Below are 56,803 nucleotides of genomic sequence, written 5' to 3'. Positions count from 1 at the left end.
GACGTGGACCTGCCCGAAACAACCTCCCGCCCCTTGCGGCAGGCGGAAACCCCGGTGATGATTACCATCGACAAGGATGGTGAAATTTATTTCGATGATATCAAGGGCACCCAGGTGCTCTTGCGTCAACAACTTGCCGCCCTGGCTCAGCGGCGCGGCACCGACCAGACCGTGTTGCTCCGGGCCGACCGGGAAGTACCTTACGGCCTGGTGGTGGCAATCATGGCCGACATCAAGGAAGCCGGTTTCGACCAGTTGGGGATGATTACCCAGCCTCCCTCGCGCTGACCAGCCAGCACGGTAAAAGCCGGGAAACCGGCATAAGTATAATCATAATCCAGGTGAAGCAGACATTGAACACAGTCGGGCCGCAACAGCCATGGAGAACCCCCCTGGCCCTGGCTATAGGAATTCATCTATTGGTCCTGTTGCCGGCCCTGCTTGCGCCCAGTCTGAGTTTTTTTCAGCGGCAGCGGCCGCCGCTGGATATCCAGACGGTCAGCCTGTTGAATGTCGCTGAATTGGCCCCGGCCACTCCGGCTCCCCAGCAACCGACGCCGGCCCCGCAGCCTGAAAGCCCGCCGCCCCCTCAATCACCCGCCCCCATCCCAGCGGCGGCAACCCCGCCGGTACCAGTTCCCGCCGCCCCGGCCCCACCGGCCGATCCGCGAACCATAGCTCCCAGCGAACCGGCCAAGGTGGCGGTAACCCGCCCGGCTCCCGCTGCCCCCTCCCCTCCTTTGTCCACCCGACCGGCTCGCACCAGTCAGGACGAACAGCGCCTCCAGCAACTGCGGGAATCTTTTCGCCTGGAGGCTCGGGCCCGGGACGCGGAGCGGGAAGCGGAACTAGCCCGGCAACAGGCTCTTGATGCCAGAATCGCCGCCATCCAGGCCCAGGCACCCGCTCCCCGGGCCAGCCAGCCGCCGGCAACAACCGCCCCGGCCCCCGCCGCCGCCGGTACCCGCGGCGGCGATGCCGCGGTGGATGCCGCCACCCGGGAATATCTGATCAGGCTAACCAGCCATATCCAGGCGCACTGGTCACTACCCAACTTGCCCACCTGGGACAAGGACCTGTTGGCAGTGATCGTTATCACCGTCCGCCGCGACGGCAGCCTCCGCGACTCGGAGTTTGAAATGCGGGCGGAAAACATGTATTTTAACCAAATTGTTCAGAAAACCATTCAGGATGCCGCTCCCATGCCGCCCTTTCCTGCGGCCCTGCGGCAAAACGAAATGGAAATCGGCCTGCGCTTCCGGCCCGGGGAGGTTTTTTAACTGGCGCCCGCGCCGCAGGCCGGTGCTCAACGAGCTGAAATTCTTCTACTGTTAGTTAAAACAGATCAAAGTAATGGGTTATCCGTGATCATGAAAACGAAATACATTCTGTTGCTGCTGCCTTTGCTCCTCTGTTTTTACCCTGCCAATGAGGCCGCCGCCAGGATTTACCTGGATATTACCTCGCCGGAATTACGCAAGATTCCCATGGCGGTGCCGCCCCTGGTGGACCAGAATCGGGCGGAGGCGCCCCCTTCGGTTGATGGCCGGAGAATGGCGGATATCCTGGGCCGGGCCCTGGAATTCCACGGCTTTGTCGAGCTTATCGATCCTAAACTTTACGGCGAGCGCCAGGACGTCAACTGGACCCGGCAGGGGGCCGAGTTTGTCATCCTGGGCCGCTACAGCGAAGAAGGGGGTAACTTCAACCTTGAACTGCGGCTGCAGGATATTGCCGCCGGCCGGATGATTCATGGTCGCCGTTACCAGGCCCCCCGGCAAATGGTCCGCCAAATGCTGCTGCGCTTTTGCGATGAAGTTGTGGAAGTGCTGACCGGGGAGAAAGGGGTCAGCCAGAGCAGGATCGCCTTTGTTTCCGACGCCAGCGGCCACCAGGAAGTATACCTGGCCGATATCCTGGGCGACAATATCCGCCAGGTTACCCACCACCAGTTTCTGACGGTGGCTCCTCGTTTTACCAGGGACGGCAATCACCTGACCTACACCTCGCACCACCGGGGCAACGCCAATCTATACCAGACCAACATTCGTGAATTAAAATCGACCCGGCCCATTTCCCGCTGGGTCGGCCTCAACATAACCCCATCGTGGCCGCCGGACGGGGAGCGGATGGTCCTGACCCTGAGCCGTGACGGCAATCCCGACCTGTACCTGGCTGAGAATGACGGCCGCATAATCCGCCGCCTTACTCATGGCGAAGGGGTCAATGTCTCCCCCAGCTTTTCCCCGGACGGCCGGCGCCTGGCCTTTGTCTCCGACCGCAGTGGGACCCCCCAGATTTATATCATGGATATGCGGACCATGGCGGTAAACCGCCTGACCTTTCAGGGCAATGATAATACCACCCCGAGCTGGTCCCCCGACGGCAAATGGATTGCTTACACCGGACGGGTGGAAGGAGCCCTGCACATTTTCCTCATCAGTCCCGATGGTGGCGCTCCGACCCAGGTAACCCGCGGCTGGGGCCACCATGAATCCCCGAGCTGGTCTCCGGATGGCCGCCAGCTGGTGTTTTCCCGCAATCGTAACAACCGTGAGGAAATCTGCGCCATCTTCCTTAACGGCACCGGCCTGCGGGTGCTGTTTGCCAATGAACCGGGCAATCATTTTATGCCCCAATGGTCGCCCCGCCAGGATTGGTAAGGCAGCAGGAGAGCAAACTCCCCGTCCGGATCTCCGGGGATGACATGATCGACCATAGTTGCAGGCCAAAGGAGCTCCGAAAACAACCTGTTCCCCAACCGACCGCCTGGCCCAGCGGTTTTTTCCGGAACTGACCATTTTGCCAAAAATCTGTGAACCGGAGGTTTATCTCGATGAAAAAAAGTATGATCAGCTATGCCCTGCTGCTTGGCCTGTCCCCTTTTCTGGTTCAATGCGTGGCTTCGGAACAGGATGTCAGGATCCTCGACCAGCGCACCCGCACCCTGGACAGCCGGACAACCGAACTCGAACGCTTGAGCGAAGCCGTCCGCGGCCAGGCCACCTCCCAGGCCAGGCTGGGCAGTGAACTGGAAACCCTCAGTAACCGGCTGCTCCAGCAGGAGGGCCGGATGGACGAGGCCGAACATCAGCGCCGCCGGATCCAGGAGCAGCAGAATAGCAGCCAGCAGGCGATGAGCATGCGGCTGGACAACATCGATATCACCCTGCAGGAAATCACCGCCAACCTCAAGGAACTGGACCGCCGGCTGGCCGCTTCCCTGGCTGACATGGAGGCCCAACAGGAGCAGAGCAAGCGGCAGTTGCAGGCCCTCCAGGAGCAGAGAGCCAGAGAGGCGGCGGAGCGGGCGGCGGCGGCCGAAGCCGCGGCCCGGGCGGCGGAACAGGCCCGACGGGAAGCGGAAGCGCGGGCTCAGCGGGAAGCGGAACGTCAGACCAGGGAAACCATGGCCCGGAGCGGGCCCAAGGAGATTCTGCCCGAGCAGTTCAAGCAGAAGGTCGAGGGCGGTCGGACCAGCACTCCGGACGCAGCTCCTGAAACGCCGGCTGTCCGGGCTGCAACCCCGGCGCCTGCTGCCCCTGCAGCGGCTCCCCGAGCCGCCGCGCCACCAGCGGAAGGGCCGGGAGCGGAACACTACCGGCAGGGCCTGGAACACCTGGAGCGGAACAATCACCAAGATGCCTACCTGGCCTTCGCCAACTATCTCGAGGAAGCACCCCGAGGCGATATGGCCGCCGATGCCCGTTATCTGCTGGGTGAAAGCCTGTATAGGCAGGAGGAATATGAGTTGGCCATTCTGGAATACCAGAAAGTAATCGCTGATTTTGTCGGCCATGCCCGGGTGCCCTCAGCCCTGCTGCGCCAGGGGATGGCCTTCGAAAAGTTACGCGAACCATCCACCGCCGCCATCGTCTATGAGCGGTTGATCGGGGAATTCCCAGCCAGCGAGCAGGCAAGGCAAGCCAAGGAACTGCTGGGCAAAATCCGCTGAAAACAACAAAAGGGCGACCGGAAGTTACCTCCCGATCGCCCTTTTGTTGGTCTGCCAATGGTGGGGAGGGATTATCTCCCCCCATTGGCTTTTTATTGTTCGCTTAGCTGGTCTCGACAACGCTGAATTGCTCAGGGGGCCCGCACGTCACAGCCCCGAATTCGGAGCCTACCGCTTAGCGGACTGTGAGTCGCCCCCGGGCTTGATCATTTGATCCCCAGCTCCTTTTCCTTTTCCGCCACCGCCAGCCGGGTTTTGATAGCGGTGTCGGAGATCAGGCTCATCGAATCGATCCCGCATTCCACCAGGAAGGTGGCAAACTCGGGGAAGTCGCTGGGAGCCTGACCACAGATGCCGATCTTGCGCCCCCGCCGCTTGGCGGTATCTATCACCATCTTGATCATCGTCTTGACCGCCTCGTCGCGTTCGTCATAGATATGGGCCACCAGGTCGGAATCCCGGTCCAGGCCGAGGGTAAGCTGGGTCAGGTCATTGGAGCCGATGGAGAAACCGTCAAAGACATCGGCGAAGGCATCGGCGGCGATGACGTTGGAGGGAATCTCGCACATCACGTAAACCTCCAGGCCGTTTTCTCCCTGGACCAGGCCGAATTCGCGCAGCACCTCGATAACCTTGCGGCCTTCTTCCGCGGTCCGGCAGAAAGGCACCATCAGCTTGATGTTGGTCAGCCCCATGTCGTTGCGGGCCTTGAGCAGGGCCTTGCATTCCAGCTCAAAAGCGGGCTTGTACTTGGGATCATAGTAACGGGAGGCCCCGCGCCAGCCGATCATCGGATTGGCTTCCACCGGCTCATAAAGCTTTCCCCCCACCAGGTTGGCGTATTCATTGCTCTTGAAGTCGGAGAGACGAACGATTACATCCCGGGGATAGAAACCGGCCCCGATCCGGCCCACCCCTTCGGCCAACTTGTCAATGAAGAATTGCTTCTTGTCATCGGGATAGGCGGTGGTCCGGTTCTCGATTTCCTTGACGATGGCCGCCACCTTTTCGTCACCGGCAGCCTTGGCCTTGAGATCATCGAAATAATAGAGGGCCAGGGGATGGATCCCGATATGGGAGTTGATAATGAATTCCTCGCGGGCCAGGCCCACCCCGTCGTTGGGGATCTGCCCTTCCGAAAAGGCTTTTTCGGGAATACCGACGTTCATCATGATCTTGGTCCGGGTCTGGGGAACCGAGTCGAGATCGAGCCGCTCCACCTCGTACTTGAGCAGGCCGTCATAGATGTTGCCGGTTTCGCCCTCGGCACAGGAAACGGTGACCTCCCCGCCGTTGGGAATCAGCTTGCTGCCGTTGCCGGTGCCGATGACACAGGGAATCCCCAACTCCCGGGAAATGATGGCGGCATGACAGGTGCGACCGCCGCGATTGGTGACGATGGCGGCGGCGATCTTCATGATCGGCTCCCAGTCGGGATCGGTCATGTCGGTGACCAGGACCTCTCCCTTCTTGAAGTCGTGAATATCGGCCACGTTGAAGATGACGTTGGCCTTGCCCTGACCGATCTTGGCCCCCACCGCCTGTCCGGAAGCCAGGACCTTGCCCTGCTCCTTCATGACGTAGGTTTCGATTTCCTTTTTGTTGGTCTGGGAATGGACGGTCTCCGGCCGAGCCTGGACGATGAAAAGCTCGCCGGTCCCCACCTCTTTGCCGTCACCGTCCTTGGCCCATTCGATATCCATGGCCTTGCCGTAATGATCCTCGATGATGCAGGACCAGCGGGCCAGGGTCAGAATTTCGTCGTCGCTGAGGACGTACCGGCCCCTCTCCGCGGGGGTGGTTTCGATATTCTTGACCGATTCCTCGGCACCGGAATCGGTATTGTAGATCATCTTTATTTCCTTGCTGCCCAGCCGCTTACCGACTATGGGCCGCTTGCCCTGCTTGAGGGTGGGCTTGAAAACGTAGAACTCGTCGGGGTTGACCGCCCCCTGGACCACGTTTTCCCCCAGACCCCAGGCTCCGGTGAGGAAAACCGCGTCCTGGAAGCCGCTTTCGGTGTCGATGGAAAAGATTACTCCGGAGGAGGCGGAATCGCTGCGCACCATTTTTTGGACCACGATGGAGAGGTAGACGTCAAACTGGCCGAAGCCTTTGTCGTGGCGATAGGAAATGGCCCGATCAGTGAAGAGGGAGGCGAAGCATTTTTTGCAGGCCGCGATCAGGGCTTCGGGGCCGCTGATATTGAGGAAGGTTTCCTGCTGGCCGGCAAAGGAGGCGTCGGGCAGATCCTCGGCGGTGGCCGATGAACGAACCGCTACCGCGCAGTTGGGGCCGTAATCCTGCTCCATCTTGCGATAGGATTCAATAATGGCGTCGTAGAGCGGTTTGGGAAATTCGGCGGTGCGGACGATGTCCCGGGCCTTCTTGCCCCGCTCCTGGAGGTTGCGCAGATCGTGGGTATCCAACCCGGCCAGGGCATCGCGGATTCCCTGTTCAATCCCCGCTTCTTCCAGCAGGTAGCGGTAGGCGTAGGCGGTGATGGCAAAACCGTTGGGAACACTCACTCCCTGGGACATCAATTTCTGGTGCATTTCCCCCAGCGAGGCGTTCTTGCCGCCGACCAGCGGCACGTCATCGATCAGGATGTCGTCGAACCACAGAATAAGGGCCTGGTCATGTTTTCCCATCGTTTACTCTCCCGTCTAAATTGGTTTTATCGTATTAAACTTCAGGCAATTACAGGGAATATAATTTACGACTGCCGCATTGATTTACGGCCATAAATCCGGAGCGATCGGGGGGCGGTGCCCAACTAATTTAGTCACCACCGGTTTATAGCTAATCTTGGCCATGGGGTCAACCGAATAGTAAGCTCCCCGCGGTGCGGATTGGCCTTGCTCAACGGCCGGCAGCGGACCTGATCGGTCACCGGCTTCAGCCCTCCTGCCAGGCGGTGGAGATTGTTGTTTTTTACCGGTCGAACAATATTTTATCCGCAGTCGGGCTGTTTACGTAAATACTGGCCCGGCAAAAAAATATATCGGCACTGGAATTTCCGGAAAATCAGGGCTAGAATCAATGATAAGCCCGATCCCAGCCAAAAGCAACCACCGTGAGCCCTCATGAAACAAACCACTGCTGCCGCCAGCCTGATCGACCAGCTTTTTCAGCAATACGTCATTCCCGGCAATCATCGCGCCAGCGACTACTTCGCCCTGTTGCGCCAACTGCTGAGCCAGCGGCGCCAGGCCGCCGGCCCTGGCCAAAAGGAGGAGTGGCAGGCGGCCATTGCCCGGACCTACGACTTGCTCCGCGAGGAAATCATAACCAACCGGAACCCCCCGGTTGCGCCGGTTAAGTTCGGCACCTCCGGCTGGCGCGGCATCTTAGGGAAGGATTTTCACCTCCTTTCCGTGCGGCAGGTAACCCAGGCGATCATCAATATCTACGAGCAGGCGGCCGCCGAACCGGATCTGGCGGCGGCCCTGGGGGTTGCCAACGCTGCCGAGGCCAGGCAAAGGGGGGTTGTCCTGGGGTATGACAATCGCTTTGGCGGCAGCCTGCTGGCCGAGGGCGTCGCCGAGCTCCTCGGCAGTCGGGGTTTTACGGTTCGTTTGGCCGGCGAAACCACCACCGGGGTCATTTCCGCCGCGGTGCTGGTTACCGGAGCAGCCTTTTCCATCAATCTCACTCCCAGCCACAACCCCTTGGAATATGGCGGATTCAAGTATAATGCCGCCGATGCGGGTCCGGCGGCGGCGATCATCACCAACCGCATCACTTCGGAGGCGGCCCGAATCATCGCCGCCGCGGAAATCCCGGCCGGGAAACCCCGGCCAGAACTGGTCGGCCCGCTGGACTCCCTGACCTGCTGGCGGCAACTGGTGCGGAACAACCGCAGCAAACACGGTCTCGATTATGACGCGATCATGGCCGAACTGGGCCGCCGCGATGACTATGTTCTGGCCCTCGACTGCGTCCACGGGGCCGCCCGGGTGCATCTCGATGACCTGCTGACCGGGGTTCCGGCCCGCCATCGCCTGCTTTTCCGGGCCGAAGCCGATCCCACCTTCGACGGGGTCGCCCCGGAACCCTCCTCGGCCAACCTGGCAGCGGTCAAGGCCGCTCTCCAGCAAAGACCGGAACCCCTGAAGCTGGGCGCTATTATCGACCCCGACGGCGATCGGATTCGTTTCACCGACGGCACCACGGAGTTCGACATGAACATGTTCGGGGCCATGTGCTATCATTACCTTCATGTTTACAAGAACAAAAGAGGGCCAGTGGCCAAAACCGTCGCCACCAGCAACTTTGCCAACAGCATCGCCCGGGCCCTGGGCGAGGAGGTTTTTGAGCCCCGGGTGGGCTTCAAGGAATTCAAGCCGGTTATCGGCAAGGCCCTGGTAATGTTCGAGGAATCGGACGGAATCTCGATTATCGGCCACACGCCGGAAAAGGACGCTTATATAGGTTTGCTGCTGGCTCTGGACATGCTCCTTACCCTGCCCGGAGGGCTGGCCGGCTACCTGGCCGAGATCCGGACCCGGTTCGGTGAATTCTACCCGGGCCGGGGCGGAGTGGAGGTCAGCAAGCAAGGGGCCGAGCTGCAAAAGGCCCTGGCCGGGCTCGATCGTTATCGGCCGGGAACGAGTTTGACGGTCGGACAACACCCCGCAACCATCAAGGAAGTGATCACCATCGATGGCCACAAGCTGATCTTTGGCGACGACAGCTGGCTGATGATCCGCCCTTCGGGTACCGAGCCCAAAGTGCGGTTCTATGTGGAGGCCCGAACCGAGGCGGGTAAAGAGGAACTGCTGGCCACCGCTGGCGAACTCCTGCGGGAACTCGGCCTGCTTTGACCGGGCCAGGAGAGAACCCAAGGTAAAATGATTAAATATGGCGAACGGTCAAGCTGTTGCCTGAACCTGGCCTTGCGCTGACCGGGCGGGAGTGATGAACATGCGAAGCAAAATCTGGTTGTTGGTTTTACTGCTGCTTTTTACCCTGGCGCCCAGCGGGCAGGCCGGTGACTCTGACCAGGGAAAACCTTGGGCGGCCCAGGCGGCGGAATTCGAGGGCCGTCAGGAATGGACCGAGTTGCTCAAGCATACCTTCCGCTGGACCAGATCTCTACCCAACGATTACCGGGCCTGGTTCAACATGGGTCTGGCCCAGGCTGAACTGGACATGGCGGAACAGGCCGCGGCCAGCTACCGCCAGGCCCTGCGCCTCAAGCCCCAATATGCCGCGGCCTGGCTCAATCTTGGGAAAGTTCTCAGCCGCCTGAGCCAACCGGAGGCGGCCATCGATGCCTTCAAGCAGGCCACCGAGTTGCAACCTCGAAGCCCTGAGGCCTGGTTCGCCCTGGGAGCTGCCTACGCCGCCAGCGGCCAACTAGACGAACTGGCCGAAATCCACCAGCGCCTTGATAACCTCGTCCCTGAACTGGCCGCCGAATTTGCCCGTAAATTCCTGTAAAGTCCTCTCTTTGCCTGACTGTCCCCCGCCAGACAACCCGACCAGATTCACCGACGGCTGTTGGAGCGGCTTTGCCAAGCAGGGCCGCTTTTTCTTTCGGTCAAGACCGGGATTGCAACAACCTCTGGGCCCGGATCAGCCTGCCCGCCTGTCCCGGTAAGCTTCTGCCCCGGCGGTTTCGGTGAAGATGGAACTGATCCAGCAGGCGAGCCGCAATGCCCTCTCAATAAAATTCGAACAGAACCAGGCTTAAAGCCATGACCAACATGCCGCCCAGCAGGCCGATAATCGGGGTGTGGGCGGTACCGTAGAGCCGGGCCGAGGGGAAGAGTTCATCAAAGGAGATATAAATCATGATCCCGGCAACCAGGGCAAAGATCAGCCCCAGGGAGCCTTCGTTCAGGAAAGGAGCCAGAATAATGAAGCCCGCCACGGCCCCCAAGGGTTCGGTCAGGCCGGAAAGGAGGGAATACCAAAAGCCCTTTTGACGGCTACCGCTGCCGTGATAGATGGGCAGAGCTACCGCTACTCCTTCGGGGATATTGTGAATGGCGATGGCAATGGCGATGGGGATGGCTAAAGCGGGATCCAGCAGAGCCACGCTGAAGGTGGCGAAGCCCTCGGGGAAATTATGAATCGCCACCGCCAGGGCGGTAAACATCCCGGTCCGCTTCAGGGAACGGGCCTTATGGGCGTGGAGTTCCGTCTGGTCGCTGAACTCCGATTCCTTTTTAAATTCGTGGAGATTGACATCCTTGGGCACCAGCAGGTCGATCAGGGCGGTGGCGGCAATCCCGATGAAAAAAGCGCCGGTGGCCAGGGCATATCCCCATTGCTCACCATAGTCCCGGGCGAAATAAGCCATGGCCTCCGGCAGCAGCTCCACGAAGGAAACATAGATCATGACCCCGGCGGAAAAACCCAGCCCCAGGGACAGGCCCACCGTGTTATGGGGCCGGATGAACATGGCCAGGGCCCCACCGATCGCGGTGGAAAGCCCGGCCAGCAGGGTCAGGGAAAAAGCGAAGAGAATGGCGGAGAACTCGAAGCCACCCATGGCATCAGTTTCCCGCTATCTAGGGATTGACCGCCAAAAGCTCGACCGAAAAAATCAGCACCGAGTTGGGACCGATTACCGGGGGTACTCCCCGTTCCCCATAGGCCAGGTCGGCGGGGAGAAAAATTTCCCATTTGTCTCCCACCTGCATTAACTGCAAGGCCTCGGTCCAGCCGGGAATAACCCCGGCCACCGGAAAAACGGCCGGCTCGCCCCGCTCCAGGGAACTGTCAAAAATGGTGCCGTCAATCAAGCGTCCCTCGTAATGCACCGAAACAACGTCGTCGGCACTCGGAGTAGCGCCATCACCACTGCTCAATACCCGATACTGGAGTCCGCTGGCCAGAGCCACGACCTCGTCCCGCTCGGCATTCTCGGCCAGAAACTGTTGCCCGGCCTGCAGGTTTTGCGTCCGTTCTGCGTCCATCATGGCCTCTTGCCTGCTCATCATTTCATCCTGAAAGGCCATGATGGCCTCGTTCATCTCCTCTTCAGTCAGCAGCGGCTCGGCCTGACTTACCGCGTGCTTGATGCCCAGAGCCAGCAGATCGGCATCGATGTCCATCTCCTGGGCCACAAAACCCGACCCGATATCCAAGCCGATACTGTAACTGATCTTGTCCTTGACGCTTTTCAGTTCGGGACGACCTTCGGCCTTTCCATTACCTTCGGCCTGACCATTGCCGCAGCCCGACAGGACAAAAGTCAATGCCAGCACCATGGCCAGGGATAATCTGCAAAATGTTTTCCTCATAACTTACTCCAGTGTTGGTGATCCTGTTGGCAGGGTCTGGATTTAAACAAAAAAAACCAGGACACAAGGCCTGGTTAACACTAGCATAACAAATTAACAACCCGGCCAGCCAAGACCGGCTTAGCCGCAGGTTGAAACTCTTTTTCAGACCGATAGATGTGATTTATTATGGTCGGGACGAGAGGATTTGAACCTCCGACCCCATGCTCCCGAAGCATGTGCTCTACCAGGCTGAGCCACGTCCCGACGCCAACATAAAATCGCATAATTACAATAATCTCCGCCCAAACGGGACAGCCGGCGACCGGCCCCTCAAGGCGCCGCCCATATTGCTCGACTTTACCGGATTGTGCAAGCAAAAAAGCTGACAGGATTGCTCGGCAAGAAAATGGGGGGAAAGGAAAGAGGGCCGGCACCGACGGATACCGTCCCTCTTACATTCTTCAGACTGGAACCGGGAAACTTACTTTACGGCATCGGCGAGCTTGCTGCCGGCTTTGAAGCGGGCAACCTTGCGGGCCTTGATGGTGATCGGCTTGCCGGTCTGGGGATTGCGGCCCTGACGGGCAGCGCGCTTGGCCACGGAAAAGGTACCGAAACCAACCAAGGTAACTTTGTCGCCTTTTTTCATGGCTTTAGTAATTGCGCCGAGCGCTCCGGCCAAGGCCTTCTCCGCAGAGGCCTTATTGATGCCGGCAGCCTTTGCCATCTGTTCCACCAACTCACTCTTGTTCATTCCTTCCTCCTTAGTGGTTTTTCGTTCTGACCGGGTCTCCCCTACCAACTCGTATACGCAGGCACATCAAGGCTTTAATCACACGATAATTGATTGTCAATAAAAAAGATCCCGCTGTCAAACAAAAAAAAAACGCTAAAACCAAGGCTGTTAAACCACCACGGAGTATCGGCGATCAAGGTTTCACCTGAAAAGGCAAAGTCGTTCCCTCACCCCACGACAGCATAACAACTTCAACAATCAAACCACTTAAGACGCGGGCCGCCAGGGAAAATTCCTAACCTTGGCGTCACCCCGAGAATCCTCAAAAGGTCAGGCCATGCCGTTCAGGGCCGCCATCCCAATTCCATCCCGGCAAATCCCAACCGGCGACAGCAGGACTGTATCCGGGCCAAGATCGCATCCCGGGCCAATAATGCCTCGTCGGCCCGGGCTACCTCGATCAGGCACCTGGCGCCGTAATGACGAAAACGGGCGCCGGTGAAGCCAAGTTCCTGGAGCAGGCTTTCGCCTTGGCCTACTAAGGCGATGTTCGCCGGGGTAATGGGCTGCTGGGCCATGATCCGGGTGGCCAGACAGGAGGCGGAGGGTTTATCCCAGTTGGCCAGGCCCTGTTCCCGGGCCAGGCGGCGAATTTCAATCTTGGTCAACCCCGCATCGGCCAAGGGGGTGCGCACTTGTAATTCCTGCAGGGCGCGCAAACCGGGACGGTCTTGTCTCAGGTCATCCCCGTTGGTTCCGTCCAGCAGCACCGAGCAATCGCTGGCGCAGGCTTTTTCCCGGAAAAGGGAATAAAGCCTTTTTTTACAGAGATAGCAACGCTCAGGGGGATTGGCGACGAAATCCGGCCAGGAATAAGGGTCGACGTCTACAACCTCGGGCCGGCAACGCAAGCCGGCGGCAACCGCCATGGCCCGTTCATACTCGCCGGCCGCCTGCAGGGGCGAACGGGCATGGAGCACCAGAACCCCAGCGCCACGCGCGGCCAGGGCGGCGGCCAGCAGCAGGGAGCTGTCAACCCCGCCGGAAAAAGCAACCGCCACCCGCTGGTCGGCGGCAAGTTCGGCCACCAGATTCCGGTATTTCCAGGCCGCCCGGTGCCGGGACATGGTCAGTCAACCACCGCCACCACTTTATGACCTCTCTCCTCCAGGGCCTCGATCACTTCATCAAAGTCACATTTTTCCAAGCGGAATCCGTAAAGCTTCTTGCGGGAAGAATGCTGCTCGGTGGAAACGCTGATGATCTCACCGCCATGCTGCTTGATGACCCGGGTAACATCCTCCACCCCGCCCTGCTTGCCGACCAGAACATCTATCCGGGTCGAAGCCTTGAGCAGCCCCATCACCGAGATCAAAGCCGAAAGAAGATCGGTGGCGGTGATTATCCCCACCAACTTCTTTTTGTCCAGCACCGGCAGGCCGCCGATCTTGTAGTCATGAATCAGCCGGGCCGCCTTCTCGATGGTGGCATTGACATTAATGGTGATGATGTTGCGGACCATCACTTCATGGACATATATCTCCCTCTCCATTGAGGGAAAGGCGTAATGGCGGATATCGCTTTCGGTGATGAAGCCGACCATCTGGTCATCCTCAACCACAGGCAGGTGCCTGATTCCATGTTGTTTCATCATGGTTCCGGCCTCTTGGAGAAGGGCGTTGCGGCCAATGGTCACCAGCTTCTTGCGAGCACCCTGCATGCAATGTTTGACTTTCATTATCTGACCGCCCAAGTGGAGAAAAATTAAACCCGCGACGATGATTGTAAAATCGCCATCTTGGTAGCATCTTGGTACTTACAGAGTTTCTAAACGGCTGTCAACATTCCTCCGGGTATTCAGTCCCGGAAATCTCTTTTCAACCCTTTAATTTTACATTAGAATAAAAAATTCAGCGGGATTCTCGCCAACGTCCATTACGGTAGCAACCCCGTAAACACTTCTTTAAACAATAGCATGCCCCATCCGGGCGGTTACCATAAACCCAGTGATATACATGTCGCAGACCAAAGATCTTCTTCCTGACAAACAGAATTTGGCAACCTTTCGGCAGCAAATCGACGCCATCGATGATCAGATGCTGGCCCTGCTCCGGCAACGAATCCGCTTGGCCAAGGAAATAGGCAAGGTAAAAGCGGGCCACAACAAGGACCGATGGGACCCCAAGCGGGAAAGGGAAATTATCCGCCGGTTGAGCCAGGACAACGCCGGTGAATTTCCCGAACCGGCCCTCCGGGCTATCCTGCACGAAATAATCGCCGCCTGCCGGCTTTCGCAAAAAGCCACCGAAGTCGCCTACCTGGGACCGGAGGCAACCTTCTCCCACCTGGCCGGAATCAAATTTTTCGGCAGTGCCGCCTCATTTCGGCCCATGGAAACCATCGAGGATGCCTTCATCGAGGTGGAAAGGGGCCGGGTTGATTACGCCGTGGTGCCGGTGGAAAATTCCATTGAAGGGGCGGTTACTTCCACCCTTGATGCCTTTACCCGTTTCCGGGTAAAAATCTGCGGCGAGTTGAATCTGGCCATCAGCCACAACCTGGTCAACCAGAGCGGCCGGCTCGAGGACGTCAAGCTGGTGGTTTCCCACCCCCAACCCCTGGCCCAGTGTCGGCAATGGCTGCACCGCAACCTGCCGGATACCCCCCGGCACAACACCACCAGCACCGGGGCCGCGGCCCGGATGGCGGTCGAAGACCCCACGGTGGCTGCCATTGCCAGCACTCTGGCGGTAAAGACCTATCAACTCCAGGTGGCGGTCAAGGGGATCGAGGATTTCCGGGGCAACACCACCAGGTTTCTTCTGATCGGCAAAGAATCTCCCAAGGCCAGCGGCGATGACAAGACTTCCCTGCTGGTGGCCCTGCTCGACCGGCCCGGGGCCCTGCATGAAGCCCTGAGCATTCTGGCCCGCAACAACATCAACCTGACCCGGATCGAGTCCCGACCGGTCAAGGACGAGCCCGGCCGCTATCTCTTCTTTATCGACCTGATCGGCCATCTCGATGATCCCCAGGTCCGGGAGAGTTGCACCAAACTTCGGGAGATCTGCTCTCTCTATGAGTGGCTGGGTTCCTATCCCCGCGCCCGGGAATAAGCGGGTTTTCCGGCCATGCTGATCCTGGGCATAGAAACCTCCTGCGACGATACGGCGGCGGCGGTCCTGGCCGTTGCCGGCCGGCACTACTCCAATCAGAGCGGACCAGAGGACCCTCCCGGCCAGGTTGGCATCCTGGCCAACCTGGTCAGAAGCCAGAACGAAGTGCACACCCCCTACGGCGGGATTGTGCCGGAACTGGCCTCCCGGCGCCACCTGGAAAATATCTTCCCGGTGGTGAAAACCGCCCTGCAGGAGGCTGGGCTCGAGCTCGCAGAGATCGATCTGATCGCCGTTACCCAGGGACCGGGCCTGGTAGGATCCCTGCTGGTGGGCCTCAATTTTGCCAAGGCGCTTTCCCTGGCCACGGCCATCCCCTATGTGGGGGTGGATCATATCGCCGGCCACCTGGCTTCACCTTTTCTGGCCGCCGAACACCCGGTTTTCCCCTATCTGGCCCTGACCGTTTCCGGCGGTCATTCAAGCATCTTTCTGGTCCAAAGTCCCACGGACTTCACCCTGCTGGGCCGCACCCGCGACGACGCGGCCGGCGAGGCCTTTGACAAGGTGGCCAAGCTTCTCGAGCTGGGCTACCCCGGCGGCCCGGCGGTCAGTCGCTTGGCGACAGCCGGAAACCCCCAGGCCTTTGCCTTCCCCCGGGCCCGGCTGGCCGCCGACAGCTTGGACTTCAGCTTCAGCGGCCTGAAAACCGCGGTGGCAGGAGAAATCCGTCGGCGCCAGGAGGCGCACCGGCCATATTCCGCCGCCGATCATGCAGCTTACCAGGCCGATATCTGCGCCTCGTTTCAGGAAGCAGTGGTGGAGGTGCTGGTGGAAAAAACCCTGGCCGCGGCCCGGCAATTCTCCTGCCGGCAGGTAGTCCTCAGCGGCGGCGTGGCAGCCAACCCCAGGCTGCGCCAACACCTGCGCGAGGCGGCGGAAGCCGACGGGTTGACCATTTTCATGCCGGAACCCGCCTTCTGCACCGATAATGCCGCCATGATCGCCATGGCCGGCTTCTTTCAGCGCCACCGGGCCACCCGGTCGATGGCGATGGATGTTTATTCCCGCTTCGGCGCCGGGCCATCAGGTCCGGAAGTTGCCGGCCGGCACAGTTACCGCCGGGCCCCAACTCAAGAGGGCCCGTTCCCGCCCGCAGCCGATTTACCCCTGACCGGTTGATCGGCATGGAACCGCAACGCACCGCCCGTTATTATTATTTGAAGATTCTCCGCCTCAAGGGAGATCCCCACAGTCTTGCCCGCGGCGTAACCGTCGGCGTAGCGGTGGGTATTATCCCCATCGTACCTCTGCAGACCCTGATCATTCTGGTGCTGGCGCCCTTGTTCCGGGGCAACAGCATCGCCGGCATCCTGGCCGGCCTGCTGGTCAGCAACCCCTTTACCCTGCTGCCCCAGTACTATGTCTCCTGGAAACTGGGTAAATTCTTCTATCCCGTCGAACTGACCTGGGCCCGGGTGCGGGAAACCATCGTATTCGTGGTCTCCGAAGCCGGTTCCTTCGGCGAACGCCTGGCCGCCATCGGCCAGCTGGGCTACGAGGCCATCGCCGTCCTGATCCTGGGCGGGGCTATCCTGGCCATCCCCCTGGCCCTGGTAACCTATCCCCTTTCCCTGCAGCTGTTTTTGGCCATCCAGCGGAAACGGCGCCAGAAGCATGTACTTTCCTGAGATATTTTTTGGCCTCGCCGCCCCGGCCTGCCCTTTTTGCCCGCTTCCTGAATTGCCCCTGATAGCCTGCCGGCTAAGGATAAATAAATCATCGTGAACCAAACCAGTATCAGACAGATTTTGACCGAACATGGCTTGGCCCCCAGCAAGCGCTTGGGCCAGAACTTCCTGGTCCAGCCCCGGCTTGCCGAACAGATTGTCGCCCTGGCCGGCATCGGCCCCACCGATACGGTGGTGGAACTGGGAGTAGGTTTGGGTTCTTTAACTATCCCCCTGGCCGCCAGGGCCGGCAAAGTGATCGGAATCGAGATTGATGCCGGGATCATCAGGTACCATCTGGAAGCCCAGGACCTGCCGGTCAACGTCGAACTGCACCACCAGGATCTGCTGCAAACCGATTTTGCCGCCCTGGCCCACGACCAGGGAAGTAGACTGAAAATCATCGCCAACCTGCCCTACGCCATCACCAACCCGCTGCTCTTCAAGCTGGTGGAACAGCACCAGGCCCTGGATCTGGCGGTACTGATGGTCCAGAAGGAGGTGGCCCTGCGCCTGATCGCCCCGCCGGGGACCAAGGAATACGGGGTGCTCTCGGTCCTGCTGGGGAGTTGCGCCCAGGTGCGGCGCTTGCTGGAAGTCGGACCGGCCAATTTTTACCCCCGGCCCAAAGTGGACTCGCTGGTGATCGCCATCAGCTTCGGCGCCGCACCCGCCGGAGTGGATTTTCCCATGCTGCGCCGGGTAGTTGACCTTGCCTTCCGCCAGCGCCGCAAAACCTTGCTCAACAGTCTGAGCGCCGGGGGGGCAATCGGCCTGGGCCGGCCAGAAGCCGCTAGAGCGCTGGCCGCGGCCGGCATCGAACCCCGCCTGCGGGCGGAAAACTTGACCACGGCGGACTTTATCCGCCTGACCAGGGCCATTGCCGCCGCCCAGGACTGAATCGGAGGCTTTCCTTGAACCACTGAATGCAGGGACCGGACGGTTCGAGCGGCCGAGATCCCGGCTAAACAGTGGTCCGCGGAGCGGTCGGGATCTCACTTCGGGGGCGGTTCAATCGCAACGACCTTATGGATAAATTTGTTTTTCACCACCCCACCAAGGTGATTTTCGGCCGGCAAGGGCTGACCCGGTTGGGCCGGGAATGCGCCCGCCTGGGCACCAGGGCCCTGCTGCTTTACGGGGGTCAACACCTGCAGGCCGGAGAGGGATATCAACAGGTCTGCCGCTCGCTGGCGGCAGCGGGCGTGGACTGGCGGGAGCTGGGGGGGATTCGCCCCAACCCGCGCCTGGCCCAGGTGCGCCGGGGGATTGGCCTGGCCCAAGAGCATAACGTCCAGGTGGTGGTAGCGGTGGGGGGCGGCAGTGTCATGGACAGCGCCAAGGCGGTGGCGGCCGGCGCCTGCGTCAACCACGATATCTGGCTCTTTTTTCGGGGCAAGAAAAGCATCCGCCGCGCCCTGCCGGTGATCTGCGTACCGACGGCGGCGGGTTCAGGCTCGGAATACAACCATGGCATGGTCCTGACCAACGAACTGACCCGGCAAAAAATCGGGATCGGCAACCGCCACCTCCTGCCGGCCGTGGCGATCATGGATCCGGAATTGTCCTGCACGGTCCCCTGGCGGCAGACTCTTAACGGAGCAGTGGACACCCTCAGCCACCTGCTGGAGTTTTTCGGTTCCGGCTCCCCCCCGGGCTCTCAGGCATACCGGCCAGCGGCCCACGCGGGGGCTATCCCGAACTCTGATTGCGGGCCGCCCGCTGGATCACCGGCGGCGGTTTCCTCAGCTCTCCAGGATCGCCTGGCCATCGGCCTGATCAAAACCATCATGGCCAGCTGTGCCCGCCTAAAGGCCGATTCCGTCGATTACCAGGGGCGGGCCGACATGCTTTGGGCCTCGGCCCTGGCCCTGGGGGGGCTCAACAATGCCGGCCGCGGCCGGGTCACCATGCCGGCCCATCTGCTCGCCCATGCCCTGGGCGGCCGTTATGATCTGGCCCACGGAGAGCTTTTGGCGGTGATCCTGCCCGCCTGGCTGCAATTTACCGCCCGTCGCGATCCTTCCCGGATCACCGCCTGGACCCGTCCCGTTTTCACCGCCGGCCCGACTCGGTCACCCGAGCCAGGCCCAGCGGAACTCAAACTGGAAGCGGAGCAGGGCCTGCAAGCCTTGCGGCAGTGGTTGCGGCGGATGGGGGCTCCCCAAAATCTGGCCGAAATCAAAATCCCCACCGGCAAAGTCGCTCTGGCGGAACTGGTCGAACACACCCTGCCCCAGGCCCGGCTCTGGCGTCTGCCTTACGGCCGGAAAGAGCTGTTGGAAATTCTCAACTATGCTCAAGGGGAAGGAAATTCGCCGGCCGGCCCCTGATAATAGGTAAGGGTCGCGGTCAAGGAGCCGATGGCGATCCGGGAACGAACCCGCAACGGCACCCGGTACTGATCGTCGGTCAGCCAGATCTGGGGATCCCCCGCTTTCTCGTAGAGACCGACAAAAGTGAGCTGCGGCCGCACCTGTAAACTCTCGCGGCGCCCGAGGATGGAATCGATGCTCTCGATCTTTTCCACCATAACCTCAACATCATGGCGCTCCCGGTCAGCAAAAGTCGGAATTACCACGCTTTTGCCCAGGGCCAACGGCATAATACGCATGGCATAAAAGGCGGAGAATTCGTTATGCACCGGCCCGGCCACGGTAAATCTTTCCACCGGATCCTGATTGCGCTGATAGACAATCAGGCGCCGTTCCTGGTTATAAATAGTGGTCCGAATATTCCGGCGCTCTCCCTGGTGCTGGTCGATGCGATAGTGGCTGGGCAAACGGGCCGGGCCGCGCACCACCACCCGAAAAGTGTCCCGCACCGGATAAATTTTCCCCAGCAACCCGGCGGTGCGGGCGGTGATTTCCAGGGCCAGCAGCTCCCCCCGGTCATCCAGTTGCTTAACGGCCATAGTCAGCCGCCCAGCGGTCATCCCCAGCCAAGTTACATCGTAATGCAAAACCTCGCCGGCGGGATAGGCGGAGGCCAGCAAATGCTCCTCCGGGGGCGTCATCTCCTTACCTGCTGCCAGCAACTGAGCCGGGCCCGGCAGCAACAACCAGAGCCCCAGAAAAAAAATGTACAGCGTCAAAGTTCTTGCTTTCACCACCGTCGACCTCGCCGTCTTAAGGAAATGGCGCCATCCGTCGCCCAATAATAACATACTCAGCCGGTCCTGACACACACCTTGCCGGAACCGCCTTTTCCGCCCGATGACCAATGACCTGCCGAGGGCTGCAATCCCGGCTGATCAGCGCTGGGAAAAGATTTTTTCTTCACGGGCCAGGCCCGGTGGGCCCAGCCTGTCCCGCCATGTCCGGCGGGTTGCGAGGGTTTGGAGAAGGGTACTACTTCGAATGAGCCAGGGGCCCCCAGCCCGAGCAAATGCTGCGGAACCAGGCGAAAAAAGCCGGGACCACCAGCCCTGCTTTGCAGAGCCGGTGGTCCCGGCCGGGGATGGAGATGCAGAAGCTTGAGATTTAAGGCAAATCAGTTAGGGGTGGTTTCCGGGGTGGAGTCCTCAGGGGTGGTGGAATCCAGCATGGGGCAGATGCCCAGCATCATCCCCATGCCAGGGCCCATCATGCCCTGACCCATCATGCCTCGGCCCATCATGCCCCGGCCCATCCGGCCTTTACCCATGCCCATCCCCGTTCCCATGCCGGGCATGGCGATCCCCAGCTCCTGGGCTTTTTGATGTTTCTCGGTGCGCAGATCAAAAAGTTCCTGGGCCAGGCGGGCGGCCTTTTTCTCGTCGGGCCGCTGATTGCTCAGCACCGCCCGCAACTCCGCCTGCTTGCCCACGATCTGGCGGCGCAGATCGGTGGTTTCCTGGTAGAATTGCTGCCGCGCCTTGATGGTCTCTTCATCAAGAGTGGCTCCCATCCGGCCGTAACCGGCCCCGGGGCCGCCCATCATGCCGATGCCCGGACCAGATCCCGGTCCGGCGCCGGTTCCCAGCTGGGCTTCCGCGGCCTGATAACCGGCCAGGGCAATAGTCGCCGCCAGGGCGATGCTTAAAATAGTTTTCTTCATGACTGTTCCTCCGACTGATATTTGGCTGACGGGCTGATTCCCGTCAGCTTGGTAAACAGTCTTTCTTCAACAATCGTGCCAACTGCTTCCGATAGATGAATAATCACCATAAAACAAAGCAGTCGCCAGTGGCTCATTGCTCCTGGGGGGCAACAGGGGCCGGCCGGCGGGAAAAATTGATTATTTTTTACCCAGGACCGGGGGCGGCCGGGTAAAATTTACCCAACCTCGCCGTTATCAAGCGGTCGGGGTAAACTGATGGTCAAAAAATTGGGATGAGCAAAACTCCTTCGGGCCCGACCGGCCCAGCCAAACCTCACCCCCACAAGAACTCCGACCGATGTTATTTTTTGTCTCGTTCGGCATGAATCGTGTAGTCATTAAGGCTGAAGCCCTGTCCTGATCAATCTCAGCCACCATATTTTTTCAGGAGATGAAAATCAGTTTATGGAAAAGCTGCCGGCCAAAAAATTAATTTTCGCCTCCCCCTGGATTTTGATTACCGCCGTGGGCCTGTTGCTGGCCATTATCCTGGTTTTCGCGGTCAACAACCTGCAACGCGAACAGCGCCTGGCCAACGAAACCCTGTTCAACCGGGGCCAGGGAATCATCCGCTTTCTGGAAGCGGGCACCCGGGCCTCCATGATGCGGATGGGGGTGGATGATGCCAGCCTTTTACAGCACCTGATCGAGCAGGCTGCCGAGGATACCGATATTCTATATATCGCGGTGATCAGCCAGGAGGGCCGGATCCTGGCCCACAGCGAACCGGACCTGGTCAGCCGGATGCTCCCCTTTCCCCTCCCCCCGCAAATGACCAACGACACCTCCCCCAGCGCCCCGGCCAGGGTCAGCTACCGCTTACGGGAAGATCCCGCTTTTCCCGCCGGAATCTTCGAGGTCAGCGCTCCATTCACGCCCTTCGCCGGGCGGGGAGGGCGGCACGGTATGATGATGGAGCCCGGCCAACGCCAGCGCATGCGCCAGGTGTGGCAACACCACGAGGACGGGGCCGGCATGGACCCCGAGGCCTTAGGTCATCAGGGCAGAGTGATCCTGGTGGGACTGGACCGGAGTGAGGCGGCCATGGTGATCAGCCAGAACCGGCGCCACATTTTGTTTATCTCCCTGGCCCTGTTGCTGGTGGGGATCGGTGGCTGGCTGGCCCTGCTCGGGGCCCAGGGTTACCGTACCGCCGAAAAAACCCTGCAGTACGTCCAGGCCTTTACCGGCCTGCTGATCTCCCGCCTGCCGCTGGGGATCATCGCCGTGGACCAGCGGGGCCTGGTCACCACCTGCAATGAAGTGGCGGCGCAAATGGGGGATCTGCGGGCGGAAAAGGTAATCGGCCGGCCCGCGGCAGTGGTTCTGCCGGCCCTGCTGGCCCCCTACCTGGCCGAGCCGACCAGCGGGGCGGAAATTATCGACCGGGAAATCAAGCTGGCCGCGCCCGAACCAACCGGGCCCCGGCCGGACGACAACAAGCCCGGCCAGCCCCAAAAAGTTCGGCTTGGGGAAGAGTCGCCGGCGCCGGAATCGCCTGCGGCAGAAGGCAAACGAACGGTGATGGTCAGCGCGGTGCCGGTCAGGAATCGCCAGCAGAAGATTATCGGCCGGGTGCTGCTGCTCCACGACGTTACCGAATTGCAGGCCATGGAAAGGGAAATCCATCGCCACGAACGGCTGGTGGCCCTGGGCAAGATGGCGGCGGGGGTGGCCCATGAGATCCGCAACCCCCTGAGTTCGATCAAGGGGCTGGCCACCCTGCTGGGTTCCCGCTTCGGGGAACAGGACCGGGAACATGACGCCGCCCGGCTGTTGATCAGTGAAGTGGAGCGGGTCAACCGCAGCATCGGCGAACTGCTCAACTACGCCCGGCCCCAGCCGCTCAACCGGCAATCGGTCAGGCTCAACGAGCTGCTGGCCAATTCCCTGCAACTGGTCGCCGCCGACGCCCGGGTTCTGGGGGTGGAGCTGGACTTCCAACCCGCCGCCGGGTCACCGGCCCTGGCCATCGATGCCGACCGGATCACCCAAGTACTCCTCAACCTTTACCTCAACAGCCTCCAGGCCATGAGCGAGGGCGGCCGGCTCCAGGTCCGCGCCCGGGAAGACCTTGCCCGGGGGGAAATCCAGATCTCAGTGAGCGACAGCGGTTGCGGGATTGCGGCGGAAAACCTGGCCCGGATCACCGACCCCTACTTCACCACCAAGCCGGAAGGCTCCGGCCTGGGCCTGGCCATGGTCCAGAAAATCATCGAAGAGCACGGCGGCCGCATGGCCATCGCCAGCCAGGAAGGCCGGGGCACCACCGTAACCATCTCCCTGCCCCGGAGTCCGCAGCCGGCAAACGGCCAAGCGCAAACCTGAGCGCCGGGATCCTTACCGGCCAGGCCGGCTTATTCAGCGGCGCGATAAATTTGGGCCCCGACCCGCCGCAACTTGCCAACCAGGTCGTCATAACCGCGATCCAGGTGATATACCCGGGAGATTTCCGTAACCCCTTCGGCGGCCAGGCCGGCAATCACCAGCGAGGCACTGGCCCGCAGATCGGTGGCCATGACCTTGGCCCCGCGCAGTTTGCCGGTGCCGCTGACAATGGCGCTGTGGCCGTCAATCCGGATATCGGCCCCCATCCGGTGCAACTCGGCCACATGCATGAAACGGTTTTCGAAAATGGTTTCCGTAATCAGGCTCAGGCCATTGCTCAAGCACATCAGGGCCATCATCTGGGCCTGGAGATCGGTGGGGAAACCGGGGAAAGGCATGGTCTTGATATCCACCGCCCGCAAAGGACCGCGGCGCGAGACATGAAGCCGGTCCGCCTCCTCGCGGACTGCGACCCCCGCGGCACCCAGCTTTGCATAGAGCGAGGGCAGCAAGGCGGGATCGCAATTGGTCAGGGTCACTTCTCCGCCGGTAGCCCCCACGGCAATCAGGAAGGTGCCGGTTTCGATCCGGTCGGGAACGATCCGGATCCGGGCCGGCCGCAGGCGGCCGACCCCTTCAATCGCCAGGGTATCGCTGCCCCGGCCCTTGATCCGGGCCCCCATGCCGTTGAGCATATCGACCAGGTTGCCGATCTCGGGTTCCCGGGCGGCATTCTTGATCACCGTCTCCCCCCGGGCCAGGACCGCGCCCATCAGGATGTTCTCGGTGGCGGTGACCGATGGGATGTCGAAACAGATGGTGGCCCCGGTCATCCGGCCATCCACCGAGGCATCAACGTATCCCTGATCCAGTTGATGGCTCACCCCCAGCTGCTGAAAGCCCTGGAGATGAAAATTGATCGGCCGAGCGCCAATGGCGCAGCCGCCGGGCAGTGAAACCCGGGCCCGCCCCATCCGGGCCAGCAGGGGCCCCAGCACCAGCACCGATGCCCGCATGGTCTTGACCAGCTCGTAGGAGGCCTCAAAGCCATGCAAATTGGCGGTATCGATGATCAGGGTCGCGCCATCCCGCTGCCAGGCGGCGCCGAGAGCTTCAAGAAGGGCCAGCATGGTCCGGGTGTCACGCAGATCGGGAACATTCTCCAGGACATGGGGGCCGGGAGCGAGCAGACAAGCGCAGATCAACGGCAAAGCGGCATTCTTGGCCCCACTGACCGCAATCTCGCCCCGCAGGGGCTCTCCTCCTTCAATGACAATTTTATCCATGGTCACCAACCGGTTGCTTAGGCATTAACCATATCCGTTCCCTGGCGGCGCCGACAACGGATAATCCTGGGATGGCCGGCCAGGTCCGGTAAAATTTCGACTTCGCTGAAGGCCGGATTGGCACGGAAAAGGCGCTGGACCGTCTCTTGCTGGTCCCAGCCGATTTCCATCAGCAACAATGCCCCCGGGCGCATAAAGGGCGGCAGGGTGCGACAGAGTTCGTCAATATCATCCAGGCCCCGTTCACCGCCGTCCAGGGCAGTCCGGGGCTCGAAATCCCTTACCTCCGGCTGCAGATTGGCCAGATCGCTCCGCACCACATAAGGCGGATTAGCCACCACCAGATCAAAAAGCGGCCGAGCCCGCAAAGCCGTCAACCAGTGGGAGCAGACCAGGGAGATCCGCCCCGCCACCCCGTGCCGCAGGGCGTTGGCCCGGGCAACCGCCAGGGCGGCGGCCGAACGATCGAGAGCCACCACCCGGGCCGCCGCCAGTTCCCGGGCCAGAACCACGGCCAGGATGCCGCTGCCGGTGCCCAGATCGAGAATCCGGAGAGGCTGTTCCGGCGCCTGCTTCCGGGCCTCGACCGGCAATTCTGGCGCCGGCCGGGCAAATTCCAGGGCCTGCTCCACCAGCAACTCCGTTTCGGGGCGGGGAATCAGGACTTCGGGCCCAACCGTAAAGGACAGGGACCAGAATTCCCATTCCCCGATGATGTAGGCCAAGGGCTCGCGCCCCAGCCGCCGGCGCAGGGCCGTCAGCAACCGCCGGCGCAAAGAGTTGTCAATTTTGCTCCCGGCGGCCAGGATCAGGCCCGCCCGATCGCAGTCCAGCAACCAGCCTAACAGGATATCGGCCTCGGCGAAAGCCTCTTCAATCCCGACCTGCCGCAGGAGGGCACCGATCCGGGCCCGGGCCTCCCCTGCCGTAATACCGGAGGGGAAATCAGCGGCCAAGGAGGAGTCAGCGGTCAGGTTCATCGCTCTTTTCCTCCCGCTGAAGGGAAAGCCGACCCGGCGAAGCTCGGCGGCAAAGTGCCGGCGGCAAGGGCGGGGCGATCATCCCCGGACCTGACCAGGCCAGGATGGCGAAAGCTTGGGTATTCAGCCCTCATTGCTGTTGCTTGAGGGTCTCGGTCTGGTAATGGAGCATTAATGGTTCGATTACCTCGTCGAGATGGCCGAGCATCACTGAATCGAGCCGGTAGATGGTCAGGTTGATCCGGTGTTCGGTGAGGCGATTCTGGGGGAAGTTATAAGTTCTGATCCGCTCACTGCGATCCCCGCTGCCGACCTGGCTTTTACGGTCACTGGAAATCCGGTCGTGCTGTTCCTGTTCCAGCTTGTCCAGGAGCCGGGCCCGCAGCACCTGGAGCGCTTTGGCTTTGTTCTTGTGCTGGGATTTTTCATCCTGGCAGCTGACCACCAGGCCGGTGGGCAGGTGGGTGACCCGCACCGCCGAATCGGTGGTGTTGACGCTTTGGCCGCCGGGACCGGAGGAACGGAAGACATCGAACTTGAGCTCGGCGGGATTGATCTGCAACTCGACTTCCTCGGCCTCGGGCAGAACCGCCACCGTCACCGCCGAAGTATGAACCCGGCCCTGGGCTTCGGTTTCCGGCACCCGTTGCACCCGGTGGGTCCCCGACTCGTACTTGAGCCGACTGTAAACGTGGTCACCGCTGATCAGGGCGATGATTTCCTTGTAACCCCCGATGCCGATGGGGTTGCTGCTCAAAACTTCCACCTTCCAGCCCTGCTGTTCGGCGTAACGGTTATACATCCTGAACAGGTCGCTGGCGAAAAGGGCGGCTTCATCCCCCCCGGTGCCGGCCCGGATTTCCAACAGGATGTTTTTTTCATCGTTGGGATCCCGGGGCAACAGGGCCAGGCGCAACTCCTTATCCAGGGCCTTGATCCGTTCTTCCAGCTCCTCGTTTTCCACCCGCGCCAGTTCCAGGATTTCGTCATCATCCTCTTCCTGAAGCAGGCGGCGGTTGGCCTCGAGATCTTTTTGGGCTTTGCGATAGCGGCCGTAAAGAACGTCCAGCTTGCTGACCTGGGCATGCTCCTTGGCCAGGGAGCGGAACCGGGCCGGGTCCTTCATCAGTCCCGGTTCGGAGAGACGATCCTCCAGCACCTTTTTGCGTTCGTTGATATCGGCAAGCTGTTCAAACATTTATGCTTTCCCGCCGGGAGGCTATTTACCCGCTCAACACCTGAGCCCCGCAACCGGGGCGGTCCGGCTCAAGGGGCCGGAGAGCAGGGATCAAAGATCAGTTCCTGGTTTAACAACAAAAAAGCCCCATGAATCCGCGGCCGGCCTGCTAGGAGGGGCGCTGTCCATGGGGCGATCCTGGTTAAACGGGAAAAAGCTACTTGTCCAGAGTGCGACCGTACTTCTTGAGAAATTTTTCGACCCGGCCGGCGGAGTCGATAAGTTTCTGCTTACCGGTGAAGAAAGGGTGACAAGCTGCACAAATTTCCACCCTGACCTCATTGAGCACCGAGCCGATCTCCACTTCATTGCCGCAGGCGCAGGACGCCTTGATTTTATGATATTCCGGATGGATCCCTTCCTTCATGACCAATAACCTCCGCTGATTTAAGCAAAACAGGCGATGCCGATAATAAAACGGGGTATTATAACCTCTTCCGTCAATCATGCAACTATAACTTCAGGAAAAAGAGAAGCGGTTCAGCCCCCGCTGCTGCTGACCATGGAGGAAAAAAACTCCTCGTTGGAACGGGTCCGCTTCATTTTGTCGAGCAGGAACTCCATGGCGTCGGCCGGATTCATGGATGAAAGCAGCTTGCGCAGAATCCAGATCTTATTCATCTCCTCCGGACCGAGCAGCAGGTCTTCCTTGCGGGTGCCGGACTTGGCGATGTCCATGGCGGGGTAAATCCGGCGGTCAGCCAGCTTGCGGTCGAGGACGATTTCCATATTGCCGGTGCCCTTGAACTCCTCAAAGATCACGTCATCCATCCGGCTGCCGGTTTCGATCAGGGCCGAGGCGATGATGGTCAGGCTGCCGCCTTCCTCGATATTGCGGGCGGCCCCGAAAAAGCGCTTGGGCCGGTGCAGGGCGTTGGAATCCACCCCGCCGGAGAGAATCTTGCCACTGGGCGGAACCACGGTGTTGTAGGCCCGGGCCAGGCGGGTGATGCTGTCCAGGAGAATGACCACGTCCTTCTTATGCTCAACCAGGCGTCGGGCTTTGTCGAGCACCATTTCGGCCACCTGGATATGGCGCTGGGGCGGTTCGTCGAAGGTGGAACTGATTACCTCGGCATCGACGCTGCGGGCCATGTCGGTGACTTCCTCGGGCCGCTCGTCGATGAGGAGCACGATCAGAATCACTTCCTTGTGATTACGGATGATGCTGTTGGCTATATCGGTTATCAGGACGGTCTTGCCGGTTCGGGGCGGAGCAACGATCAAGCCCCGCTGACCTTTGCCGATCGGTGACATCATGTCCATGATCCGCATGGAAAAATTGTCGGGTTCCCTTTCCAGGTTGATGCGTTCGTTGGGATGAAGCGGAGTCAGGTTGGAAAAGAGGGTTTTGTCGCGGGCCTTTTCCGGCGGATCGAAGTTGACCTTGTCTACCTTCAAGAGGGCCAGATAACGCTCCCCTTCCTTGGGGGAGCGAACCGGACCTTCCACGGTATCTCCGGTCCGCAGATTGAGGCGCCGAATCTGGGAGGGGGAAACGTAAATATCGTCGGGCCCGGGCAGATAGTTATAGTCAGGCGCTCGCAGAAAGCCGAAACCGTCGGGCAGGACTTCGAGTACTCCGCCCCCGTAATTATCACCGTTCTTGCCCACCCCGGCACTCTGGTGCTGGAGGATGGCGAAAATAAGTTCCTGCTTGAGCATTCCGGAGTAGCCTTCGATATTCATCGACTTGGCAATGCTGGTAAGCTCGGCGATTTTCTTTCTTTTAAGTTCCCCAAGATTCATTAACGTATTTTCTCCTTAAAACATGATGATAATCGGTCAAGCCCAAAACTGTTTGGTGTAGAAAGCAAGCCCGCAGTTGCTGCAGGTTGCAAAGAATAACTGCCGGCCGGGCCTGGTCTGCCAACTCAGAGGCCGGGAATGGCCCAAGCGCATGGCAGCTGCCGGTAGTGAAATTTATTGCTTAAGAGATCAGAGAGGCAGAAAGATCCGCACGAAAAATTAGATGTAAACCGAGAGTGGAATGGCGAACATAATTTTCGGGAATATCCCGTTACTAGGAACAGCGCAAAACTTGCTACTCAAATGTGCCCGGGGAATGAATGGAATAAATTCCGCTGATCAGCGGAATTGTGCGGATAATATTGGCTCTTGACCGGGCTGTCAAGGCTTTTCCGGCGATCAAGCGTTTTTTTTGCCGGCGGGCCGCGCTAATGGCGGCTAGCGGCTGATCTCTGACAAGTCTCCGCTTAATTCAGGGTCCCCGGCCGGTTTCACCGGCCGGTTAGCCGCTTTCTGAAGCCGAGGAATCAGTCGATCGAGTTGTTGACAGGTTGTCGGCCAGTCCGCGGAATTTTCAACCACCAGATCGGCCCGCCGCACTTTTTCCGCCTGCGGCATCTGGGCGGCCAGGGTGGCGCGGGCCTCTTCCCGGCACACCTCATCCCGCCGGCAGAGGCGTTGCAGGCAAACTTCCTCTGGGGCCCAGACCACCAGAACCAGGGAAAAATCATCCTCCCAGCCCGCTTCGTAGAGCAGCGGCACTTCAACCAGCACCGTCCCGGCTCCGGCCCGCCGGAGTTCCGCGGCCCGCACCTGCATGGCCGCTCGGATCAGGGGATGCAAAAGGCGATCAATCCGGGACCGCAGCCGGGGGTCGGTGAAAATTGCCCGCCGGAGCAGCTTCCGATCGATAGTCCGGTCGGCCCGGAAAAAACGGGAACCAAAATTACGTTCCAGAGCCAGCCAGCCCGCCTGGTCCGGTTCCAGCAACTGCCGGCTGAGGTGGTCGACATCGATGCCGCTCAGGCCGGCGTGCTCCATCAGATATTGGGCCACCCGGCTTTTGCCCGCGGCAATGCCCCCGGTGATGGCGACCAGGCCGCCAAGGGCCTCTTTATTATTCTCGCTTACCCTCATTAAGCCTTCACCCTACCCTGCCTGAAGTCAAAGGGCGTTTCGCTGTCCCCGCCCTCCCCTGGCAAACCGATTGCCGGCCGACGAGCCGGCAAAGCCGCTGATAAGCAGCGGGAGCGGCCATAACCGAGTACCGGGAGCCGTCAGTTAACTCAGCCCGTTGCGAATTGACAGCCCCCGGATTGAGCAAAACGGTCAGGGGTGGATTAAGCCCGCAACAAATCAAGGCTGGCTTGTAGATCAGGCCACAGGGGGGCCGTAAACTGCAAAGGGCGACCGTCACGGGGGTGGCGAAAGGCAAGCCGCAGGGCATGCAGCCATTGCCGTTCAATCCCCCAAAGCCGGTCGCTTTCATCCTTGCGGCCATAGAGGGCGTCGCCGGCCAGGGGGCAGCCCAGCGCCGCCATGTGAACCCTGATCTGGTGGGTCCGGCCGGTTTCCAGGCCCAGTGAGACCAGGGTGTAGCCGGCGACAAAGCGCTCCAGCACCCGCCAGTGGGTTACCGCCTCCCGGCCCCCATCCCGGCGCACGGCCATTTTTTTCCGCTGAACGGGGTGGCGTCCGACGGGCAGATCCACCTTGCCCGTCTCTTGCTTGGGCTTACCGCGGAGCAAAGCCAGATAGGTTTTTTCGACTTGCTTGCCTTTGAACTGGCGCACCAGTTCCCGGTGAGCCTGATCATGCTTGGCCACCACCAGGCAACCGGAGGTATCCTTATCGAGACGATGGACGATGCCGGGTCTTAATTCGCCGCTGATCCCGGAAAGGTTGCGGCAATGATGGAGCAGACCATGCACCAGGGTCCCCTGCCAGTGGCCCCCGGCGGGATGAACCACCAACCCCGGCGGCTTGGAGAGCACCAGAATGTCTTCATCTTCATAAAGAGGGCTAAAATAAACTTCCTCGGCAACCAGCTCGGTTGGTTCCGGCGGGGGAACGGTCAATTCCACCCGGTCACCGGCCTTTAACAGCAGCCCGGGCTTGAGGACCACCGCAGTCGAGCCGGCGGGAATGACCTTGACCATGCCTTGGCGAATCAAGCCCTGCAGGCGGGAACGGGTCAAATCCCGCAACACTCCTCGCGAAGCTAAGAAATGATCGACCCGGCGACCAGCCTCCACGGCAGCAACGGTAAAAACAAAGGATGATTCATCGGCCCGGTTCACATGAGCCCTTCAAGGTAGCCGGCAAGGCGCTTAAGCTTGAACCGGTTCTGGGGATATCTAAGGAATGCCAACTGGTTACAGCAAAACAAAGAGGAGCAGGTGAAACTCGAAGGTTTGGCGGTAAAGTCGGAAACCAAGACGGACCTCAGCGGTCAGCAGCCCAATCAGGCGAAAATCTGCTCGATGCGCTGGGCCACCTGGTCTTCCTCGATTTCCTTGGCCAAAGCGATTTCCTTGATCAGCAAGCTTTTGGCGGTATCCACCATTTTGCGTTCGCCGAAGGAAAGTTCCTTGTCTTCCCGCAAGAGCAAAAGGTCGCGGAGTACTGCGGCTATCTCGAATACCGAACCGGTTTTGATCCGGTTCATATATTCGCGATAACGCTGGTTCCAAGGCTGAGACTCGGTTTCCACGTCGCGCTGGTTGAGAATGGCGAAAACTTTGCTTACGTCCTGGGGGGAGATAATGTTGCGCAGCCCCCCAGTGCTGCAGGTGGTGGTGGGAATCATTACGGTCATGTTGGAGTCGACAATCCGGATTATGTAAAAGGACTGTTCCAGTTCCCCTACCCGCCGGGATTCAATCGACTCGATTTTTCCGACTCCGTGGGCCGGATAAACTGCCATATCACCTACGCGAAAAGTTTCCGTTGCACCTACCATAAGCTTTTCCCCCACCAACCGGTAAACCCCCTGAGATGGCCCCTTTGCGGAACCACCCCCGGTGATCAAGACAAACCCGCAGCATCCAGAATTCATCGGCGACCGGGCCGATAAAAGCCCAAACAGCGAATTTGGACGAAAAACTTCGGAAAGATACGGGCAGAACACCTGTCGGCAAAGCGCTATTAGCTAAACTGCCAGTAAAGAAATCTTAATATACCATGCCCGGGCAATATTATCAATCACTCTTGCCGGCGCCCCGCTCAGGGCCTTCCGGGTCCAGGCCAGGGTTACTCTTGCCCGGCGATCCCGACCGAAGCGTTGACCAGGTTCATGGCAATTTTAAGATCGCGGCGGAACAGGAGTTCCAAACCCTCTTCGAGAAACGCGAGGATTTTTTCCAACTCGGGGAACTCGGCGGTGGAAAACCGGGAGAGGACGAAACCAGCGGCGGCCTTGGCGCCCGGGGGGCGGCCCACCCCGATGCGAAAGCGGATAAAGTCGCGTCCCCCCAGATGGTCCATCAACGAGCGCACTCCGTTATGCCCTCCGGCCCCGCGGTTTTGGGCCAGGCGGCAGGCCCCGAAGGGCAAATCGAGTTCATCGTGAAAAACCACCACATCGGGGGTAGCGATCTGGAAAAAACGGGCGATTTTCCCCACCGCCAAGCCGCTGCGGTTCATGAAAGTAAGAGGTTTGACCAGGGTAACCGGCTGGCCCCAAAGCAGACCGCGGCCGACTTCGGCGTCCCATTTGGTTTCCTTCTTCAATGCTATGCCATGGCGGTCGGCCAGATAGTCGACAAAAATAAAACCGATGTTGTGGCGAGTAAGTTCATACTCGACCCCGGGATTGCCCAGGCCCACCAGAAGACGCATCGTTTCACCATTGGCCGTCGTGGGGGCAGCCAGAGAAAAAATTGCCGCCCCCCGCAGAAGCAAAAAAAAGCCGAAAAAGAGCGCCCTCTTCCCGGCCCGCCCCCGTCAGCATCCGAAAAAGGGAACCGTCGGCCTAAAACTGCAAAGGGTAACCTTGCCTCAGAAAAACAGGTTTATCGTCTGGAGAAACTTGCCTTGCCGCCGGACCGCAGGGGGAGCAAGCGAATCCGGCGATGATAGCAGGGGCTATATCGCCGGACTTGATCGCGCCAGGATGTGGTGCTGCCGCCAGCTTATTTACTCGGTGCCACCAACGACGGCGACGCACACCTTATCCGCGCCGGCCACCAGTTCAACCCCGGCGGGCAGGGGCAACTCACCGCAGGTGCGCTGGGAGTTGGGACCCAGGGGCGAGACATCAATGACAATTTCATCGGGAATGTCCAGGGCTTTACCTTTGAGGGCGACCTTTTCCAGCGAAATCACCAATTCCCCGCCCATGTCAACTCCCTTGGCCTTGCCCCGATAACGTAAGGGCACCTGAAAGACCAGGGGTTCGTCCAGCGAAATCACGTAGAAATCAGCGTGGAGAACATTATCCGCGATGGGATCGGTCTGGATTTCCCGGGTGATCACGTGATGGACGACTTTACCCTGCTCATCGGCCACCTCCAGGTTGATTACCGAGTTGCGGCGGTGAATGGAAAATAGGGCCTTGGTAAAGCTGTGGGTATCCAGGCTCAGGGCCTGGGGATTAATTTTCGGGCCATAAAGCACCGCCGGGGTCCGACCGGCGCGGCGCAGGCTGCGGGCCGCACCCTTGCCGCAGTCATCACGTTTATTGGCCGCGATATCTACCTGTAACATGGTATTCCTCCTGGATTAGCACTCAAACGAAAACCGCCGCCGGGCCGGACATTCCGCTCCGGACGGACAGCGAACTTGCATAAAAGTCAGACAAAAAGCGAACTCACCGAATCATCGGCATGGATGCGCCGAACAGCCTCGGCCAGCAGCTTGCTGACCGAGAGGACCTTGATCTTGCCACACTCCTTGGCCGCGCCCCGCAGGGGGACGCTGTCGGTAACAACCAGCCGGCTGATCCTGGAATTCTCCAGGCGCTCGATGGCCGGTCCGGAAAGCACCCCGTGGGAGCAGCAGGCAAAAACTTCAAGGGCGCCCGCCTCCACCAGCACGTTGGCCGCCGAACAGAGGGTGCCGGCGGTGTCGACCATGTCATCAAGGAGAACGGCGATCTTGCCTTTGACGTCGCCGATTACATTCATCGCTTCGCACTCGTTGGCCCGTTCCCGCCTCTTGTCGACAATGGCCAGGGTGGTGTTGAGCCGCTTGGCAAAGGCCCGGCAGCGCTCCACCCCGCCGGCATCCGGCGACACCATGACCACCTTGGACGTATCAACGTGGCTGGTCAGGTATTCCAACAGCACCGGGGCGGCAAAAAGGTTGTCCACCGGAATATTGAAGAAACCCTGGATCTGCCCGGCATGCAGGTCCATGGTCAGCACCCGGCGGACTCCCACCACCATCAGCATTTCCGCCACCACCTTGGCGGTGATCGGCACCCGGGGAGCCACCTTGCGATCCTGACGGGCATAGCCGTAGTAAGGCAACACGGCGGTAATCCGCCGCGAGGAAGCCCGGCGCAGGGCATCAACGATAATCATCAACTCCATCAGGTTATCGTTGACCGGAGGACAGGTGGGCTGAATCACAAAGACATCCCGACCCCGGACGTTCTCCCCGATTTCGACGAATATTTCGCCGTCACTGAAGCGCCGAACCTCCGCCTTGGACAGCGGGGTTTGCAAATATGCGCAAATACTTTCGGCCAAAGCCGGATTGGCGTTGCCGGCAAAGATTTTCATTTCGTTGACGGACAAGGGAAAGTACTCCTTTTTGCTGACTGCCTGTTATGTGCGACGAACAAAAAAGTGGCTGGGGCGGCAGGATTCGAACCTGCGAATGCAAGAGTCAAAGTCTTGTGTCTTACCGCTTGACGACGCCCCAATCGCTATAAGGTCCGGCAGCACCGCCTTCCTTGCCCAAGCACCCAACCCGACAAGGCCAAGGCCAACTGATCCGTCCGGGCCGAATGTTGATCCGGGCAGGCACTGGCCGGCCTGACAAAATCGCTATCACCATTCCGGCGGGCGGGGCCGGCATTACTCGGCCAGGGGTTTGGTCAGAAAAACCTGCTTATATTTTTTACCCATGCGGGCGGCGCAAACTTGCGCCGCCTCCCGGTCCTTGAACAGGGCGAACATGGTGGGGCCGCTGCCGGCCATCAGCGCCGTGGCGGCGCCCGCCGCCAGCAGCTCGTCCCTGATGGCAATCAGTTCAGGGTGGCGGGCCATGGTGACCCGTTCCAGATCATTGCCGAAGACCAGCTTGTCCCCCGGTAAAGAGCCGCTAAAAATATAGGGATCGCTCTGTTTTGTCAATCGAAAATTGCCATAAACCCAGGCCGTGGAGACAGCAAAGCCGGGATTGACCAGCACAATCGAGCCCAGCCCGGGGGGCAGCGGCACCGGGGTCAACAATTCACCGATCCCTTGGGCCCGGGCTGCGACGGCATCCTGGACAAAAAAAGGGACATCCGCTCCCAGGGGCCGGGCCAGCTTGGTCAGCGCTTCTTCGTCCAGGCCGGTGTTATAGAGCCGGTCCAGGCCGCGCAGCACCGCGGCGGCATCGCTGCTGCCGCCGCCCAGCCCTGCCGCCACCGGAATGTTCTTCACCAAGGAGATCGTCAGGGCCGGTTCGATCCCGCAATGATCACAAAAAGCGGTCGCCGCCCGGTAAACCAGGTTGTCACGGTCAGCCGGCAAATCGGCCCCGCGACAGAGCAGCTCGATCCCGGGCGCCCGGCGCCGGGCCAAGACCAGGCGGTCGCCAAACTCCAGCTTGAGCATCAGGGAGTCGAGCTCGTGATAGCCATCGGCCCGTTTGGCAATAATCCGCAGATAAAGGTTGATCTTGGCCGGGGCATGGAGCTCGATGGGGCCGGCGCCATCACCGGGTGAGCTGGACATAGCGCATTCGCAAATCGTAGAGCATGTTGGCCAGCAGCTCGCTTTCCTTGGCGGTAAGATTGCCGGCCGTTTTCTCTTTGAGTAGCTGGAGGGTGTCGATGGCGTGTTTGGCCAGCAAGAAATCCTGGCTTTTCTCGCCGGTTTCCGGATTGGCCAGTTCCCCCAGGTGCAGCAAGGCTGAGTTGTTCAGGGAAATGACCAGAGTGGTAAAGGTTACTTCCGGCAGGACGCATTTGCCGTCCCGGCGCACCTGCCCGGGCGGGCAGCATTTTTCTTCATTGACGTTGGCCATGGAAACCCCCTCTACAGAATCAACGGACCGGGGAACTGCCGAATAGCAAGGCAGAGCAGTCTCTCCGCAACGGCCTCGGCAGAGTGCAGTCAAGCCGCGGAATTATCCCAGCAGGTCCCCCCCGGCCATACTACCCCGGGCCACCGCTCCGGATCAGGCAACGATCCGGGGCGGCCCGGCGCTGCCGGGACTGCTCAAGGCAGATCAAGGACCATGGCATCGTTGATATTATCCAGGGCTCGCACCTTTTTCAGCAAGTCGCGGGAGACCAGGGTGTCGGTGTTAAGCAGAATGACGTTGCGGCCCGAGTCCTGTTCACGGCCCACGGTCATCCGGGAGATATTCACCCCGGCGTCACCGATGGCGGTGGCCAACCGGCCGATCACCCCGGGCACGTCGTTGTTGTAGACAAAAAGCATCGGACCCTGGGGCAGGGCTTCCATCCGGAATGTGTTGAAGCGCACCAGGCGGGGCTCCTTCTTGCCGAACACCGTCCCGGCCAGAACGTTTTCTCCTTCGCTGGTCTTGACCCGGACCGACATCAGATTGAGGAAGTCCTCCGACTTGTCGGTCTTGGATTCAACCACCCTGATTCCACGCTCCTTGGCAATCAGCGGGGCATTGACGTAGTTGACCGCCTCCCGCAGAATCGGGGTGAACAGCCCTTTCAGGAAGGCCACGGTGATCGGAGTGGTGGTCTGATCGGCGAGATCGCCGCAGTATTCGATATTGACCTCCTCCACTCCCCCTTTGGCAATCTGCATATGCAAGGCGCCGATCATCTCGGCCAGGGTCACATAGGGGCCGACATGGGCCATAACCTCAGCGCTTACCGAAGGCACGTTGACCGCGTTGACCACCGTGCCGTTGAGCAGGTAGTCGGCAACCTGCTCGGCAATGGCCACGGCCACGTTCTCCTGGGCCTCGGCGGTGGAGGCGCCCAGGTGGGGGGTGCAGATAAAGTTGTCCAGGGCCAGCAGGGGGCAATTCTCGTTGGTGGTGGGCTCGACCTCGAAAACGTCCAGGGCCGCGCCGCGGATGGTCCCGTTCCGCAGGGCTTCGTAAAGGGCCTTTTCTTCGACGACCCCGCCCCGGGCACAATCAATTACCATGGTGTCGGGCTTCATCAACTTGAACTGTTCCGCCCCCAGCAGGTGCTTGGTATCCGGGGTCAGGGGCACATGAATGGAAATATAATCGGCCCGCCGGCAGAGTTCATCCAGGGAAACCAGTTCGGCCCCCAGTTTTTCCACCATCTCCTTGGGCATATGGGGGTCGAAGGCGATAATCTTCATCTTCAGACCCTGGGCCCGCTCGGCAAAAATCCGGCCGATCCGGCCGATGCCCACCACTCCCACGGTTTTACCGGTGACCTCGCGCCCCTGGAATTTTTTCTTCTCCCACTTGCCGGCCTTCATCGAGGCAGTGGCCTGGGGCACATTGCGGGTAAGAGCCATCATCATGGCGATGGCATGCTCGGCGGCGGTGGTGGCATTGCCGTCCGGGGCGTTCATCACCACAACACCCTTCTGGCTGGCGGCGCCAATATCGACATTGTCAAGACCGATCCCGGCCCGGCCGACGACCTTGAGATTTTCGGCAGCTGCGATGATCTCGGCGGTAACCTTGGTGGCGCTGCGGATCACCAGCCCGTCATAGGCAGGGATAACAGCCCGCAGCTCTTCCGGGCTCAGGCCGGTGCGCACGTCCACGTCAAGGCCGGCGCTGCGCAGAATATTCTCTCCCACCGGAGCCAGGTTGTCACTAATCAGTACTTTCATCGAGTTCACCCCAGATTATTAACTGTTGGCGCCCAATCCCGGCGCCATCAGGCAGGCATTCCGGCCAGGGCCGGATATCGGCTGATTTGGCTATGAAAAAAAGCCGAGTATTATGCTATCCCTATATTTTGTCAAGGGCTAATGAAGGCAAGTCCGGCAAATGGCCAGAGAGCCCTCGGCCCCTCTAAAACCGCTTAGCGGTGAGGACAGCCGGGGCCATGGTTGGTGACGGTTTCTGCCGCTGCCGGCCATCAGGCCCGGTCCGACTTGAAGAGGGCGGAGAAGTCGCTGGGCCCCTCATCCTCCGCCGGGGTCGCGGCGTCGGCCCGTTGCCGGCTGATTTCACAGCGGCATTCATCCCGCAGCTTGCCGCAGGTATCGGCAAACAACCGGGCCGGAAAACCGGGCTTGGCAAAATAAGCCAGCATATGTTTCTTAACCCCGGCCAGCAGCTCGGCCAGGAGCTCCTCCTTCAGCTGTTCATCGACAAAGTGGCGCGTCCGCTTAACCGTGAAGTTGAGGGTTGAACCCAGCCGGGCCAGGACGGCGACCCGCAGTTCGGGGTCGGGTTCGGAAAACCGGGCCAGCATTTCCTCCTCCAGGGGATAAACCACCTCGCATTGCAACTCAACCAGCCAGCGATCGCCGGCCAACGGCCGGGAGGTGTCGTAAAAGGCCAGCTCCAGTCCGTTGGCCAGGGTCAGGCGCTCCTGTAAGTTATGCTCTTGGTCTTCGGGCATCGTCTTTCCTCTTGGTTCCCGGGAAATTGATTGATCAGGTATTCAGGCTCGAGGCTTGAAGCCCGGGAGATAGAGCCGGCCGCAGCAGCGTAATCCGCCTAAGGCAGCGCGGCTCTGTTGCCCTGCTCCGGTAAAGGGGTTATATATAGCATAAATTTTGCGATCATAAAGGCTAAACATCCACCATCCCCATCATCGCAGGCCCTTAAGCCGGACTCGTCAACTTCAATGGACCTATTTTTTATGCCCCTGCTTGTTCATAATACCAAGACCAATCGCAAGGAAAAACTTACTCCCCTGGAAGAGGGGCACGTCAAAATGTACGTCTGCGGGATCACCGCCTACGATTACTGTCATATCGGCCATGCCCGCTCGGTGCTGGTTTTCGACATGATCGTGCGCTATCTGCGCTACTGCGGCTACAAGGTGACATTCATCCGCAACTTTACCGATATCGACGATAAGATCATCAAGCGGGCCCAGGAACAGTGCACCACTTGCAGCGAACTTTCCCAGCGCTTTATCCGCAAGTTCCACGAGGACATGGCCGCCCTGGGCACCGAAAAACCCACCCTGGAACCCCTGGCCACCGAGCATCTGCCGGAGATGATCGCTCTGATCGAAGAACTGATCGCCAAGGGCCTGGCCTATGCCGCCGAGGGCGACGTTTATTACCGGGTGCAGCGCTTTGCGGGCTACGGAGTCCTATCCGGTCGGGGCCTGGAGGACATGCAGGCCGGGGCCCGGGTGGCGGTCAACGACAACAAGGAACACCCGATGGATTTCGCCCTCTGGAAGGCAAGCAAACCCGGCGAACCGGCCTGGGAAAGCCCTTGGGGGCCGGGCCGGCCGGGCTGGCACATCGAATGTTCGGCCATGGGCAAAAAATACCTGGGCGACACCTTCGATATCCACGGCGGCGGTAAGGATCTGGTCTTCCCCCACCATGAAAACGAAATCGCCCAAAGCGAGGGCGCCAGCGGCAAGCCGTTCGCCAATCTCTGGATCCACCACGGCTTCGTGACCATCAAGGATGAAAAAATGTCCAAGTCGCTGGGCAATTTTCTCACCATTCGCGAGGTTCTCGAGCGCTACCCGGCCGAGGTTCTCCGGCTTTTTGTCTTTTCCACCCACTACCGCAATCCCCTTGATTATTCCGAGGCGGCCATGACCGACGCCGAGGCCGGCCTGACCCGGCTCTACAGCGCCTTGGCCGGGGTGGCGGAACTGCCGGAAGACGGCGCCGCCCAGTCCCCGACGATGATCAGTGCCAAGGACCGGGAAAAACTGGCCCAACTGGCGGAAAACTTCCGCCAGGCCATGGATATCGACTTCAACAGCGCCCTGGCCCTGGGAAGGATTTTCGACGCCATCAAGATCATCAACAAGGTCCGCCAGGCCCTGCCTCCCGCCCCGGCCCCGTCAGACCTGGATCTGCTGCGGGCAAGCGCTGCCAAGATCCGGGAGCTGGCCGGCATCTTCGGTCTGCTCAAGGAGGATCCGGCTCTTTATCTGCGTCAACGCCAGGAGAAGCTGCTGGCCAGCCTGGCAATCGAGCCTGCGGAGATCGAGGAATTAATCGCCAGGCGGGAAGCCGCCCGGCGGAGCAAGGATTGGGCGGAGGCCGACCGCCTTCGCGACCAACTTCTGGCTCGGCACATCTTGATCAAGGATGGCCCCGCGGGCACCACCTGGGAGGTGCTGCAGGATCAGGCCAAGTGAAGCAAAACCGGGCAGCAAGCTGGGCCGGTTTTGTCTGGAGCCCCGCCCCGTCGCGCGGTTGCGCGGATTTGCTCTGCCCTTAACCGCATTATCCGGCTGGGGAAGCCATCACATCCCCAGGGCGAACATCGCCTCAAGATCATGGCGGGAATAAGCCTGAAAAGCGAGCATGGTTTCCGTTTGCTGAATGGCGTCGATGGAGAGCAGGCGGTTGGTCACCAAGTCGGCCAGATCTTCATTGGCGGGAACCCTGGCAATGGCAACAATGTCATATTTCCCGCTTACGGAATAGGCTTCGGAAATTCCATCCATGGCCGCCAGTTGCTCCGCCACTTTATTGATTGCTGTTCTTTCCGTCTTGATCAAGATTATTGAAGTAATCATCTTTGCTCCTTTTTTGATTTTTGCTTTATGGTGCCGGTTTTTCCTCCTGACTTTATTACCTGATGGCAGGTTGATCAGGCTTTAGCGCAGCTGTTAATGGCCAACTGCAGCAACCTGGTTGCCGCTGGAGCAGCTCATCAAAGGGCCAGTCGCTCCCCGGGGAAGAGTAAGCCGGCTTTTTATGCTGCTGTAAAACCCCCTCCCCTAACGCTTTAGCCCGGCAGACTCGGCCGCGCCCGGTGAGTGAACGGCCACTGCCATGACCCCGCTCGCGGCCAGATTTTTTGATTATATGGCTTTCCGGTTCGCCCCGCAGCTTAAATAAAGATCAGGCCCATCGCCGAGCCCGAGATTCAGCCTTGAACTGTTGCGCCGGGATTTGCTAAGCTTTGGTAGCGGTTACCTGATTGACGCTGCCCGACAACAGGAGGGGAATCATGATCAGAACACCGGCCGTGGCCCATCAGTTTTATCCCGGCGATGCCCGTTCGCTCCAGCGGCTGCTGGCCCAACTGGTGCCGGCCGGGGTTGCGGCCCGGCCGGCCCGGGCGGTAATCATGCCCCATGCCGGTTATGTCTATTCGGGGAGGGTTGCCGGGGAAACCGTGGCCCGGGTGGAGGTGCCGGAAGACCTGATCGTCCTGGGTCCCAACCACCACGGCCTGGGGGCGCCGGCCGCCCTGATGGCCGCTGGAACCTGGCGCATGCCCGGGGGAGATGTGGAAATCAACGCCGAGCTGGCTGCAGAAATTCTGCGCCACTGCCCGGAGGTTCAAGACGACAGCCGGGCCCATCTGGCCGAACATTCCCTGGAAGTTCTGGTCCCCTTCCTCCAGTACCGTCAGCCCCGCTTGACCATTGTTCCGCTCTGCCTGGCCCGGCTGGATTACCCGGTCTGCCGCCTGATCGGCCTCGGCCTGGCCGCCGCCGGCAGGAACTTTCCCCGCCCGGTAATGCTGGCGGCCAGCACCGATATGAGTCATTACGAAAGCCGGGCCAGGGCCAGCGCCAAGGACCAACTGGCCATCGAGAGGGTGCTGGCCCTGGACCCGGAAGGTCTCTACCAAACCGTGGCCGCCAACCGCATCAGCATGTGCGGGGTCATCCCCACCGTGATCACCCTGGTCGCCGCCCTGGAGGCGGGAGCCACCCGGGCCGAACTGGTCCGCTACACCGATTCCGGCGAAACCAGCGGCGACCTCGACCAGGTGGTGGGCTACGCCGGCTTTATCATTTCCTGAGGCGCGGCAAGTTCTCGAGCCTCCGCTGCCCGAAAGCTTCGTCTTCTTCCCCCTTGCGACCAGCTTGTCTCTGGGACCTGATTACTGCCGGGATCGCCGCAAGGCGGCCAAAGGGCCGTACCTTGCCGTAACCCTTTAACTGCCGATGGCCAGGGCCAGCCAGGTGGCAGCAAACATCACCAGGCTGATCAAGCCGTTCAAGGTGAAAAAGGAGAGCCTGATCCGGGTAAGATCACCGGGACTGACCGCCAGGTGCTGGTAGAACAGGGCCCCGGCGGCAATCAGCAGCCCGACGGCGAAAATAAAGTGCAGGCCCATCACCAGGCCGGTGATGACAAAGCAGAGAAAGGCCAGGACATGAAAAAAAACCGCCAGCCGAAAGGCCAGGCGGGGACCAAAACGGGCCGGCAGGGAAAAGAGCCCGGCTGAGCGATCAAACTCGGTATCCAGGCAGGCGTAAACGGTATCGAATCCGGCCACCCAGAACAGCACCCCCAGGGAAAGCACCCAGGGAAATCCGGTCAGGGTTCCCGCCACCGCCACCCACCCCCCCAAGGGAGAGACGGCCAGGGCCACGCCCAGAACCACATGGCAGAGCCAGGTGAAACGCTTGGTCAACGAATAAAGAAAGGTCAGGGCCAGGGCCAGCGGGGAAATCAGCAGGGCCAGGGGGTTGAGCATGGCACAGGAAAGGAAGAAGAGGCCCGAGGCAACCAACACCAGGGCCCAAGCCTCCCAGAGCTTGACGGTACCGGCGGGAATGGCCCGATCGGCGGTGCGGGGATTGGCGGCGTCAAATTTGCGGTCGACGATCCGGTTGAAGCCCATGGCGGCGGTGCGGGCCCAGACCATGGCCATGACCAACCAGAACAGCACCAGCCCGCCCGGCAGCCCCCGTTCCGCCAACAGGGCCCCCGTCAGGGCGAAAGGCAGGGCGAACACGCTGTGTTCGAACTTGATCATCTCCAGGAGAATTCTGATTTTTTCCCAGATCGCCATCATGCCTTTGGTTAAGCTCCCATCGTCAGGTGAATCCCGGCCGGGGCCGGAGGCCGGTCCGCTCAGCGCCAGCAAAACCGTTGCGCAGTTCCGGCGGACCAGGGACCAGGCCGCCACCTGGCCAGGAGAAGATTTACCCCGGCCAGCGCGGCAGGTCGGGCACATTCAAGCCCAGCTGCTCGGCCACCCGGCCGGCAAAGGCCCGGGCCAGATCCTCGAGGCTGCGGGGCCCATGGTAAAAACCCGGCATGGCCGGACAGATGATCCCGCCGGCCTCATGCACTTTGAGCATATTGCTTATATGGGTCCGGTTGAGCGGGGTCTCCCGCACCGCCAGAACCAAGGGGCGCCGCTCCTTGAGGGTGACATCGGCGGCCCGCTGGATCAGGTTGTTGCTCAAACCGCCGGCCACCGCCGCCAGGGTGCCCATGCTGCAGGGCAAGATCGCCATTCCGGCAAAAACAGCACTGCCGCTGGAAAAAGGGGCGGCAAAATCCCGGATATCATAACGCCGGGCCACCAGCGGGGCAAGCTGATCCGCCCCTAGCCCCAGCTCCAGTTCCATCACCTGCTGGCCGGCCTCGGAAAGCACCAGATGCACTTCGACCCCCAGTTCCCCCATCAGCTTGAGAAACTCCAGCGCGTAAAGCGAACCGCTGGCCCCGGTAATCCCCAGAATGATTCTTGGCATTATTTTACCCCGACATAAACCGTAACTATCCCGAAAGTCAGGGATCGGAAAGAAACCTTGGCGAAGCCGGCGGCCCGCATCATGCCGGCCAGCTCCTCCGGCTCGTAAAAGGCGGCGATGGAGGAAGCCAGGTACTCATAGGCGTCCTGGTCACCGGAAACCACTCCGGCAATCCGGGGCAGGATCCGGTTGAGATAAAAATTGTACAACGGCTTGACCAACGGGTTGCGGGGACGGGAAAATTCCAGGATCAACAGCTTGCCGCCGGACTTGAGTACGCGCTGCATTTCCCGCAACCCCTGCTCGGTCCGGGCCAGGTTGCGAACGCCAAAGGCCACGGTCACTCCCCAGACACTGGCGTCGCGGGCCGGGATCTGCTCCCCGTCCCCGCAGACCGGCAAAATCCGGGGCCGCCGGCGATCAGCACCGATCCCGGCCAGGCCGGCCTTGAGCATATCCTCGCAAAAATCCACCGCCAGGATGGTACGCTCCGGGGCCTGGCGGGCCAACTCCAAGGCCAGGGGCAAGGTGCCGGCACAAAGATCAAGGACCGTCCCGGCGGGAAACTCCCGCAGCTGGCGGGCCACCACCCAGCGCCAGTAACGGTCGACCTGGAAACTCAGCACTGAATTGAGCAGGTCATAGCGATTGCTGATGGCCGAGAACTTGCTTTTAACGAATTTCTTTTTTTCTTCAGGATTATTCATAAGTTTAGCGCCGACCGGCTCCACCAGCCTGCGGCTTCCCTCAACTCCGGGTCAGCGGTCTTGCTATCTGAGCCGGGGGGGGCTCAGGTTAAGTCGCTGGCGGGGTCCTTGTCATTAATTATTTTCAGAGGCAGGGCTGCCGCCGGGACTTCGCCCCGCTTGATGAGCAGCTCAAAAAACCGGACCAAGCCCGCCTGCTGGCGGGGATCAAGGTCATATTGCATCCCGGCCAGATAGCGCCGGCAGGCCTCCTCCGACATCGGAATCCGGGGAGCGGCAACCCGGCAAATTCCCTCCAAGTCGGCCAGGCCTTCCCGCAGGCACCGCTTCAGTTCCCGATGAATGGCGGCCAGGGTTTCCGGCCAGGCCCGGTAAAAATCCTCCCGCACCGCCCAGAGGGCGAAAACAAAGGGCAAGCCGGTCTGCTGATGCCAGATTTCGGCCAGATCGAACTGATAGGGGTATTCTCCGGCGGCGGCCCAGCGCAGGGCCTCATCACCGATGGCCAGTACCGCGGCCCAGTCGCCCCGCTGCTCCTCGCCGATTTCGTAGCGCGGGTACACCTGCTCGAAGTCCTCAATGATTATTTTGGTCAAGCTCACCGAGGTCTGGGAGCGCGAGCTCAGCAGCACCAGGCGGTCACCCAGTTCGGCCAGGGGATAGCGGGAAAAGAGAAAAACGCTGCCCACCGCCCCGGTGGCGGCAATAGCCAGGTCCGCCATAATCCGGTAGCTTTCAGGATGGAGAGCGTATTCGTGGGACGACACCAGGGCCAGATCCAGTTCGCCCCGGTGGAGCAGCCGGTTGAGGTCGGTCGGGGGCGCTTCGGTTACCCGCCAGGCCGGTTCCCTGACCGTCTGCTTCCAGGTTTGACAGACCGGGGCGGTATTGAGAAAGCATACCATGCCAATCCGGGCCGGGGCGGGCCGCTGGCCAGTTGAACTTTTCATCGCTTCTACTCTGTCCATTCCAGGCGGATATCCTTGCCCGCCGTGGTGAGATATTCCAAGGCCGCATCGACTCCTCCGGCCGCGGCCGGGCAAACCACCGCCGGGAGGGCCGCCTCCACCCCCGGCGCGATAACCCCGCTCTCCCCTTCCCGGCCCAGCAACCGCGCTCCGGCCTGGCTAGCCATGGCCAGCACCGTGGCCGGCGGGACCTCGGGATGATCTTCACGCAGCAGTTTCATTTCCTGCCAGAGGGAAAAATCCGGGTTGCCGGCCAGGCTGTCGGTGCCCAGGGCCGGCGTTATGCCATGGCGCAACATGGTCGCCAGCGGGGCCTTACCCACCCCCAGGTGGCGATTGGAACCGGGACAGAGGCAGACCCCGGCCCGGCGGGCGGCCAGCCGGGCCACATCATCCTCATCAACCCGCACCGCATGGACGCAAAGGGTCTGCTCGTCCAGCAGACCCAAAGAATCGAGCCAGGCCACGGGGCTGCAACCCGGTGGCGGGAAAGCAGCTAGATCCAGGCCCCGTTCAGCGAGAAAATCACGCAACGGGCCGGAGCCGGTGGCGAGAAACTCCTCCTCGGCGGCCGACTCGGCCACGTGGAGCGGAAAAAGGCAATTGCCGGCCCGGGCCCTTTTTTTCAGGGCCTGCAGCAGCCGGGGGCCGGTGGAATATGGCGCATGACCGGTACAACATAGATCGTCATCCTGGGCGGTCAAGCGGGCCAGGGCCTGCTCCTCGGCGGCACCGGCAAGGCCCAGCAACTCCAGGTTAAAAAAAACAGCCGTTTTGAAATCGGCCCCTAGATTCCGGCTGGCCGGATCATTGCCGATATCAATCACCGACCGGCAGCCCCCGGCGTAAAGCCGGGCCAGGGCCAGCAAACCCGTCTCCGGGCCGCCGGGGTCGCATTCCTCCCGGGCCGCCAGCAGGCGCCGGATCCAGCCGGTGATATCCCCCGGTTGGGGCCGATAGTCCCGGCTCAAAAAGGCCAGGTGGGACAATTCCAGGTGACAATGGGCATTAACCAGGGCCGGCACCAGGACATGACCGTCATAATCGACCTCGCTGGTGAGAGTCAGGCCCGCGGTCAGCTTTTTAATCTCCTGGTATGGCCCCACCGCCCGAACCCGGCCGTTTTCAGTCAGAACCGCCCCGTCCCGCAGGGGCGGTCCGGCGACCGGCAATACCACCGGGGCCCGGTAAAAACGTCTCGTTTCGTTCATTGCTGACCTCGCAGCAGTCAATACAGAGTGTAATCCATCCGGCGCCGGCGGGCCTGGTAACCCGCCCCTTCCACCAGGCGGCGGATTTCCACCTCCGAGAGGCGAAAGCTGACTCCGGCGGCGGCAACCACGTTTTCCTCGATCATGGTGCTGCCGAAATCATTGGCCCCGAAGAAGAGTGAAATCTGGGCAATTTTGGGTCCCTGGGTGACCCAAGAGGCCTGAATATTGGCGACATTGTCCAGAAAAATCCGGCTCAGGGCCAGCATTTTCAGATAACCGAAGGCAGTGGTTTTGGCCAGCCCGGCCAGGGCGGTATGGTCGGGCTGGAAGGGCCAGGGAATAAAAGCGGTAAAGCCGCCGGTGCGGTCCTGAAGATCCCGGACCCGCTGCAGGTGCTCCAGACGGTCCGCCATGGTTTCGAGATGGCCGAACATCATCGTGGCGGTGGTCCGCATCCCCAACTGATGGGCTTCGGCCATGATCGCGATCCATTCATCGGCGCTGCATTTGCGCGGGGCGATTTCCCGCCGGACCCGGTCGGAGAGGATTTCGGCCCCGCCACCGGGCATCGAATCAAGGCCGACGGCCTGGAGGCGGCCCAGGACTTCCCGGGGGGAGAGACCGGCAAGCTGGGCGAAATGGTGAATCTCGGGGGGAGAAAACCCGTGCACATGGACCCCGTAGCCCTTGATGAAGCGCAGCATCTCCTCGTAAAACTCCAGGGGCTTGTCCGGATGCAAACCGCCCTGGAGCAGGATCTGGTTGCCGCCCAGAACCTGGGTTTCCTCGATTTTCCGCCCCAGTTCGGCCAGGGAAAGCACCGAGCCGGCAGGATCATCGGGTCCCTTGAAAAAGGCGCAGAATTTACAGGCCGAAATGCAAATATCGGTATAGTTGATATTGCGATCGATGATATAGGTGACCACCGGCTCGGGATGCAAGCGGCGGCGCACCGCGTCGGCCAGCAGCCCCAGGCGCATGAGATCGGCCCCGGCCAATAACTCCAAGGATTCGGCCGCCGTCAGCCGCTCGCCGGCCAGCACCTTATCGCTTATTAGATTTACGCTCATCTTCCCAGTTCTTAAATGGTTGCCGCATCAGGCAGGTCCAGGAAATCAAGGCTTGGCGGGCTGCCCCTCCCCGGCCGGGGCCCAAGCAACAACCAGCTCAGCTCCGCGGGCCCTGGGCCCCGTCATTACAGCACCCGCAATTTTTCGTAGAGGGTATCACGCTCAACCGGAATCCGGCCGGCTTCGCGGATCAGGCGGATCAACTCGCTGTCGGCCATGGCCTGGTCGGCCTCACCGCCGGCCATCCTGGTGATTAATTCCTCCGTGACCGTGCCGTCGAGGTCGTCGGCGCCGAAGGAGAGCGCTACCTGGGCCAGCTTAGGCCCGATCATCACCCAATAGGCCTTGATGTGATCGAAGTTGTCCAGCAGCAGCCGGGCCACGGCGATATTTTTCAAGTCCTCCACCCCCGAGGTGCGGGAAAGCTGAGACATTTCGGTATTGCGGGGGTGAAAGGCCAGGGGAATAAAGGTGAGAAAGCCGCCGGTCTGATCCTGGGTCGCCCGCAACATCAGCAGGTGATCAACCCGTTCCTCCACCGTTTCGATATGGCCGTAAAGCATGGTGGCGTTGCTGCGCAGGCCGAGCCCGTGGGCGGTGCGGGCCACCTCGAGCCACCCTTCCCCCGAGAGTTTCTTGTCACAGGTGAGCTGGCGGATCCGGGGACTGAAGACTTCGGCTCCCCCGCCGGGGATCGAATCGAGTCCGGCCGCCCTGAGCTCCTTCAGGGTCGCGGCCAGATTCTGACCGGAAAGCTCGGCCAGGTGGGCTATTTCCACCCCGGTGAAAGCCTGGATATGAACCCCCGGCCGCTCCTCCTTGATGGCCCGCAGCATCTCGAGATAGTAGGAGTAGGGCAGATCGGGGTGAATCCCGCCCACCACGTGAATCTCGCTGATCGGCTCGGCGAGGCGGGCCCGGATCTTCTCCCGGATCTGGGGGATGCTCATTTCATAGGCCTGGTCAGCCCCCTTCTCCTTGCCGAAGGCGCAGAACTTGCAAAGGTTGGTGCAGATGTTGGAATAATTAAGGTGCTGATTATAAATAAAAAAAGCCCGGTCACCGTTTTTCCGTTCCCGGACGATATTGGCCAGGTAACCCAGCAACAGCAAATCGGGGCAACGATAAAGCCTGATCCCGTCGGCGGCGCTGAGCCGCTCATCATTGCGGACCTTGGCGGCGATATCGGCCAGTCCGGCCTTTTCCAGCAAAACATCCATCATCGGACAATCTTCCCTAAAACGGTCATTGAATACGCGGCCCGGCGAGGCCGGGGATCAAACCCTGAAAAATTCGCCCGCCGCCCCTCGGTGGCGACGGAGCGGGCCGGTGACTAAAACCGGCGCTCATCGGGCGCCCTAGAGGTAGCCGGAAATAACGAAAATTGCAACAAATTACCGGGCGCCGGCCCCGCTTCGGCGCGGCGGCACCCCGATGGGCTCCGGGAATTAAAAAATCTGGAGGTTAGAGCGATATTACAATGGGATATGTGAGCAGGAGGGGCGTCAAATTTGCATTTTGCGGCCAAAAAGGTTATGGTTGGGTCCATTCAACATATTTCAACTAAACGCACATGACCGCAATGGCAAGCGCCGCCTTTTGTTCTGCGCAGTTCGCCTCTCCCGCCGGCTAAGCCCGGCCGGACGCGTCCGCTTTCAGCCGTGAAGCAAATTCGTCCTTATTTTCTTTCCGCCGTTGTGGTCCTGCTGCCATACGCCAACAGGAGACCCCCGCCATGTACTCACCGCCATCACTTTTTGCCGCGACCAATACCAGCAGTTCCGCCGCCGTCGCCAACGGTCTGAGCTCGAGCCCGGAACAGTGGGAGGACTGGCGCTGGCACCTGCGGCACACCATCAAGAAAATCGATACCGTCGAAAAGCTGCTGGGCACCACCTTTTCCCCGCAAATGCGGCAGGACCTGGAAGAAACCATCGCCCGCTTTCCCATGGCCATCACCCCCCATTATTTTTCCCTGATCGACCGGGAAAATTACGCCGACGATCCGGTCTTCCGCCAGGCGGTGCCGTCCAAGGCCGAATTGCGCATCGGTTCCCACGAACACAGCGACCCGTTGGCCGAGGACAAGGACAGTCCGGTTCCGGGTATTACCCACCGCTACCCGGACCGGGTGCTTTTCCACGTTTCCAACCTCTGCGCCATGTACTGCCGCCATTGCACCCGCAAGCGCAAGGTGGGGGACGTTGATTCGATCCCCGGCCGCAAGGCCTTGCTGGCCGGCATCGAGTACATCAGGCAAACCCCCGCGGTCCGAGACGTGCTTCTCTCCGGCGGCGACCCTTTTCTTTTAAGCGACGAACTGATCGACTGGCTGCTCACCGAGTTGCGCCGGATCGAGCATGTCGAAGTAATCCGGATCGGTACCCGGACCCCGGTGGTGCTGCCCCAGCGGATTACCCCCGAATTGGTGGAGATTCTGAAAAAACATCATCCCCTCTGGATCAACACCCACTTCAACCATCCCCGGGAAATTACCGCCCGCTCCCGCAAAGCTCTGGCTATGCTGGCCGACGCCGGCATCCCTCTGGGCAACCAGTCAGTACTGCTGGCCGGGGTCAATGACTGTCCGCGGGTCATCAAGCGGCTGGTCCACAAGCTGGTGGCCAACCGGGTCCGGCCCTATTATCTTTACCAGTGCGACCTTTCCGAAGGGCTGGCCAGCTTCCGGACCCCGGTGGGCAAGGGGATTGAAATCATCGAGCACCTGATCGGCCATACCAGCGGCTTCGCGGTCCCCACCTACGTCATCGACGCCCCCGGCGGCGGCGGCAAGATTCCGGTAATGCCCAACTACCTGATCTCCTGGTCCACCAACAAAGTGGTCCTGCGCAACTTTGAAGGGGTTATCACCACCTACAAGGAGCCGGATTCCTACAAACCCTTCTTCTGCGACCGCAACTGCGAGGACTGCCACCTGGATCTGCCCCTGGAAAACAGTGATGATCCCAATAAAACCGTGGGCATTTCCGGGCTGCTGGCCGACTACGAGAAAACCATCACCCTGGTTCCGGAAAACAACGAGCGCATGGAACGGCGGGAAAATGAATAAGGCCGGCGCCACCAGGGCCGACTCCGGCCGGTTCAGCGGGGCAGTCGGGGAACCGGCCCCGCTTGCCCTCGATCAAACCATCACCATCGGCCGTTCCCGCCTGCAGCACGGCAAGGCCAGCGACCGGGTCTACCTGATGGCCGCCGACGACGAGGATATGCCGGGTTTGCTGACGGTCATCGAGGAACTTGCGGCCGCCCACCGCTATGGCAAGATTTTCGCCAAGGTTCCGGCCCGCTGGGGCCAGGCCTGCACCGCCGCCGGCTACCGGGTGGAAGCCAAGGTGCCCGGCTTTTATCAGGGCCGGGAGGATGGCCTGTTCCTGGGTAAGTACCTGCAGCCCCACCGGGCCGAGCTCAGCGACCGGGCCGCGATCGAGCGCACCCTGGACCTCTGCCGCCAGGCAACGCCCAAGGATCCCGGGGCGGGGAGCAGCGGGCCCGGTTCCCCGGCAGCCGCTGCCCAGGGCAGCGGGAAGAGCAAGCCGCCGGCATACCGCCTTGGTCTGTGCGCCCCGGCTGACTGTGCCGCCATGGCCGCCCTCTTCCGGCAGGTTTTCCCCTCCTACCCCTTTCCCGTGCACGATCCCGGCTTCCTGCGCCGCAGCATGAGTGAAGAGGTCAGTTATGCCGCCGCCTGGCACCAGGAGCAAATCGCGGCTCTGGCCTCGGCGGAGTATTCCGCGGCGGCATCCCACGCCGAAATGACCGACTTCGCCACCCTGCCGGAGCATCGCCGGCGCCAACTGGCCGGCCGTCTGCTGGCCGCTCTGGAACAGGAAATGCAAAACCAGGGCATCAAGCTGGCTTATACCATCGCCCGGGCCGTATCGGTGGGCATCAATCTTACCTTCGCCCGGGCCGGCTACCAATACGCCGGAACCTTGATCAACAATACCCAGATCTGCGGCCGGATCGAAAGCATGAACGTCTGGTACCGCCTTCTCCAATAAGCCGGAGCCCGGCAACGATTGCCCCCATCATGCTGTCGGCAACCGGTCAACGAGTTACCCCTCCCGCGGTTGGCGGCTGAAACCCGTTGCCGAAAAAAAACCAAAAAGGCGGCCGCGAGGATCTTTTCCCCGGGCCGCCTTTTTGGGTTAAATGTTGAGAATCATGCCGTGACCGACGCAACGCCGGGCGGCAGACTGGTCATCACATCACCAGGGCTGGCAGATTTGCCCCACCCTTACTTGTTCTCTTTGACCTCAACGGAAATCACCGCCTCTACCCGGCGATTCTGCTCCCGGCCTTCAGGAGTGTCGTTGCTGGCAATGGGCTTGGTCATCCCGTAGCCTTTGGCCTTAAGCAGGGCCGGGTCGACGCCATGATTATCCACCAGGTGCTTGACCACGCTTTCCGCCCGACGCTGGGACAAACCCAGGTTGTAGGCGGCCGGCCCCATGTTGCAGGTATGGCCGGCGATCTCCACCGTGCTGATTTTTTCCGGGTATTTCTTGAGGAAGTCGGCAAACCGGGCCAGGTCATCACGTTCATCGGGCCGAATTTCGGCGCTGTCAAAAGCGAAGTTCACTGCCAGGCGTACAGTCTCGGTGCGAAAAACCGGTTCTTTCGCTACCGGGGGCGCTACCGCGACGGGCGCAGGCGGCGCCTTTTGCAGGAAAGCCTCGGTCGCAAAAGCCGCCAGGGCATCGCCGCTTGCCAGTTCATCGGCCCTGCTGACAAAGCCGCAGGCGGAATTCTCCACCAGCCTTTCCAGCATGATCGATCCGGCGGTCGAATCCCCCACCATCACCGGATAAACGCAGAGGCGATCCTCAAAGCGATTACGGAGTTGGGCGGCGGCCCGCAAGACATCATCGGCGGACTCCACCTCCCCGTCGGTGAAAATAACCAGGGCGGATTTTCCTGCCAGGGGGGCCAGATCATCGCCGCTCTTGGTGAGCGCAGTGGCCAGGGGGGTGGTGCCGGCCGGTCCTGGGATCGTGTCCAGGGCAGCGGCCAGATCGGCCCGCTTGTGGGGGGTCATCCCGTAAACCAGGGCGCTGCGCTTGAAGGGCCTCGCAAAATGCGGCCCGAAGGCCCGCACCCCGGCCGACCAGGAAAGTTCGGGCAGGGTTTCATTCAAGCCCGCCGCCAAACCCTGGGCCGTTTCATAACGGGTACCGGTGGTGTGGGGCCGGGACATTGAAGATGAACTATCGAGCAACAACAGGAAGTTGTCGACCTTGGCTTCATATTCACCGGCGGCCACCTTGGGCCCCAGATCCTTGTGGGTGACCGGGGTGTAAGGGGTTGTTACCTTCGCCGCACAGCCCCCCAAGATTAATGCTGCGGCAACCAGAGCAAAACCACAGGATAAAATTTTCATCTGATTCCTCCCTTCGCTATTTTTAAACAACTTATTGGCGGCACGACAATAACGGACCAATGCGAAAAATTAATTTAAATACAGAATATCACAGAAAACTTATCCAACACAAGGGGACAAAACTCCAACTCGATTATATTTTATCTTCGCAGTCATAGACCTGAACAGCCATCGCCCCGCGCCGGACAGACAACACCTGCTGGTTGCCCGCCCGGATCAATTTTTTAAGAGTGCACAATATGTGCCAGCCGCGGGAGGGCTGATAGGTTGTCCCTGGTGCCCTGAAATAATTAAGAATTAACAGGAGACCGGGATGAGAGAAGGAATATTCGGGGAGTACCATCCCCTGATAGTTCAGGAACCCCCTGAAATATCAGCAGGGATGGCAGGTGCTTCAGGCGATACCACCCCCGGGGCCGGATAACGCCAAAACCAGGGGTTGACAAGCGCGGCCCAGCGCTGGCAGAATCCTTTTGTTCTTGACCCAGCAGCCCTGGGGTGGACCAAGATCCCGGCCGCTCCCGGCCGGGTCAGTCCGAGCCCCCGCCAAGACACCATTTATCCACCACATCGAGGGTAATGGCCGGTAAAGAACCCGGGCGCTCTGCTTGATGTTACTTCAGCAAAGGCAGCAGTTGTTTGAACACCGGGGTCCCGGCCTTCTGCAACCAGTCGTAGATGATCATTTCGGTGTTGGACACAACCGCCCCGATATCCCGCAGACGGCCCAGCCCGGTTTCGTATTTTTTGCTGGTCCGGGAAGAGACCGCGTCCGCCGGCACCCAGATCCGATAACCGGCCAAAAGGCCGCCCAGCACCGTCTGATAGACGCAAATATGAGTTTCCACCCCGCAGACAATCAGGGTATTGACGGAATTACCCAGCAACTTGAGCTGCCGCCGAGCCGCCTCATTGTTGAAACAGCCGAACTCCATCTTGTCCAGGGGGGTGATTCCCGCCAGTTCGGCTTTGACCTCGGGAACGAAGTCCCCGATCCGGGCCGCGTACTGGGTCGTGGCCAGCACCGGAACTTCAAGGGCCCGGGCGGCCTTGATCAAGAGAGCGGCGTTGCGGGCCACTTCTTCCCGGCCGGCAATCACCTTCATCAAATTCTCCTGGATGTCCACCACCAGCACGGCGCAGTGCCGGGGTTCGAGATGATAAAGTTCCGCAGTCATTATTGCCTCCTTGGCTGATTGATTGAGCCGGCCAGGCGGGAACCGTCGCGCCGCCGGCAAAAATTTTTCTAAAGCGGCGGTAAATTCAGCGAATTTTCTCCAGGGTTTGGCGCTGGGCCCGCCGCTCCCGGTCCCCACGGGCCACATGAATGGGGCGGCCGTTCTGGTCAAGGCCGCTGACGTACATGGCGGTGGCCATGGTCCCCGGAGTCGGGGTAAAATCCTGAAACTGGCGGGGCACCAGGCCCAGTTTCTTTATTTTCCCGGCCATCTTGGCCATCTGCGCCACGGTGCAACCGGGATGGGCGGAAATCAGGTAGGGATTGACCAGCAGCCTGCCCCCTTTTTCTTCGCCCGTTATCCGGCTGACCGCCCGCAAAAAATCCTCCAGCAACCGGCCGCCGGGCTTGTGCATCAAGCGCAGCACCTCCTCCTCGGTATGCTCGGGGGCAATTTTCAATACCCCGGGAGTATGATGCTTGAGCAAGCGCCGCAGCAGGCGGGGGGTACGCAGCAGCAATTCCATTCGCAAACCCGAAGAAACCAGCAAATGCTTGACCCCCGGACTGGCCGCGGCGTCCCGCAGCAGGCCCAGCAGAGCCTCCTCGTCGATGCGCAAATGGGCGCAGATTTCAGGATAGAGGCAATCGCGGCGGGGACACTCCCCCGCCGGCAGGGAGCAGGAACAGCCGTAGAGATTGGCGGTGGGCCCCCCCAAGTCGGTGATGGTGCCGCGGAAATCCGACTGGCGGGCGATTGCCGCCACTTCGGCCAGGATCGAGGCCCGGCTGCGGCTGACCAGGGCCGCCCCCTGATGGCGCGTAATGGCGCAAAAAGAACAGTTGCCGCAGCAACCCCGGACAATGGTCACCGAATCGCGCACCATCCGGAAGGCGGGGACATCGCCGGCCTCGGGGTGGGGCCGGCGGGCGTAAGGCAGGGCGTAGAGGCGATCAAGCTCGGCCGGAGTCAGGGGATCCGCCGGGGGATGCTGGAGCAGCCAGAGGGCCTGCTGGCCCTGGAGCAGCGGCCTGGGGGCCTGGGCCCGGGCCAGGCGGTCGATGGTTTTTTCCGCCGCCAGGAAGAGGGCGGAGTCGGCCAGGATCTCCTTATAGCCCGGCAGCACCAGCAACCCGCCCGACTTGGCGCGGGCCCGGGGGCCGGCCGGTAATGTCTGGGCGGCGGCAATCTCGGATAACCCGCGCTCCGCCAGTTGGCGCGCCGTGAGACGCTCGCAGGTTCCCGGAATATCGCGTAAATCAAGGCCTTCAGCCAGGCGGCGGGCGATTTCCACTACCGCCCGTTCGCCCATGCCGTACACCAGCAGATCGGCCTTGGCATCGGTGAGTACCGAAGCTCGCAGTTTGCGCTGCTGGTAATCATAATGAACGAAACGGCGCAGGGAGGCCTCCAGGCCTCCGAGAATCAGGGGCACATCGCCGTATGCCTGCCGGGCCTGCTGGGCATAAACGATGGTGGCCCGGTCAGGCCGCCGCCGTTCCCGGCGGTCGGCCCGTTCTCCGAAATAAGGATTGCCGCCGGGGGAGTAATCGTCCCGGTCCCGGACCTTGACGTTGCCGGTGTAATTGGCGACAATGGAATCGAGATTGCCGGCGGAAATGCCGAAGAAAAGCCGGGGCCGGCCAAAGCGGCGAAAATCCTCGGGCCCGTCATAACAGGGCTGGGCCAGGATCGCCACTCGATAACCATGGGCTTCCAGCCAGCGGCCGATCAGGGCCAGGCCGAAGGAGGAATGGTCGATATAGGCATCGCCGGAAACCAGAACCACGTCGACCTCTTCCCAGCCTCGGGCCCGCATTTCCGCGGCCGTGGCCGGCAAAAACAGGTTTGCGGCGCCATCCAAGGTTTCCTTTCGCACTTTGCTCTGCCCACGGTGATTTTAATGATAGAAATGCTGGCAAACTGGGGCCAGTTTACCATAGACCGGCAAGGTTGCGGAACACAACGTTGACCGGAGGGCACTCCGGCAAAGCGACGCCCAGGGGCCGGAATCCCGGCAAAACCAAGGGGCCCACGGAGGAGAAGATGAAAATCGAGATAAACTATTGCAGCAAGTGAAACTATCTTCCCCGCGCCTCCAGGCTGGAGGCCGAACTGCGGGAAAACTTCCCCGCCGCCACCATCAGACTGATTCCCGGCAGCGGCGGCACCTACGATATCCGGGTTGACGGCCGGGAAATCTTCTCCAAGCACAAAAGCCGCCGCTTCCCCGACAACCAGGAAATCATCGATCTGCTCAGACAAGGGTAGGCGGCAAAAAAGCGCCAACGAAGTTGAAGGCGACGGGGGCCCGGCAGTGCCGCAGGTTTGGCCAAGCAGCCCCGGCGATTATACTCCGGTATATCGCCGGGGCTGATCGGCCAAAGATGCGGTGCTGCCGGATCCCCGCCGCCTTCAACGGGGACCGAAGATGGCGGTTCCGACCCGCACCAAGTTGGCCCCCTCTTCGATCGCCACCTCAAAGTCGGCGGACATTCCCATGGAGAGCAGCGGCGGCCCGTGCCGCCCCAGCAGACCCTGGCGGGCGCATTCCTCAGCCAGTTGGCGCAGCCGGGCAAAATGGGGCCGACTTTGCTCGGGATCGACGGCGAAAGGCGGCATGGTCATAAACCCCATCACCCGCAGTGCGGGAAGCTCGGCCAGGGCCCGCAGCAAATCAGCCACCGCCGCCGGAGCCACTCCGGATTTCTGTTCCTCCCCGCCGACGTTGACCTGAACCAGTACCGGCAAAACCCGTCCCGCCGCCGCGGCATGACGAGCCAGGGACTTGGCCAGCTTGAGCCGGTCCACGGTTTCCACCATGGCAAAGCGGCCCGCCGCCGCCTTGCTCTTGTTGCTTTGCAAATGACCGATGAAGTGCCAGGCCGGCGCAGGGGATGCGGCGGCTTGCGCCGCTCCCGGCCCGGCTTGAGCCAGCAGTTGCTCCAGGCGGCTGATTTTTTCCTCGGCCTCCTGGAGATAGTTCTCGCCGAAGAGCCGCTGCCCGGCGGCAACGGCCTCGGCCACCCGCTCCACCGGCACCGTCTTGCTCACCGCCACCAGGCTGACCGTGGCGGGGACATATCTATA

Annotated in this window: 52 protein-coding genes and 2 tRNA genes (1 of these 54 cut by a window edge); 17 read left to right on the top strand and 37 right to left on the bottom strand. The window is 60.8% G+C overall.

The window, feature by feature from the left end; genetic code table 11:
• The 4 genes from tolR to ACHHTY_RS04065 all read left to right on the top strand — a co-directional run.
• Nucleotides 1–288: the 3' portion of a protein TolR gene (gene tolR, locus ACHHTY_RS04080; RefSeq protein WP_395492789.1), read on the top strand. 138 nt of this gene lie to the left of the window's left edge; the window shows 288 of its 426 coding nt (coding positions 139–426); the start codon falls outside the window, past its left edge; it ends in the stop codon at nucleotides 286–288.
• 65 nt (nucleotides 289–353) lie between these two features.
• Nucleotides 354–1,280, top strand: a complete 927-nt coding sequence (locus tag ACHHTY_RS04075) for a TonB C-terminal domain-containing protein (RefSeq protein WP_395492788.1) — start codon at nucleotides 354–356, stop codon at nucleotides 1,278–1,280.
• Nucleotides 1,281–1,370: 90 nt separating this feature from the next.
• On the top strand, nucleotides 1,371–2,663 hold the full coding sequence (locus ACHHTY_RS04070) for a protein TolB (protein ID WP_395492787.1): 1,293 nt from the start codon (nucleotides 1,371–1,373) through the stop codon (nucleotides 2,661–2,663).
• 173 nt (nucleotides 2,664–2,836) lie between these two features.
• Nucleotides 2,837–3,955, top strand: coding sequence for a tetratricopeptide repeat protein (locus ACHHTY_RS04065; protein ID WP_395492786.1), 1,119 nt, complete (start codon nucleotides 2,837–2,839; stop codon nucleotides 3,953–3,955).
• A 206-nt stretch (nucleotides 3,956–4,161) separates the two neighbouring features.
• On the opposite strand, the gene ppsA is transcribed toward ACHHTY_RS04065, so the two are convergent.
• Nucleotides 4,162–6,606, bottom strand: a complete 2,445-nt coding sequence (ppsA, locus tag ACHHTY_RS04060; protein ID WP_395492785.1) for a phosphoenolpyruvate synthase — start codon at nucleotides 6,604–6,606, stop codon at nucleotides 4,162–4,164.
• A 435-nt stretch (nucleotides 6,607–7,041) separates the two neighbouring features.
• On the opposite strand from ppsA, the gene ACHHTY_RS04055 reads away from it, so the two are divergent.
• Entirely contained in the window at nucleotides 7,042–8,781 is a 1,740-nt protein-coding gene (locus tag ACHHTY_RS04055; RefSeq protein WP_395492784.1) for a phosphohexomutase domain-containing protein, read from the top strand.
• Nucleotides 8,782–8,881: 100 nt separating this feature from the next.
• Nucleotides 8,882–9,400 carry a tetratricopeptide repeat protein gene (locus ACHHTY_RS04050; protein WP_395492783.1) on the top strand — a complete coding sequence of 173 codons (519 nt, stop codon included), beginning with the start codon at nucleotides 8,882–8,884 and terminating at the stop codon, nucleotides 9,398–9,400.
• Between the two features lie 223 nt (nucleotides 9,401–9,623).
• Here ACHHTY_RS04050 and zupT read toward each other — a convergent pair whose 3' ends face one another.
• From zupT to ACHHTY_RS04020, 6 genes are all read right to left on the bottom strand, one after another.
• Nucleotides 9,624–10,457: a zinc transporter ZupT gene (zupT, locus tag ACHHTY_RS04045; protein ID WP_395492782.1), complete on the bottom strand. Its 834-nt coding sequence runs from the start codon at nucleotides 10,455–10,457 to the stop codon at nucleotides 9,624–9,626.
• A gap of 19 nt (nucleotides 10,458–10,476) precedes the next feature.
• Nucleotides 10,477–11,211 carry an FKBP-type peptidyl-prolyl cis-trans isomerase gene (locus tag ACHHTY_RS04040; protein ID WP_395492781.1) on the bottom strand — a complete coding sequence of 245 codons (735 nt, stop codon included), beginning with the start codon at nucleotides 11,209–11,211 and terminating at the stop codon, nucleotides 10,477–10,479.
• A gap of 169 nt (nucleotides 11,212–11,380) precedes the next feature.
• Nucleotides 11,381–11,457, bottom strand: a tRNA-Pro gene (locus tag ACHHTY_RS04035).
• Between the two features lie 217 nt (nucleotides 11,458–11,674).
• On the bottom strand, nucleotides 11,675–11,947 hold the full coding sequence (locus ACHHTY_RS04030; RefSeq protein ID WP_395492780.1) for an HU family DNA-binding protein: 273 nt from the start codon (nucleotides 11,945–11,947) through the stop codon (nucleotides 11,675–11,677).
• A 326-nt stretch (nucleotides 11,948–12,273) separates the two neighbouring features.
• Nucleotides 12,274–13,056 (bottom strand): ATP-dependent sacrificial sulfur transferase LarE, encoded by a 783-nt coding sequence (larE, locus tag ACHHTY_RS04025; RefSeq protein ID WP_395492779.1) that lies wholly within the window; start codon nucleotides 13,054–13,056, stop codon nucleotides 12,274–12,276.
• A gap of 2 nt (nucleotides 13,057–13,058) precedes the next feature.
• A complete protein-coding gene (locus tag ACHHTY_RS04020) occupies nucleotides 13,059–13,667 on the bottom strand; it encodes a CBS domain-containing protein (RefSeq protein WP_395492778.1) in 609 nt (202 codons plus the stop codon).
• 277 nt (nucleotides 13,668–13,944) lie between these two features.
• Between ACHHTY_RS04020 and pheA the strand changes: the two genes are divergently transcribed.
• From pheA to ACHHTY_RS03995, 5 genes are all read left to right on the top strand, one after another.
• Complete coding sequence (gene pheA, locus ACHHTY_RS04015; protein ID WP_395492777.1) at nucleotides 13,945–15,045, top strand: prephenate dehydratase; 1,101 nt, start codon at nucleotides 13,945–13,947, stop codon at nucleotides 15,043–15,045.
• A gap of 15 nt (nucleotides 15,046–15,060) precedes the next feature.
• Complete coding sequence (gene tsaD / locus ACHHTY_RS04010; RefSeq protein WP_395492776.1) at nucleotides 15,061–16,227, top strand: tRNA (adenosine(37)-N6)-threonylcarbamoyltransferase complex transferase subunit TsaD; 1,167 nt, start codon at nucleotides 15,061–15,063, stop codon at nucleotides 16,225–16,227.
• Between the two features lie 5 nt (nucleotides 16,228–16,232).
• Nucleotides 16,233–16,736, top strand: coding sequence for a DUF2062 domain-containing protein (locus ACHHTY_RS04005; RefSeq protein WP_395492775.1), 504 nt, complete (start codon nucleotides 16,233–16,235; stop codon nucleotides 16,734–16,736).
• 93 nt (nucleotides 16,737–16,829) lie between these two features.
• On the top strand, nucleotides 16,830–17,675 hold the full coding sequence (rsmA, locus tag ACHHTY_RS04000; protein WP_395492774.1) for a 16S rRNA (adenine(1518)-N(6)/adenine(1519)-N(6))-dimethyltransferase RsmA: 846 nt from the start codon (nucleotides 16,830–16,832) through the stop codon (nucleotides 17,673–17,675).
• A 128-nt stretch (nucleotides 17,676–17,803) separates the two neighbouring features.
• The gene (locus tag ACHHTY_RS03995) at nucleotides 17,804–19,108 is read left to right on the top strand and encodes an iron-containing alcohol dehydrogenase (protein WP_395492773.1); all 1,305 of its coding nucleotides are present in this window, start codon (nucleotides 17,804–17,806) and stop codon (nucleotides 19,106–19,108) included.
• Here ACHHTY_RS03995 and ACHHTY_RS03990 read toward each other — a convergent pair.
• Together ACHHTY_RS03990 and ACHHTY_RS03985 are read right to left on the bottom strand one after the other, a co-directional pair.
• Entirely contained in the window at nucleotides 19,075–19,869 is a 795-nt protein-coding gene (locus ACHHTY_RS03990; RefSeq protein WP_395492772.1) for a DUF3108 domain-containing protein, read from the bottom strand. The genes ACHHTY_RS03995 and ACHHTY_RS03990 overlap by 34 nt on opposite strands.
• A gap of 398 nt (nucleotides 19,870–20,267) precedes the next feature.
• Nucleotides 20,268–20,813, bottom strand: coding sequence for a periplasmic heavy metal sensor (locus ACHHTY_RS03985; protein ID WP_395492771.1), 546 nt, complete (start codon nucleotides 20,811–20,813; stop codon nucleotides 20,268–20,270).
• 447 nt (nucleotides 20,814–21,260) lie between these two features.
• Here ACHHTY_RS03985 and ACHHTY_RS03980 point away from each other — a divergent pair, with 447 nt between their 5' ends.
• Nucleotides 21,261–23,183, top strand: a complete 1,923-nt coding sequence (locus ACHHTY_RS03980; RefSeq protein WP_395492770.1) for an ATP-binding protein — start codon at nucleotides 21,261–21,263, stop codon at nucleotides 23,181–23,183.
• A 29-nt stretch (nucleotides 23,184–23,212) separates the two neighbouring features.
• Here ACHHTY_RS03980 and murA read toward each other — a convergent pair whose 3' ends face one another.
• The 16 genes from murA to ACHHTY_RS03900 form a co-directional block, all read right to left on the bottom strand.
• Nucleotides 23,213–24,469, bottom strand: coding sequence for a UDP-N-acetylglucosamine 1-carboxyvinyltransferase (murA, locus tag ACHHTY_RS03975; protein WP_395492769.1), 1,257 nt, complete (start codon nucleotides 24,467–24,469; stop codon nucleotides 23,213–23,215).
• Nucleotides 24,470–24,486: 17 nt separating this feature from the next.
• The gene (gene prmC, locus ACHHTY_RS03970) at nucleotides 24,487–25,449 is read right to left on the bottom strand and encodes a peptide chain release factor N(5)-glutamine methyltransferase (protein ID WP_395492768.1); all 963 of its coding nucleotides are present in this window, start codon (nucleotides 25,447–25,449) and stop codon (nucleotides 24,487–24,489) included.
• Between the two features lie 130 nt (nucleotides 25,450–25,579).
• On the bottom strand, nucleotides 25,580–26,647 hold the full coding sequence (gene prfA / locus ACHHTY_RS03965) for a peptide chain release factor 1 (protein ID WP_395492767.1): 1,068 nt from the start codon (nucleotides 26,645–26,647) through the stop codon (nucleotides 25,580–25,582).
• A 196-nt stretch (nucleotides 26,648–26,843) separates the two neighbouring features.
• Nucleotides 26,844–27,053, bottom strand: coding sequence for a 50S ribosomal protein L31 (gene rpmE / locus ACHHTY_RS03960; RefSeq protein WP_395492766.1), 210 nt, complete (start codon nucleotides 27,051–27,053; stop codon nucleotides 26,844–26,846).
• 113 nt (nucleotides 27,054–27,166) lie between these two features.
• Entirely contained in the window at nucleotides 27,167–28,435 is a 1,269-nt protein-coding gene (gene rho / locus ACHHTY_RS03955; RefSeq protein WP_395492765.1) for a transcription termination factor Rho, read from the bottom strand.
• A gap of 438 nt (nucleotides 28,436–28,873) precedes the next feature.
• Nucleotides 28,874–29,572: a dephospho-CoA kinase gene (coaE, locus tag ACHHTY_RS03950; RefSeq protein ID WP_395492764.1), complete on the bottom strand. Its 699-nt coding sequence runs from the start codon at nucleotides 29,570–29,572 to the stop codon at nucleotides 28,874–28,876.
• A 203-nt stretch (nucleotides 29,573–29,775) separates the two neighbouring features.
• Entirely contained in the window at nucleotides 29,776–30,735 is a 960-nt protein-coding gene (locus ACHHTY_RS03945; RefSeq protein ID WP_395492763.1) for an RluA family pseudouridine synthase, read from the bottom strand.
• Between the two features lie 164 nt (nucleotides 30,736–30,899).
• The gene (locus ACHHTY_RS03940; protein WP_395492762.1) at nucleotides 30,900–31,397 is read right to left on the bottom strand and encodes a CarD family transcriptional regulator; all 498 of its coding nucleotides are present in this window, start codon (nucleotides 31,395–31,397) and stop codon (nucleotides 30,900–30,902) included.
• Nucleotides 31,398–31,687: 290 nt separating this feature from the next.
• Nucleotides 31,688–32,275, bottom strand: a complete 588-nt coding sequence (gene pth, locus ACHHTY_RS03935) for an aminoacyl-tRNA hydrolase (protein WP_395492761.1) — start codon at nucleotides 32,273–32,275, stop codon at nucleotides 31,688–31,690.
• A 297-nt stretch (nucleotides 32,276–32,572) separates the two neighbouring features.
• Nucleotides 32,573–33,142 (bottom strand): 50S ribosomal protein L25, encoded by a 570-nt coding sequence (locus ACHHTY_RS03930; RefSeq protein WP_395492760.1) that lies wholly within the window; start codon nucleotides 33,140–33,142, stop codon nucleotides 32,573–32,575.
• An 86-nt stretch (nucleotides 33,143–33,228) separates the two neighbouring features.
• The gene (locus ACHHTY_RS03925) at nucleotides 33,229–34,176 is read right to left on the bottom strand and encodes a ribose-phosphate pyrophosphokinase (protein ID WP_395492759.1); all 948 of its coding nucleotides are present in this window, start codon (nucleotides 34,174–34,176) and stop codon (nucleotides 33,229–33,231) included.
• Between the two features lie 52 nt (nucleotides 34,177–34,228).
• A tRNA-Gln gene (locus ACHHTY_RS03920) sits at nucleotides 34,229–34,303 on the bottom strand.
• 155 nt (nucleotides 34,304–34,458) lie between these two features.
• A complete protein-coding gene (gene ispE / locus ACHHTY_RS03915) occupies nucleotides 34,459–35,325 on the bottom strand; it encodes a 4-(cytidine 5'-diphospho)-2-C-methyl-D-erythritol kinase (RefSeq protein ID WP_395492758.1) in 867 nt (288 codons plus the stop codon).
• Nucleotides 35,306–35,617, bottom strand: coding sequence for a DUF1844 domain-containing protein (locus tag ACHHTY_RS03910; protein WP_395492757.1), 312 nt, complete (start codon nucleotides 35,615–35,617; stop codon nucleotides 35,306–35,308). The genes ispE and ACHHTY_RS03910 overlap by 20 nt, the downstream gene beginning before the upstream one ends.
• Before the next feature lie 194 nt (nucleotides 35,618–35,811).
• The gene (serA, locus tag ACHHTY_RS03905) at nucleotides 35,812–37,398 is read right to left on the bottom strand and encodes a phosphoglycerate dehydrogenase (protein ID WP_395492756.1); all 1,587 of its coding nucleotides are present in this window, start codon (nucleotides 37,396–37,398) and stop codon (nucleotides 35,812–35,814) included.
• 251 nt (nucleotides 37,399–37,649) lie between these two features.
• Nucleotides 37,650–38,138, bottom strand: a complete 489-nt coding sequence (locus ACHHTY_RS03900; protein WP_395492755.1) for a hypothetical protein — start codon at nucleotides 38,136–38,138, stop codon at nucleotides 37,650–37,652.
• 243 nt (nucleotides 38,139–38,381) lie between these two features.
• On the opposite strand from ACHHTY_RS03900, the gene cysS reads away from it, so the two are divergent.
• Entirely contained in the window at nucleotides 38,382–39,860 is a 1,479-nt protein-coding gene (gene cysS, locus ACHHTY_RS03895) for a cysteine--tRNA ligase (protein WP_395492754.1), read from the top strand.
• A gap of 108 nt (nucleotides 39,861–39,968) precedes the next feature.
• Here the strand turns inward: cysS and ACHHTY_RS03890 are convergent, their stop codons facing one another.
• Complete coding sequence (locus ACHHTY_RS03890; protein ID WP_395492753.1) at nucleotides 39,969–40,244, bottom strand: Lrp/AsnC ligand binding domain-containing protein; 276 nt, start codon at nucleotides 40,242–40,244, stop codon at nucleotides 39,969–39,971.
• A 437-nt stretch (nucleotides 40,245–40,681) separates the two neighbouring features.
• On the opposite strand from ACHHTY_RS03890, the gene amrB reads away from it, so the two are divergent.
• Nucleotides 40,682–41,485, top strand: a complete 804-nt coding sequence (amrB, locus tag ACHHTY_RS03885; RefSeq protein WP_395492752.1) for an AmmeMemoRadiSam system protein B — start codon at nucleotides 40,682–40,684, stop codon at nucleotides 41,483–41,485.
• Nucleotides 41,486–41,620: 135 nt separating this feature from the next.
• Here amrB and ACHHTY_RS03880 read toward each other — a convergent pair whose 3' ends face one another.
• The 7 genes from ACHHTY_RS03880 to mqnE form a co-directional block, all read right to left on the bottom strand.
• Nucleotides 41,621–42,487 carry a UbiA-like polyprenyltransferase gene (locus ACHHTY_RS03880; RefSeq protein WP_395492751.1) on the bottom strand — a complete coding sequence of 289 codons (867 nt, stop codon included), beginning with the start codon at nucleotides 42,485–42,487 and terminating at the stop codon, nucleotides 41,621–41,623.
• A gap of 130 nt (nucleotides 42,488–42,617) precedes the next feature.
• Complete coding sequence (locus ACHHTY_RS03875; RefSeq protein ID WP_395492750.1) at nucleotides 42,618–43,175, bottom strand: UbiX family flavin prenyltransferase; 558 nt, start codon at nucleotides 43,173–43,175, stop codon at nucleotides 42,618–42,620.
• Complete coding sequence (locus tag ACHHTY_RS03870) at nucleotides 43,175–43,882, bottom strand: ubiquinone/menaquinone biosynthesis methyltransferase (protein ID WP_395492749.1); 708 nt, start codon at nucleotides 43,880–43,882, stop codon at nucleotides 43,175–43,177. The genes ACHHTY_RS03875 and ACHHTY_RS03870 overlap by 1 nt, the downstream gene beginning before the upstream one ends.
• Nucleotides 43,883–43,965: 83 nt before the next feature.
• Nucleotides 43,966–44,832, bottom strand: a complete 867-nt coding sequence (locus ACHHTY_RS03865; protein WP_395492748.1) for a menaquinone biosynthesis protein — start codon at nucleotides 44,830–44,832, stop codon at nucleotides 43,966–43,968.
• Nucleotides 44,833–44,837: 5 nt separating this feature from the next.
• The gene (locus ACHHTY_RS03860; RefSeq protein WP_395492747.1) at nucleotides 44,838–46,061 is read right to left on the bottom strand and encodes an amidohydrolase family protein; all 1,224 of its coding nucleotides are present in this window, start codon (nucleotides 46,059–46,061) and stop codon (nucleotides 44,838–44,840) included.
• A gap of 17 nt (nucleotides 46,062–46,078) precedes the next feature.
• Nucleotides 46,079–47,134, bottom strand: a complete 1,056-nt coding sequence (mqnC, locus tag ACHHTY_RS03855) for a cyclic dehypoxanthinyl futalosine synthase (RefSeq protein ID WP_395492746.1) — start codon at nucleotides 47,132–47,134, stop codon at nucleotides 46,079–46,081.
• A gap of 125 nt (nucleotides 47,135–47,259) precedes the next feature.
• The gene (mqnE, locus tag ACHHTY_RS03850) at nucleotides 47,260–48,354 is read right to left on the bottom strand and encodes an aminofutalosine synthase MqnE (RefSeq protein WP_395492803.1); all 1,095 of its coding nucleotides are present in this window, start codon (nucleotides 48,352–48,354) and stop codon (nucleotides 47,260–47,262) included.
• A gap of 515 nt (nucleotides 48,355–48,869) precedes the next feature.
• On the opposite strand from mqnE, the gene kamA reads away from it, so the two are divergent.
• On the top strand, nucleotides 48,870–50,204 hold the full coding sequence (kamA, locus tag ACHHTY_RS03845) for a lysine 2,3-aminomutase (protein WP_395492745.1): 1,335 nt from the start codon (nucleotides 48,870–48,872) through the stop codon (nucleotides 50,202–50,204).
• Complete coding sequence (gene ablB, locus ACHHTY_RS03840) at nucleotides 50,197–51,156, top strand: putative beta-lysine N-acetyltransferase (protein ID WP_395492744.1); 960 nt, start codon at nucleotides 50,197–50,199, stop codon at nucleotides 51,154–51,156. Before kamA ends, ablB begins: the two co-directional genes overlap by 8 nt.
• Nucleotides 51,157–51,392: 236 nt before the next feature.
• Here ablB and ACHHTY_RS03835 read toward each other — a convergent pair whose 3' ends face one another.
• From ACHHTY_RS03835 to ACHHTY_RS03825, 3 genes are all read right to left on the bottom strand, one after another.
• The gene (locus ACHHTY_RS03835; protein WP_395492743.1) at nucleotides 51,393–52,535 is read right to left on the bottom strand and encodes an OmpA family protein; all 1,143 of its coding nucleotides are present in this window, start codon (nucleotides 52,533–52,535) and stop codon (nucleotides 51,393–51,395) included.
• A gap of 614 nt (nucleotides 52,536–53,149) precedes the next feature.
• Nucleotides 53,150–53,713: an isochorismatase family protein gene (locus ACHHTY_RS03830; RefSeq protein WP_395492742.1), complete on the bottom strand. Its 564-nt coding sequence runs from the start codon at nucleotides 53,711–53,713 to the stop codon at nucleotides 53,150–53,152.
• Between the two features lie 85 nt (nucleotides 53,714–53,798).
• Nucleotides 53,799–55,592, bottom strand: coding sequence for a YgiQ family radical SAM protein (locus ACHHTY_RS03825; protein WP_395492741.1), 1,794 nt, complete (start codon nucleotides 55,590–55,592; stop codon nucleotides 53,799–53,801).
• Nucleotides 55,593–55,759: 167 nt separating this feature from the next.
• On the opposite strand from ACHHTY_RS03825, the gene ACHHTY_RS03820 reads away from it, so the two are divergent.
• On the top strand, nucleotides 55,760–55,984 hold the full coding sequence (locus ACHHTY_RS03820; RefSeq protein WP_395492740.1) for a SelT/SelW/SelH family (seleno)protein: 225 nt from the start codon (nucleotides 55,760–55,762) through the stop codon (nucleotides 55,982–55,984).
• A 144-nt stretch (nucleotides 55,985–56,128) separates the two neighbouring features.
• Here the strand turns inward: ACHHTY_RS03820 and ACHHTY_RS03815 are convergent.
• Nucleotides 56,129–56,803 (bottom strand): YggS family pyridoxal phosphate-dependent enzyme (locus tag ACHHTY_RS03815; RefSeq protein WP_395492739.1); only part of this gene is annotated, 675 nt, incomplete at its 5' end.

Source organism: Desulfurivibrio nitratireducens, from assembly GCF_044068515.1.
GTDB lineage: Bacteria > Desulfobacterota > Desulfobulbia > Desulfobulbales > Desulfurivibrionaceae > Desulfurivibrio.
Note: the sequence above shows the minus strand (reverse complement) of the source record. Positions and strands in the feature narration are given on the sequence as shown.

Bases quoted from the DNA above. Each gene is read 5' to 3' on its own strand.
- ACHHTY_RS03910 (WP_395492757.1), bottom strand. From the start codon at position 35,617: ATGGCCAACGTCAATGAAGAAAAATGCTGCCCGCCCGGGCAGGTGCGC.
- ispE (WP_395492758.1), bottom strand. From the start codon at position 35,325: ATGTCCAGCTCACCCGGTGATGGCGCCGGCCCCATCGAGCTCCATGCC.
- ACHHTY_RS03985 (WP_395492771.1), bottom strand. From the start codon at position 20,813: ATGAAGAAAACTATTTTAAGCATCGCCCTGGCGGCGACTATTGCCCTG.
- rpmE (WP_395492766.1), bottom strand. From the start codon at position 27,053: ATGAAGGAAGGGATCCATCCGGAATATCATAAAATCAAGGCGTCCTGC.
- ACHHTY_RS04040 (WP_395492781.1), bottom strand. From the start codon at position 11,211: ATGAGGAAAACATTTTGCAGATTATCCCTGGCCATGGTGCTGGCATTG.
- ACHHTY_RS03940 (WP_395492762.1), bottom strand. From the start codon at position 31,397: ATGGTAGGTGCAACGGAAACTTTTCGCGTAGGTGATATGGCAGTTTAT.
- ACHHTY_RS04065 (WP_395492786.1), top strand. From the start codon at position 2,837: ATGAAAAAAAGTATGATCAGCTATGCCCTGCTGCTTGGCCTGTCCCCT.
- ACHHTY_RS03900 (WP_395492755.1), bottom strand. From the start codon at position 38,138: ATGCCCGAAGACCAAGAGCATAACTTACAGGAGCGCCTGACCCTGGCC.
- ACHHTY_RS03860 (WP_395492747.1), bottom strand. From the start codon at position 46,061: ATGAACGAAACGAGACGTTTTTACCGGGCCCCGGTGGTATTGCCGGTC.
- serA (WP_395492756.1), bottom strand. From the start codon at position 37,398: ATGAAAGTACTGATTAGTGACAACCTGGCTCCGGTGGGAGAGAATATT.
- ACHHTY_RS04005 (WP_395492775.1), top strand. From the start codon at position 16,233: ATGGAACCGCAACGCACCGCCCGTTATTATTATTTGAAGATTCTCCGC.
- ablB (WP_395492744.1), top strand. From the start codon at position 50,197: ATGAATAAGGCCGGCGCCACCAGGGCCGACTCCGGCCGGTTCAGCGGG.
- murA (WP_395492769.1), bottom strand. From the start codon at position 24,469: ATGGATAAAATTGTCATTGAAGGAGGAGAGCCCCTGCGGGGCGAGATT.
- ACHHTY_RS03880 (WP_395492751.1), bottom strand. From the start codon at position 42,487: ATGATGGCGATCTGGGAAAAAATCAGAATTCTCCTGGAGATGATCAAG.
- ACHHTY_RS04070 (WP_395492787.1), top strand. From the start codon at position 1,371: ATGAAAACGAAATACATTCTGTTGCTGCTGCCTTTGCTCCTCTGTTTT.
- ACHHTY_RS03870 (WP_395492749.1), bottom strand. From the start codon at position 43,882: ATGAATAATCCTGAAGAAAAAAAGAAATTCGTTAAAAGCAAGTTCTCG.
- coaE (WP_395492764.1), bottom strand. From the start codon at position 29,572: ATGAGGGTAAGCGAGAATAATAAAGAGGCCCTTGGCGGCCTGGTCGCC.
- ACHHTY_RS03830 (WP_395492742.1), bottom strand. From the start codon at position 53,713: ATGACTGCGGAACTTTATCATCTCGAACCCCGGCACTGCGCCGTGCTG.
- zupT (WP_395492782.1), bottom strand. From the start codon at position 10,457: ATGGGTGGCTTCGAGTTCTCCGCCATTCTCTTCGCTTTTTCCCTGACC.
- ppsA (WP_395492785.1), bottom strand. From the start codon at position 6,606: ATGGGAAAACATGACCAGGCCCTTATTCTGTGGTTCGACGACATCCTG.
- ACHHTY_RS03995 (WP_395492773.1), top strand. From the start codon at position 17,804: ATGGATAAATTTGTTTTTCACCACCCCACCAAGGTGATTTTCGGCCGG.
- mqnC (WP_395492746.1), bottom strand. From the start codon at position 47,134: ATGAGCGTAAATCTAATAAGCGATAAGGTGCTGGCCGGCGAGCGGCTG.
- tsaD (WP_395492776.1), top strand. From the start codon at position 15,061: ATGCTGATCCTGGGCATAGAAACCTCCTGCGACGATACGGCGGCGGCG.
- ACHHTY_RS03890 (WP_395492753.1), bottom strand. From the start codon at position 40,244: ATGATTACTTCAATAATCTTGATCAAGACGGAAAGAACAGCAATCAAT.
- ACHHTY_RS03980 (WP_395492770.1), top strand. From the start codon at position 21,261: ATGGAAAAGCTGCCGGCCAAAAAATTAATTTTCGCCTCCCCCTGGATT.
- mqnE (WP_395492803.1), bottom strand. From the start codon at position 48,354: ATGGATGTTTTGCTGGAAAAGGCCGGACTGGCCGATATCGCCGCCAAG.
- cysS (WP_395492754.1), top strand. From the start codon at position 38,382: ATGCCCCTGCTTGTTCATAATACCAAGACCAATCGCAAGGAAAAACTT.
- prfA (WP_395492767.1), bottom strand. From the start codon at position 26,647: ATGTTTGAACAGCTTGCCGATATCAACGAACGCAAAAAGGTGCTGGAG.
- ACHHTY_RS04055 (WP_395492784.1), top strand. From the start codon at position 7,042: ATGAAACAAACCACTGCTGCCGCCAGCCTGATCGACCAGCTTTTTCAG.
- ACHHTY_RS03930 (WP_395492760.1), bottom strand. From the start codon at position 33,142: ATGTTACAGGTAGATATCGCGGCCAATAAACGTGATGACTGCGGCAAG.
- ACHHTY_RS03875 (WP_395492750.1), bottom strand. From the start codon at position 43,175: ATGCCAAGAATCATTCTGGGGATTACCGGGGCCAGCGGTTCGCTTTAC.
- ACHHTY_RS04030 (WP_395492780.1), bottom strand. From the start codon at position 11,947: ATGAACAAGAGTGAGTTGGTGGAACAGATGGCAAAGGCTGCCGGCATC.
- ACHHTY_RS04020 (WP_395492778.1), bottom strand. From the start codon at position 13,667: ATGAAAGTCAAACATTGCATGCAGGGTGCTCGCAAGAAGCTGGTGACC.
- ACHHTY_RS04050 (WP_395492783.1), top strand. From the start codon at position 8,882: ATGCGAAGCAAAATCTGGTTGTTGGTTTTACTGCTGCTTTTTACCCTG.
- pth (WP_395492761.1), bottom strand. From the start codon at position 32,275: ATGCGTCTTCTGGTGGGCCTGGGCAATCCCGGGGTCGAGTATGAACTT.
- prmC (WP_395492768.1), bottom strand. From the start codon at position 25,449: ATGAACCTGACCGCTGACTCCTCCTTGGCCGCTGATTTCCCCTCCGGT.
- amrB (WP_395492752.1), top strand. From the start codon at position 40,682: ATGATCAGAACACCGGCCGTGGCCCATCAGTTTTATCCCGGCGATGCC.
- ACHHTY_RS03835 (WP_395492743.1), bottom strand. From the start codon at position 52,535: ATGAAAATTTTATCCTGTGGTTTTGCTCTGGTTGCCGCAGCATTAATC.
- rho (WP_395492765.1), bottom strand. From the start codon at position 28,435: ATGAATCTTGGGGAACTTAAAAGAAAGAAAATCGCCGAGCTTACCAGC.
- ACHHTY_RS03865 (WP_395492748.1), bottom strand. From the start codon at position 44,832: ATGAAAAGTTCAACTGGCCAGCGGCCCGCCCCGGCCCGGATTGGCATG.
- kamA (WP_395492745.1), top strand. From the start codon at position 48,870: ATGTACTCACCGCCATCACTTTTTGCCGCGACCAATACCAGCAGTTCC.
- larE (WP_395492779.1), bottom strand. From the start codon at position 13,056: ATGTCCCGGCACCGGGCGGCCTGGAAATACCGGAATCTGGTGGCCGAA.
- pheA (WP_395492777.1), top strand. From the start codon at position 13,945: ATGTCGCAGACCAAAGATCTTCTTCCTGACAAACAGAATTTGGCAACC.